Consider the following 57,671-nt stretch of genomic DNA (forward strand, 5'->3'; position numbering starts at 1 on the left):
TTGTTAACCTTATTAGTACGGAATCATCGAAAGAAATTAAAATTTGAGTCTGAACAACTTGAATCAAACACAGATTTTAAAGAATTTATGCAGGCGATTTCTATCTTTAGATTAGCACTGTTGTTTACACAAAAGCGTCAATGTGACTTTGTTAAAATTGACGACATCAGGTTTTTAGAGAACTCGATAGATGTAATATTTGAGCAAAATTGGTGGCAAGAACAACCTCTATTACAAGCCGATTTTGAAAAAGAAGCTTTGTTACTGGAACCTCATGGCATCAACTTAAATTGCTTAAACCGTTAATATTAAAGCAAACTGTAACCTAGCCGATATATAGGTAAGTTCTAGGAGTAATGTATGGATATTTTAATCCCATTTTTGCCGCGTATTAACACTGTACACCCAGTGGATAAATCTACCTTATATGTCGTTGGTGTGAGCGATAATAAGACCACAAAAGTGCGCCTTAAAAAGAATGAAGCGACTCTGTCCGAACTTAAAAAACAAAAAGAAGATACGACAAAAGAAAACCATACAAATGAAGATGATGAGGAGCATATTGACACTTGGGCTTGATGCTCAGTTTATAGTTAATTTTCTTATACGGCTTTGAGTTCTTAAAGTACGCTCAAAAATTGCTGAGAACCCATAAATTTATCTGTAGGGCTTTGCTTTATAAAAGCGGACTTATCACAACACATATGTACACCCCATATGGCCTATCAACACTGAAATACACCCTTTAACACATAAACTAACCGGCTTTATTGAGGTTCTAATACGCTTCTAAACCAAAAGAGTAGGAGTAAAAAATGCGTTGTGTGTGTAAAGAATGTGATTTTCAGGTGTGGAAAGGCTATGGGGAAATAGGCTTTGGTTGTAAATGCGGTTATTCATGGTTACCTGAAAAGTACTATGCTGCACTTGATGGTAAGGGAAGATTTAACTTTAGCGCTTTTTCAACGCATTTAAACACAACTAAAGGTACAGCAAGTAAACACGCTTGCCCGCAATGTTCAAATACACTTGTCGATAAAAACTTGGATGAATTAACACTTACACATTGTGAGATTTGCAAAGGTGTTTTATTTAACCGTAAGCAATCTCAAACCTTTTTTGAATATTATAAGTTACCTAACTATGACAGCCGAGCGTTACACATGCTAAGTGATTTGCCATTTATCGCGCTTTTGTTTAGCTGAGCTTAAAGAACACATCATACTAATTAAGGGTAAACGTTCTAAACGATGCTAATGCGTTAAACATTTACATTTTACAGAGCAAAGGTATGCGCGTTGTTATTACTTGCTAAAGGAGAGGTAGATCTCAAAAAAAGGCCCAATCTTTGAGTAATTCGGAATCTTTATAAGCTGGGCCTTTAGGGTTTAATTATTTACCTTTGGTCGGGGTGGTAAACAGTCGAGCGATAATATATCAGTAAGCTTGGGCCAAAGTTTGTCATAAGCTTGTCAATTTGTGAAAAAGTGTAGCATCTAACTTGCTTTCAATATTTGCGCTTTGTCGACGCAATTAAGCCAAACCAAACCAAAACCGATTATATAGTTCTCAAGCTTATATTGCCTTATCTGTGAAATTAGCACAGCCTTGTCTTTATCATCAAGTCCAAGTAAATCAACGGTTGCTAATAATACGCTTTGACTAACTTCCGAATAATCATATTGATACATAGGTTTAGATTGCTTACCAAAATGCCCGTTCAAACCTAGACGGCTGACTAAGCCTGGGTATTTTTGTCCAAGTGTTAAACCGCGGTTTAAAGGTTTATTGGTTTTGTCCCATGGTAGTGCAGCAAGTTTCGGCGATAAATCAGATATCAGTTTGCGATGAAAAGCACTGTGTAATTTGTACTTGGCAGGTAGATTCAACATCGTACACACGACCTCATCATTTAAAAATGGGTGCGTGCGATTATAGTAACTGTCGAGTAATTGCTGCCCAGCGACAACCATTCGTTGGCAACGGGCTTTCAAGTAAAACTGATCTGCTTGCTTCGCCGCATCGACATACTCGCAGATGTGCTCTTTGATAAAATTATTAACCGTTTTTTCAATACTGACACTGTCTTTTAAAAGCAGTTGAGCAATTGGCCACGTTTGTTTTGTTAATTCTTCACTGATGTAACGCGTGATGCGGGGCACTGTATATTTGTTAAGTGAGTTCTGACCGAAGAAACGAAAACCTGGCATGCCTCGGTCGTAATAAAACGCACGATACGTTTCTGCGCCCGTACCGGTTATAATTGTTCGACCTTGGGTTTGATCTAATAGTTGCTTGTCGATTAATGCATGCGCATGGTGAAACGGGACTTCGCCAATGCTTGCTTGCGTAATTCTTTTTATCGTTTGTCTATCAAAATGGGTTGTTGAATTTTTTGAATGGAACAGTTTCAAATTACATGCATTAGCAAGCTTAATCGCATACTGAACATCCGTACTATTAACTTCGCCATAACACAGTCCTTCGGGTTTCAAGTTCAAAACCTCACACGCAGATAATATAGCGCGTGAATCCAGACCGCCTGACAAAGATACTAATGGATTACTATCGTTTTTGAAGCAATTTCTTACTGCTTCAATAAACGCATCTTTTGCGTGGCTATATTTGGTGGTTTTGTTCAAACATTTAACATATTGCGCCTGTATTTTTTGTCTTTCAAGCGTGTGGTTGTTAAGGTTAACCTTAATCAGAGATTCACCTGTAAAATGTTGGGTGTGCTTAATTATACAATCGCTGTTAAAAACCTGCCCCAGTGCAAGCACGTTACGTAAGGCTGTCTTATTAAATTCAACGTTATCTTCTAAGCAATTGATTAGGGCAGTTCGCGAGCTTGCAATAATGGTATGTTGTTGATGCTGATATACCAGTAGCGGAAACGTACCAAATTCGTCACTGGCGGCGTAAACAATGCGGGTTTCTTTATTAATTAGGAGCCAAGAGCGACCGGTATAACACTTTTTTAGTCCATTCAGTAGATCAGCGGTTATTTGCCTGTCTTGATTTCGATAGGCAATATCACCCCAAATATAAATATCGAACAGATGTGTAGAGTGACAGGTTGAGGCAAGGCTAGTGTTAAAGTCGGTGATGTTTGCTTGAAACCACTCGCCAATTTCGTTTCCAATAGATTTTGCTACGTTAAGACTAAATTGCGCCATATCAGGTACTCATATAATCGTTTTCTTTATCTGAGCAATGAACGTGCCTTAGTTAATTCATTGATTTTTATTGAATACTAAGGCTGATTTATGAGGTTTTCGCATTTTGCAACGCAATTTAAGTTTAAATCTACTCAATTACCATCAGTTTTCGGTACGTATCATAGGCAAATTGATCAGTCATATTGCCGATAAAATCTTGTATTAAACGCGCACGATAATAAAACTCGTAGATTGGGTTGTTTTGTTTCAAAGCATCCATTGCATCTATGGATTTTTTATATACGGCCAGATATTTCGATGAAATTCGGTTAAGTAAGCGCGATTCAACCGAGAAATTAAATTCACCAGCGAGTAGTTTATTAAAGTCGTTCTGGGAATAGTCGAGCAAACACGCATATTCGTTAAGCAACGTAGTAATAATCTTGTGTCCTTGTAATTCAAGCTGCTGCACTTCGTGATGACAAAATACATATTTAAACGCTACTGACTTAAGCGCTTTCGTAATCGCATGTTGATAGCTATTATCTTCAATGAGAGAGGCATTAAAGCTACCATGGAAAATTTCTTCAATATTATCGCAAAATCGAATTGCACTGTGTTTTACTAACGGGTGGAGCAAGTTAACGCGCAGACGAATGAAGAAATTGTTTTCAATATTGTAATCGTGTTTTTGTGCGTAATCGTAAGCATGTTCGCATTTACGCTGCATAAATGAGTTAAGTTCATCTTCATTAATATTAAACTGTGATAGTACATTGCGGTACTCTCGGTCTAATACGTCTATTAAGAAAGGGATGGAGATTAATCCTTTTTCTACTGCATCCTCTATGTCGGCTAGACAATAAGCAATATCGTCAGCTGCTTCCATAATGTAACTGGCAGGATGGCGATGGCCTAACTTCATGCCAAGTTCATTACATAAGGTTTCTATAAATTCACTTTCACTGAAGTAATAGCCAACTTTTTTCATTAAATACTGTCTATTTGCTGGCACTTGCTGTTTGGGTAATGTGCCGCAGCGAGTATATTTTAAGATACTGGCTGTTTGACAATAGGTTAGGTTTAGCGCAAATAAGCTGTGAACATTTCGTATCGCTTGCGCATTACCTTCGTAATGACAAATTTCGTGTAGAATCGCTTGCGTAGGTGAAAGAGGGTGATCTTCACCCATATTTTTAGCAAAAGCGTCTTTCGAAAGCGGATGAGATTTTAAGTATTTGCTAAACCAAGCATTTATCGCGGCTTCACCAAAATGACCAAACGCTGGATTACCGATATCGTGCATCAAGCACGCCATTTCAACTAAACTTTCTAACTCACGTTCAAGAGGCTTCAACCCATATTGGGTTAGCTGGGCTTCGCTCAGTGTATTAAATATGGTATGTACAATAAACCGGCCATTTTGTTGCACTTCGAGAGAGTGGGTTAGACGCGAACGAACGGCAGCATTGCGTTCAAGGGGGAATACTTGTGTTTTTTGCTGTAATCGCCGCAGTCCTGCGCTATTTATAATGCGTCCACGATCGCTCTCAAGTGCGGTTTTTGTATTGTTCGTTTGATTGAACGGTCGTTTTGCATTTATTTTTTGTTTGAAATCCATAGCGATATCGTTTTTATGTTTTTTACAATTTAACACTCAGGCAAAACGGATTCTAGCGTGTTTTACTTGGTTCACTTAATGTTCAGTTTAATTTTGGCATGATGATTCTAACTTAAAGCCAAAACGATGATTTTAAGTTTATATCCCGAGTATTTATGAGTTTATGAAAAGCAAAAACCCGCTGGGCTAGCGGGTTTTTTATTGTATAACGATACATAAAGTGAACAAATTTACTTGAGTAACCTCAATTTTTAAAAAATGTAATTATTTTTTCAACCTTTTTTGATCTCGATGCGACTAAGTAATAAATACTCAATATCTGGGATGATAAAAATGGATTTAAGTTACTTTTTAGCAAACTATGCAGACCTTCTAAGCCTATTACTTTCGCCGGTTGTAAGCCTATGGCTTTGTTTTATCGCAACACAATTACTCGTAAAGTCTAAGCAGCAGGCCGTTTAAGCGACAAGATCATTAAATTACTAACTTAAAATCAATTTTTTTGGTGATTTTGCTTAAAAAATGACAAATACGTATTGCCAAGCCAGAAAAAATGCATAACTATAGGGTCTGCAAAGGCAAAATAATAAAGATAGGAATCTATAATGAACAAAGCACAATTAGTTGAAAAAATCGCTGCGGACGCAGAAATTTCTAAAGCAGCAGCAGCTCGCGCATTAGACGCATTCACTGGTGCAGTGTCTACATCATTAAAAGACGGTAACTCTGTAGCACTAGTTGGTTTCGGTACTTTCTCTGTTAAAGCACGTGCTGCGCGCACTGGCCGTAACCCACAAACTGGTGAAGAAATTCAAATTGCTGCAGCTAACATCCCTACTTTCAAAGCAGGTAAAGGTCTTAAAGACAGCGTTAACTAATTTGTAAAAGTTATCATCCCAATAACTTTAAAAAGGAGCATTCAGCTCCTTTTTTATTGTTTTTTATTCAACTCTGTGGCTTAAACCCATTTGGTACTTATTCTGTAAAACGGGTGTTGGATAAGATACATGCTAACAAGGCTGAACCTCCAACATCGTTATTTACATTGGCTAATCCAACCTCGTTAGCATTAGGTGTAGTTGTCTAAAAACGCTTTATGACTACTTTGGTCTTAACGCTTTGTCGCCGCGACTTAAACCAACCGCACCAGAGCGCACCACCTCAATTACTTCTGTTTCATTTTTTAAGGTATCGATAAAGGATGCGAGCTTATCAACTGCGCCAACTAACTGCAGTGTGTAGGTTGTTTTACCCATATCTAAAATAGATGCACCGAAAATATCAACCACGCGGGTTACGGCCGCACGTGTTTTCTCTTCATGAGCCATTACTTTAACTAATAATAACTCACGTTCAATATGGCTGGCATCGCTCAGGTCTATCACTTTATGTACATCAACTAATTTATTAACTTGTTTAGTGATTTGCTCAAGAATTCGGTCATTACCTGTGGTGGTAATTGTGATGCGTGATAATGAATCATCATCAGTTGGACCCACAGTTAAGCTGTCAATGTTGTAGGCGCGCTGCGAAAACAAACCGACAATACGTGATAGGGCGCCTGGTTCATTTTCTAAAAGAATGCTTAAAATATGACGCATTATGCTTTTACTCCTTTTTTCAGCCACATCTCATCAACTGACCCATGACGAATTTGCATTGGATACACGTGTTCATTTTCATCTACGTTGATGTCGATAAATACCAGTTTGTCTTTATGGGAAAATGCTTCTTTTAACTTTTCATTAAGCTCGCTCGGGTGGTCAATGCGTATACCAATATGACCATAGCTCTCTGCGAGTTTTACAAAATCAGGCAGGGATTCCATGTAAGAACACGAATGACGACCTGAATAAATCATGTCTTGCCATTGGCGTACCATGCCAAGTGAACGGTTATTTAAAGACACAATTTTTACGGGCAAGCCATATTGCATACAGGTTGATAATTCTTGAATATTCATTTGAATAGACCCATCACCAGTAACACACACTGATTCTTTTTCAGGAAAAGCGAGTTTTACACCCATGGCCGCAGGGAAACCAAAGCCCATAGTGCCTAGGCCACCAGAGTTAATCCACTGGCGTGGTTTTGCAAAAGGATAGTGTTGCGCGGCGAACATTTGGTGCTGGCCCACATCTGAACTAATATACGCGTCACCCTTGGTTACTTCGTAGAGCGCTTTAATTGCTGCTTGTGGTTTAATTTTCTTAGAGTCAGCTTCAAAACTTAAGCAACGCTGTTCGCGCCAATTATTAATTTGTCGCCACCAATCTTCTTGCGCAGCGCGGTCAATTTGAACGTCGCTTTTATTAATTGCACTTTGCAGTTGTGCAAATACAGTCGCAAGATCGCCAACAACCGGTATATGACAGTGAATGGTTTTAGAGATAGAGGTCGGGTCAACATCAACTTGAACAATCGTTGCGTTGGGGCAAAACTTTTTAACATTATTTGTCACGCGATCATCAAAGCGTGCACCCAAAGCAAGAATAACATCGGCATTTGCCATTGCTTTGTTTGCTTCTAAATTACCGTGCATGCCAAGCATACCTATAAAGTTAGGATGCGTGCCTGAAATACCACCTAATCCCATTAGGGTGTTAGTACAAGGTGCATTCAAGCTTTCAACTAGCTCTGTTAATTGCTCGGATGTGTCAGATAATACAACGCCGCCACCAGAATAAATAACAAGGCGTTTAGCATTTAAAATAGCTGATGCTGCTTTTTTGATTTGCTTTGGATGACCTTTGGTATTGGGGCTGTAAGAACGCATCGATATGTCATCTGGCATAATGTAATCAAATGCAAGTGCCGGATTCAATATATCTTTTGGCAGTTCCACAACAACGGGACCAGGTCGACCTGACGCAGCAAGATAAAACGCTTTTGCTAGGGTTTCTGGGATCTTTTCTGTATCACGACAGTTAAAGCTATGTTTTACGATTGGACGTGAACAACCGACTATATCGGTTTCTTGAAAGGCGTCATCACCAATTAAACTGGTTGGTACTTGGCCAGATAATACCACCATTGGAATTGAATCCATGTAAGCAGTTGCAATGCCAGTAACGCAATTAGTTGCACCAGGTCCCGATGTGGCGAGTACAACGCCGACTTCACCTGTTGCTCGCGCAAAACCATCGGCCATATGTGTGGCAGCTTGCTCGTGACGAACTAAAATATGATCAAGTTCGTTCTCGGCAAATAGGGCATCGTAAATATCTAATACGCTACCACCGGGATACCCAAAAATATATTTAACCTTAAGTGCTTTTAACGCTTTAACAACAAGCTCGGCACCCGACATTTTATTACTGTCCATCCTCATTCCTCTGTGCAGTAGATAAAAAAAACCCCCGCTAGTTGCGGGGGCTTATTAAATTCAGTATGACAAAATTAACTAATAGCTCCCCGCTGGCGACTTAATTAAGACCAGGACGAAGACTGTTAGTAGAAGAAATAATGTCATTTAAATTTGCTCTAAAAATTGATTAACGTATTTGTATTATTTTTGTTAACTGTTGTCAACGGTGAATTCTTCAATTGACATAAATAATTCATTATTATCGGTATTAAAATTAAAAATGTGATTTTTGTAGTTATCTTTCATTGCTGGTGAATTGAAAATGCAATCTTTTTAAAGTGTATACAATAACTTGTTATTGCTGAATGATTACGTTAATTTATTTCGGTGTTTTGCTCATAAAAAAAGGCCCAAATAGGGCCTTTATTCAAATAGGAAAATAATTATTTATTTTCTTCTTTTTTCGCTTTTAAATTTGCTGCGTGGTCAATCTTGTAGTCTGGCATTCCAGTTTTACCATTTAACAAGTAGTTATCCATCCAACGCATTAAACGTAGGCTGTAATCATATTTAGCAGCCATACGCTTGTTACCGTGGCCTTCGCCTGGGTAGTAAATTAAGCGCACGTCTTTACCTTGTACTTTCATATAACGGTAAAGTTCCATTGATTGTGCTGGGTGAACACGAGGATCGTCTTTACCGTGCATAATCAGTAACGGTGTTTTAGATTGAGCAGCCCAATAAATAGGTGAACGCTCTAAATACCATTGCCATTTGTCCCAAGGGTAAGAACGCGCGTGTACTAGGTGCATTTCGTTAGAAATGTCGGTAGTACCAAATTTTGATAATTGGTTAGTTACACCAACAAACATTACCGATGTTGCGAAATGTTCAGTGAGTTTTGTAGCAGCCCATGCTGATGCATAACCACCGTATGAACCACCGGTAATACCAACGCGTTTAGTATCAACTAAGCCTTTATCAACAAGGTGTTGCTTAAAACGAACAAGATCGTTGAACTCTTCGCCTGCATAGTCATTTTGACCAAGTTTAGAGTAGTCAACACCTTTACCTGTTGAACCGCGGTAGTTAGGGTAAAGTACTGCGTAACCACGTGCAGCAGCTACTTGACCAGGACGAGAGTAGTTTGTTACCCATCCATCTTTGTCGTGACTTTCAGGGCCACCGTGAACCGACATAATTAGCGGATAACGAGTTCCTTCTTGGTAATCTAACGGATAAACAAGTACGCCATCTAAACGTGTACCATCTTCTGCTTTGAACGAGATAGTTTTTTGTTTAGCTAGACGCTTGTCGTTTAACCACGCGTTTGAATTTGAAACGCGAATATCTTTTTTACCACGTAACATAAACGCTTCAGTTGGGTGTTTACGTGAGTGACCTGCAAACGCAACTGTTTTGTCCGAATCTGAAATTGATAAACGGCCAGCAATCAATTTACCGCGTTTAAGCTTGGTTTTGTATTTGCTTGAGCCCGGCTTAATTGTTGCGATAAAGCTCTCAGTATCAATTTGCGCTACGAAGTGCAGGGTATTTGATTTATTTGCCCATTCGAAATCGCTGATATGGCCTTCAAAATTAGGTAACCAGTTTTCAATTTTACCCGATTCAGCATCCGCGAAGTATAGCCGGCCTGTTGCTGGGTCGTGCTTGTCTTGTGCACCAAGAATTGCAACATACTTACCATTTGGTGAAAATTCTGCGGCACCTAATTTGCCTTCAGTTGCAAATGAAGTAACTACTTTTTTGCTTGAAAGATCAAAGATGTGCCACGTTGATTTCATGTACTTATCGTCGATAAGTGCCGAAGGTTGTGTTTTAACGAGTAGCTTTTTAGCATCACTTGACCAGTTTACATCGCTTACGTATTGGTCAATTCCTAACCCTTCAAGGGCGATTGGCTTTTCGTTAACAGCTAAATCAACAACCATTAACTCTGCAGTTGTTAAACCAAGCTCATAAGTTTCTGCTTTAAAGCCTAATTTTGCTAATTCTTTGTCTGTTTTTGGTTTAGCCGGCTTTGCAATAATCGCAACGTGTTGGTTATCTGGGCTTAGATCATAAGAAGAAATTGACGTGCCTTTTAAGGCAATTACTTTTTGCCACTGACCACCATTTACCGGAATGCGGTAAAGGGTTTTAAATTTGTCTTCTTTAAACTTTGCTAAGAAGTAAACAAACTTACCGTCAGCAGAATACTCGAGACTCGAGATATTTACTTTACCAGTAATGAAAGGGCGCTCATTACCTTTAGCGTCAGTAAGATAAAGTTCGCTATAGTTAAAACCATCTTTTTCTACATAAATTTCACGTGGCACAGAGCGGGTAAATGCAACTGCATCGCCATCGGGGCTAATTGCAGTTTGGCCAACTGATTGGATTTTTGTTAAATCTTCTAGTGTTAGTGTGTCATTAGCAAAGGCAGCGCTTGTAGATAAAGCTAGCGCCACAGCTAATGCTGATTTGATTAGTTTCATTGTGTCCTCGTTTACTGATTGTCAGCGAGTAGTAGTCTAAAATGACGAAAGTAAAAGGCAAGAAAATGCGATAAAAAAAGGTGACTTACGTCACCTTTTTAAAAATTATAATGCTTCGATAACTGCTTGGGTAAAGTCAGTCGTTCCGTGGCTACCACCTAAGTCGCGTGTAGTACGGTCGCCTGTTTTAATTACGTGAGCAATGGCTTTACGAATACGCTCAGCTTTTTCTGCTTCACCTAAATACTCTAGCATTTGAATAGACGCAAGAATCACAGATGTTGGGTTTGCAAGGTTTTTACCAGCGATATCTGGTGCACTACCGTGTACCGCTTCAAAAATAGCAGCATCTTTACCAATATTTGCACCTGGTGCCATACCTAAACCACCAACAAGGCCAGCACATAAATCAGAAAGAATGTCACCGAATAGGTTAGTTGTAACCATCACGTCGAATTCTTCTGGGTTCATTACTAACTTCATACATGTCGCATCAACAATCATTTCAGCAGATTCAATTTCAGGGTAACGCTCAGCAACTTCACGCGCTACTTTCAAGAAAAGGCCCGATGTCGATTTCAGAATGTTTGCTTTGTGTACAGCAGTTACTTTTTTACGACCTTCACGCTTTGCTAGTTCGTAAGCGAAAGTAACGATTTTTTCAGCGCCTTCACGTGTGATCTTTGACATTGCCTCTGCTTCAGTACCATCTTCAGATACAACTTGGCCAAGACCAGAGTACATGCCCTGAGTATTTTCACGGATTGTGATGATATCAATATCGTCGTAACGCGCTTTAGTACCTTCAAATGACTTAACTGGGCGAACGTTAGCGTACAAGTTAAACTTTTTACGTAATGTAACGTTAATTGAAGTAAAACCTTCACCTACAGGTGTTGTTAGTGGGCCTTTTAAAGTGATTTTGTTGCGTTCGATTGCATCAAGGGTTGCTTGTGGTAAAAGCTCACCTGTTTTTTCAAGTGCAGCAAGACCCGCATCAACAAATTCATACTCATAATCGCAACCAACTGCATTTAGGATCTCAAGCGCTGAATCAATGATGCTTGGACCAATACCATCGCCTTTAATAACCGTAATGGTTTGCTTAGACATTAAATTTTCCTTTAACTGAATCGAGCTACCCGGTTGGGTAACTGTGTACGTGAGATTGTCACGAACAAGCATAGCATCGTAATGCCAACTGGTTAGTTATTAATGCTTGCTCATATTATTATTCAACGGCTATTTATAGCAATTTTTAGCAGATTAATCCACAAAAGGCGTAAAAATGACGGTATTTGTAATTATAAAACCCTGTTAACAGGACTAAAGTCTAATAACTTGGTTAAATAATTATCTAAATTTTCTATTTGAAGTTGTTGTTGAGCATAAATCATCTGCTGCTTTACGTGCGCCGGTTGTTGTTCTAACGTTTGGCCTAAGTAAACCAAATTACAAAGTACTAAGTGGACAAAACACGCACTGTGTACCTCTGTACCTTCACTTAACTGATACCCGCTTTGGCTAATTTCAAAAAATGGATTTGATTTTACCTGCTCAGGTAATTCTTGGTTATGTAACGCATAGAAATTAACTAAAGAGTTAATATCTGTAATGCTGTGTTTGGGCGTAGTGGTGTTTATCGGCAAAACTATGCCATGCGGAAACAGTTTGAACGTAAATGCAATGTACTTTAATGCGTAATTGATGACTTTTTGACATGGAAAATGCGGGTCGATTATTTTGTAGCTTTCAATAAACGCAATCAACACAGAAACACGGTTTTCAACGTAATGCCAATTGAGCTTTCCTAAACTACGTAAACGTTGCAATAACTGCTGATTTTCTAATAAGTCAGGTAGTTGCTCGATGCCTACCAGTGCAATGGCGTGCCTAATATCTGATATAGGATTGTGTGAAAATCGCTGTGCTAAATTAAGCACTAACTTGTTGGCATTTGGATTTTTTGCAAGCTCGCCAAGTAATTTTCCAATACTAAAATGCGCCGCTTTTCGAATTACATGTAAATCATGCGTAGTAAAGTATTCATTAATATGAGGTGCGTTGACGAACTTCACTAGCTCCGGCAATTTTTGCCACAAACCAATAAGCGATTCAATTTGATTCGTCGCGGCAACGCGATGCTTGACTACACGTGCACTGGTTTTTACTTCTTTAAATGACTTACTATCGGTGTGGTAACAAAGCAATTTATTGTTTGATACTTGTCCTAATACACGTAATTCGAGTCCTTCGTTTCGAACCGTCTCTCCGGGTAATGGGTTATTAAATAGTTGGCCAAGTTGAGTTAAAAGTGACTTATCTTCAGTACGTGTTGTCTTTAAATAAACAGTGTGTATTGCATCACGTAAGGTGCGCGCTGGCATATCATAAACACAGGTAATCGCTTTAGCCAATACGTAACTTAAACGCACAATTCGGTTATCGATAGAATAGTGTGGTTGCTGTTTTATTTTAGCGACAAGACCCGTTTGCAATAACGGTAATTTGCTTAAATGCGGTTTAATAAACTGATAGGCATAGCGATAACGATTTTTGTAGCGCTCATGTTGTTTTGCATTTAACGAAGTTTTTGAAGCAACACAATTAAGCTCGTTAGATATAGATACACAATGTGATATCGCACTTTGCAGTAATTTTACGCACGCGATACGATTTAAACCGCTTATCTTTGCAAAAATACAAATTAAAATACACTGGCGACTAATCAAATTAGTTGCGTAACTGTACTTTGCGTTATAAACAGCAAGGGTTGCTATCGAAACGTGTTGATTAGCGTGAAATGTTTCTTCAATGCGTGTCGCGGCATCAACAAGTAATGGGTAGGCTGAGCGCCATTGGGTTTTGTCATTATAAACGTTAAATAGTTTGTCTAAACTATCCACGCTCTCCATTAATTGCTGGGCTAAATCCACTCAAATGTTCACTTATTCTTCGTTAATTAACTCTATCATACGCAATTTCTGCGCCAGGACCCCACGCAACGAGTTGTTCATTTTTGAAAAACATCCCCGTGCATTCATCTTTGGTCGTAATACCATCAGAATGTTCATGCTGCGTGCGGTAATAGATAATTTGAAATACGTCGTCACCTTTGCGCTTTGCAAACGTTAAGTCAGGCGAACCTAAATTGTTGAATACTTGGTCTAAAAATACAGGAGAGTCGGCCTTTAATTTACTAAGATAGCGTTTGTTGAAAGATTCCCTGTCTTGCCAATACATGCCTTGTGGATCGTCTTTATAAAAGTTGATAATAAGGCCCGCGGCAATCGCATAAATTCCTAACCCTAAGACAATGTATTTCAGAATTTTATTATTCATACTAAGAACTCGGTAAACGTAGTGCCTTCAAACTGAAACCAAGATGAATATCTTGACGCAAACTTACCAATAGCTTAGCACGAATATAGGCATCATGATTGTCGTTTAACTTGTTGAAAACACGTTTTAACTCATCTGGATAGTCAGCCGCTAAAAGGGCGTCTTCAACTGACGGGAATTGCGTTAATAAATTGACTGCGCCTTGCTTGCCTATTCCACTTACCCCCGGAATATCATTCGTTTTATCGCCGTTAAGCGCCCAAAAATCGGTGAGTTGTGAGGGGGCTAACGAAAATTTGTCAATTACAGACTGAATCGAAATATATTCGCTTTTAAAGTAGTCATACACATGAATATAGTCACCAAGTAAAGGTAAAAAACCTTTGTCGGTAGAGACTATTGTTGACGTCACTTTATTGGTAGACGCTTTACTTGCCAGTGTTGCGATTACGTCGTCTGCTTCATCGTGCTCAGGTACATAAACCGTTATGCCAAGTTCTGAAAATGCTTGGTAAAGTTTAGGCAGTGCGTCGGCCAACTCATTGGGCATTGGCTTTCGTGATTGTTTGTAATCTGCGTAATAGTGATAGCGCCAGCTTGTATCACCATCAAACACGGCAATAGCATGCGTTGCGTTAGTATTTTTTAACAGTTTTCGCGCCGCATTAACGACCCTAAAATAGGTGTTTTTGGCTGCCAAACTTGCATCATTTCCTGCTTGTTGACTATCAACAGCATAAATTCGCCTTATTAAATTAAGCGCATCAATAAGTAGTAAATGAGTTGCCATGAATACCTTAACGTTAAGAAAAACTAATACGCGTTGTAAATGAACTTAATTATGAACATAAAAAAGGCGCTAATGAAGCGCCATTTTACCTGTTTTTATTCAGAATATTAAGTTTCTATACGATAGCAGGGGGTATAAACCGCACCAGGTAGTTTCATTCTTCCTTGTGCTACAAATGCAGCGAGCAGCTTATCCATTTGAGTCATTAATTCTTTGTCGCCCGAAAGTGCAAACACACCATGGCGCTTAATCGCTTTAATGCCTTCATCTTTAACGTTACCGGCAACAATGCCAGAAAATGCACGCCTTAAATTAGCGGCCAGTTGCTCTTTCGGTTGGTTTAAGTTTAAATTAAGGTTTGCCATATTCTTGTGTGTTGGCTCGAACGGTAATTGAAATTCAGGTTCAATTTTCAAAGACCAGTTATAATGGTAAGCATCGCCTCGCTCTTTACGGTACTCTCTAACGTTAGCCATATTTTGACTAAAATACTTACCAACCGCTTCAGGGTCATCAATGATCACTTTAAATTTAGAGAGTGCTTCTTCGCCAAGGGTCTCTTTTACAAAGTTAACCAGCTCATCAAAATAAGCACGTGACGATTCAGGGCCTGTTAACACCACCGGCAGTGCTTGTTTTGCGTTATCAGGGTGAAGCAAAATACCCAATAAATAAAGCAATTCTTCGGCTGTGCCTGCACCGCCCGGAAAAATAATTATACCATGCGCAGTTCGAATAAATGCCTCTAGGCGCTTTTCTATATCAGGTAAAATTACCAGCTGATTAACAATTGGGTTAGGGGGCTCGGCCGCAATAATACTTGGTTCAGTTAACCCTAAGTAACGGTTTTGCGTAAAACGTTGTTTTGCATGTCCAATTGTGGCGCCTTTCATTGGGCCTTTCATTGCACCTGGTCCACACCCAGTGCATATGTTTAAATTACGTAAGCCTAGTTGATACCCAACTTCTTTGGTGTACTTGTATTCAACCTCTTTAATAGAATGCCCGCCCCAACATACGATCATGTTGGGATCTTCACTTGGCTTTAATACCCGAGCATTGCGCAGCATATCGAATACAACATGGGTAATGTGTGATGAACTCGTAAGGTTTATTTTGCCGTCTTGATATTTGTCTTTAATAAACACAATGTCGCGAATAACTGCGAGTAAATGTTCGTTAATACCGGTAATAATTTTACCGTCGACAAATGCATGCTCAGGGGGATTAATAAGTTCTACTTTGATACCGCGCTCACGGCACAGTAAGTTGATATCAAAGTCTTGGTATTTATCGTAAATTTCAACACTAGAATCGGTATGGCTACCGACATTAAGAACCGCAAGCGAACAATTGCGGAATAAGCGATAAAGCTCGCTAGTTGATGAGCGTTTAAGCGCTTCAACTTCTAATTGTGAAAGTAAATCTAACGCGCCTGTTGGATTGATCTGTACTTGCATAGGCGACTCCTTGTACGTCTAAACTATATTTAAGTTATGCAGATTATAATAAGCACTTAATTTAAATATAGTTTTTTATCATCACTAAGCAAGCTAATTTTTTAGAACAATGCGGTCACGCCCTGAGTTCTTCGCTTGGTACAAGGCTTCGTCTGCACGGTCGAAGGCTTCTTGCATTGAATCGCCTTCTTTTAACTGTGTAGCACCAAAAGAGATAGTTATGGTTACTGCTTTTTGTTTAAATTTAAATGGAATTGCCTTAACGGAACGCCTTAGTTTTTCGAGTGGTACCGAAATTTGCTCTAGCTTGCTATGGGGCATAATAAGGACAAATTCTTCACCACCAAAGCGAGCGATAAAGTCGGTAACACGAATGGCTTTTTTGAGCGCTCTTGCCACTACTTGCAATGTTTTATCGCCAGCGCTGTGCCCGTAATTATCATTAATCGCTTTAAAATGGTCGATATCAGCAACCACAATACACAGGTCGTGATGGTCGCGCTTAAAGGTGTTGTATTCGAGCGCAAATCGCTCGTCAAACGCGGCGCGATTTGGCAATTGAGTCAGGCTATCTTGTAAACTCTTAAAACGTTGCTCGGCTAGACGCTCTTGATATTGCTCAGTTTCTTTCTCGAGTTTATTAACACGCTCACCCATTTCTTTTAACGTAGTGACCAGCTCTTCGCGTTCTTGTTGTTCTAGCTTCTCTTTATTCGCGAGATCAGCCGTTAACGATTCCATTTTTTCGGAAATAAGCTGTTTTAACGTGGTAATATTTTGGGCTTCATCAACATCTTGGCTAATTGTGTGCATTTTGTGCTGAATTTGCGCGTTTAAATCTTCCATTTGCGAGTTTATTTGGCTAGAGCGTTTTACCGACTCCATTAAACTCGCTTGCAATAAACTTAGCGTTTCGTTGATTGCAAATAAGAACTTTTGTGCAGAGGCACGTTCTTGTGAAATTGTTTCAACAATAATTCGAATAATTTCAACGCAACAGTCAAGTAGTACAGGTAAGCTGAATTCCTGTGACACTTTTTGTTTTATTGAATCAATGCGTTTACCACTTTCGCCTTCAAACGCTAATTCACTGAGTAAATTTTGTAACTCTTGTGCAAGCTCTGCTGATTCAGCAATGGCGTCACTGCTGTCTGCTTTGTGCTTTTTCTCTAATACCGCATGGTAAATTTCTACAAGACGCGTTAAAACGGGAATAAACTCGGTGGTTGCTTTTACATTTTCTAAATCACTTGTCAGTAAAATGCGAAGATTACGACGCAAGTCATCAGGCAATCCTTTTTGGCGCTGAAGTTTTCTGCCAGCGGAATCGACGCTTTGATGTAATGCTTTTAGATTAGTTTCTGCGCGAGTGGCTTGCTCTTTAAATAGTTTAGAGATCTCTTCTAGTAGCGGTACTAACTGTTCGTAATCAACACCTTTTTGAATCGTACTGCGATACTTTGCTAAGCGATTATCTAATTCAAGGTCCAAGCCTTTGCAAACTAACGATAGTTTGGCGATAAACTGAGTTAAATAGTCAACTTGTACTTTATAAGCATGCTCGAGTTGTTTACGCCCTTTGATTGCTGAGTCTAACTTTGTGCGTAGAATACTAACTTGCTGAGACACCGTAATTTTTACCTATTTCTTTTGAGCAGTTGAAGTTTATCTCAATGCGCTGTCAATTTCGAGTCAAAATATGCTTATACTAAAGCATAGTTGCTTTTTAAGAATTTGTTCTTATTCGATTAAATACTTAAAACTTAAATAGTTAGCTTAGCTATTGTTGTCATGATTTGGATTAAGGTTTTGAATCTTCTAAGGTATAGCGATTTTGTTGTAAGTAGATTGTTGTTAATTTAATGATAATCATACCTCACGGTTATAATCATTTTGTTACTTCATGGTTACTTAAACTTTCATAACGTTACATATAGACTAAAACAGTAGGCGGCTACCTCAGATGCTGGTATTAAAAAGTTAAAATTGCTAGGGTTACGTAATTTTCTACTTTGCTTAATGGTATTATGAAACGTTTTATTCCTGCTTTTCTCCCGTTTGTTACGGCGTCATTATTTTATACAAGTCCGGTATTCGCCAAGGTTGATTATCAACTAACGATTGCACAAGGTGAACATCATTTAGGTAATGTAAGCGCCGAGTTTCCGAGTGGTTCAGAACAATTAATTGTGAAGTTACCTTCGTGGCGTACAGGCCGTTATGAATTGCTGGATATGGCAAACGGTATTCGATTATTTAGCGCGCAAGACGAAAGCGGTAACGCGTTAAATTGGCAAAAAATTGATTCTAATTCTTGGCAGATTAACACTACACCAAACCAAAAAGTAAAAATCAGCTACCAAGTTTACGCAAACGAATTAGGCATGCGTTCTCGTCATATTGATGATAGCCATGCATTTATTGATGCGTCAGGCTTTTTTATGTTTTCAGAAGCCTATCGTGACCAAAAAGTAACGGTGGACTTAAAAGTACCAACTGATTGGCGCAGTGTATCAGGTATGGAAAATGGTGAACACGCACATCAATTCGTCGCAGATAACTATGATATTCTTGTTGATTCACCCATTGAAACCGGTATTAACAAGCTATTCAAATGGCAAGTAGATGATCGCGACTATGAACTTGTTGTATGGGGTGAGGGTAACTACGATACCGATAAAATGATCACCGACCTTAAAAAGTTAGTTAAAACTGGTTCAGATATTTGGCACGCCTACCCATACAAACGCTACGTATTTATGGTACATGCAACAAGTGGCGCAAGAGGTGCGACAGAACACCTCAACTCAACCATTATCCAACGTCAGCGTGATTCTTTTCGTGAAAGAGATGATTACATAGGATTTATTACCACCGCTTCACACGAATTTGTTCACACTTGGAATGTAAAAGGGTATCGCCCACAAGGCTTAACGCCTTACAACTATACAGACCATAATTACACAGATTTACTTTGGGTAGCGGAAGGCTCAACCAGCTATTTTGACGACTTATTGTTAATTCGTGGTGATATTATTACGTTGAAAGAATACTTTAAGGGGTTGTCTAAAAACATTAATAAACATCTTGCACGTCCTGGTCGTGACATCCAATCGGCATCTGAAACCAGCTTTGACAAATGGATAAATCAAGGTGGCGACCATGATACTAACTTTTCGACCAATATTTACAGTGAAGGTGCGTTGTTATCGTGGGCACTAGATGTAAAACTTATTTCAGATAGTAATGGTGACGTCAGTTATCGCGATGTACATCGCGCGCTTTATCAAGATTTTGCCTTGCCAAAAGGATTCTCTAGCGGTGATGTAAAAGCGATTTTAAAGGCGGTATCGGGCAACGATTACACCGCGTGGTGGCAACAAAATATCGATAGCCCCGCAACGCTTAATTTTGACGACATGCTAAACACAGTTGGCCTTAAATTTGATTATCCAAAAAGCGTGAGTTTTAAAGCAAGTGCTGATTTAAATGGTGATTATAAAGATGGCCAAGTATTTATAAATAAGGTTAAGCGCGAAGGAAGCGCATGGAAAGCAGGATTAACTACTAGCGATATTATTGTTGCGATTAACGGCAAACGAATTAGCGAACCATTTGATAAATATCTAAAACGCTTTAAGCCAGGTCAATCAATCGATGTAAGTTATTTTAGACGTGACACCTTACATTCAACTAAATTAGTACTGAGTGAAAAAGCGAGTAGCCCTAAGGTGATTAGTTTAGTTAAAAAACCGTCTCGCAAACAAAAAGCATTGTTTAAAGCGTGGTTAGGTGTCGATTACCCTAAGAGCTTATAAGTTACTATCCAGTGGCGTGCTCAAAACGATTTTGAGCACGCTACTTTAATTTTCAATAAACCATTTCTGTTATTATTCATTTCCAATAAACGTACTTAGTAAATAACGTTTTGAAAATTAGTTGTTTACTTTGACCGCATTACACTCAAAAATAACATGACTCAATTACACCCTAAGGAATAGTCGTGTTTAAAAATATACTTAAGCCAGCGTTATTATTGCTAGTACTTGTCAGTGTTTCAGCTTTTTCAAAGGATTATAGTAGCCTTTATAAAAAGCTCGATAAATCTGTTGTTATTATTTATTCAGACAGCCAAGAAGTAAGAGCGGAAGACGACAAGTTAGTGACCAAAACGGCAAGCAGCTTGGGCTCAGGCACACTGATAAATCAACAAGGCTTGATATTAACCGCGGCGCACGTAGTAAATAGCGCAGATGAACTTACGGTCACGGTAAAAGAACGCGGTACTTACAAAGCGAAAGTATTGGCTAGCTTTGAAGCTGCGGATATTGCATTAATTAAATTGATCAGCAACGAAACAGATTTTCCGTTTGTAAAACTGGGGGATTCAAATAAAGCTGAAATTGGTAATGAGGTGTTTGTTATTGGTACGCCTTATGGGTTAGAACACACATTAACAGTAGGTCACTTCAGTGGCAAACGCATTTATCAGCGACCTGGATTTAATAAAATTGAATTTATTCAAACAGACGCTGCAATAAACCAAGGCAATTCGGGCGGCCCCTTATTCTTGGAAAATGGTGAATTAATTGGTGTTGTCAGCTATATCCAATCACGCTCTGGTGGTAACGAAGGTCTCGGCTTTGCAGCTAGCACTGCAATGGTTAAAGATATTTTAATCGCGCAACCTATGGTGTGGTTTGGTTTTGAATACACATTTTTAACACCGGTAATGGCTGCAGCGTTAAATATTCCGCAACGGGCAGGGTTGTTGGTTGAAAAAGTAACAACGCAAAGTTTTGCGGAAAAGCTGGGGCTTAAAGGCGGGATTGTACCAGCAATTGTCGATAATAATCCGATTATCTTAGGGGGGGATGTTGTTTTGTCGATTGGCCCACATATGTTAACGGGTGAAGAACAAAATTATCTTAATATTCTTAATTATATGCGTTCACTCAAAGGTGGCGATAAAGTAACGTTTAAAGTGTTGCGCTTAGGTCATGAAATAGAACTGGAAGCAGCGTTACCAAATTTAAAAATTAAACTTAAGTAAAGCATTAAGCTCAAAGTTAAAAATAAAATTAGCACCTTAGTTTAGTAAAGGTGCTAATTATTACCTTAATTAACAAGTTAATATCTAATGCGCTACAAATAAAAAAGAATATTTAACCCTTTCTTTTCAGGTAGTTTATACTTATGATAACGTCACATTAAAAGGAGTTTAATAATGGCAAAATCACAAGGCAAAGGATCTGTTCATAAAGACATCATATTGTACTTTATTCTTGTACTGGCAATCGCCGCAATTCCAATCTTATATTTTCAATTTATTTAGTAAGCGGTATCAACACGCACAGTATTTGACTGTAGATAAACGATTCTCACCGTTGACCCTTTGCTAAATTGCATGTGGCTGTCGTAATCTTGTATTACCATAACGCGTTGTTTATCTTCAGTTAAAATCATCATTTCAATCAGCTTTACAGTGCGCTGGCTGTAATTCTGTACATTATTTTTAGTAATCGACGCACCAATGATTGAGCCCAATATGGTTGCGGCAACTTGACCGCTGCCATCGCCAAATTGGTTACCAATAACACCACCAATCAGTGCACCTCCAAAGTGTTTCCAACCGGCTGATTTATCGCGAATTAGTTCAGTTTCTGTAATATGGCGAATAGTCTCTACTTTGCCATAAACCACTTTTTCTACGGGAACCGCTTTATTACGCTCATAACTGAGCGTTTGAAAACTCACTATAGCTAAAACGAGTGTCGAAATTATGACAAAAATTCGTATATTCATATCATTACCAACCTACACGTTTTTTCTCTCGATTTTTACGGATCTCTGTTTCATCCGCCCATTCAACTAAGCCAGTTTTAAGATCCATTAAGCGCATGGTAAATTTGTAATAAACATCTTGTTTGTCTTTGTTGAACTTTACAATGCTTGAAAGGTTGCCATATAACATATATTCAGCGCCAACATGCTGTCCAAAAGCAATCGCCTTACTTTGATCTACCATGCCACCATCTTGCTGAAATGTTAATTGCTCACGGGCTGCTTCAACACGCGCCATATCTACAAAGCGAACGCTTCCAGAGCGTAATAGTTTAGTTGAGATAGAGTCTGTAATTGATTCTGTATCTATGTGTTCGCTGGTTTTGTTCTTGATACGTTCAACGAAAAAGATAGGTCTGCCATTTTGACTAAACTCTTTCATCGCAGCAGAAACCAATAGCGAATCTGTCATTTCTGCCGCTACTTTTTGTAAGTCGGTCGAACCAAAACCAATGTCGACTGTTTCTACTTCTGTTGCATCGCCGTATGTAACCACTTCTCGGTTTGCACACCCACTAATCGCTAATGTTGTTAATAGGCTTAATGTAACTAAATTTTTTTTCATAGTAATTCCTTAATATTTTTCGCACAGAGGTCATTTACTAAAAGCGATAAATTGTTTCGTTGATTTCGCGTACATACAAACGAAATTTTACAACGTCTTTTGTTGGCGCAATGGCACCTAAATTCACAACTTGATGGCCGTGAAGCGGCAATGACTTCCACGGCTCTTTACCTTGCTCAATTACAAAGCCGTCTTTATCAAACCAATTAAAATGATATTGCAGGTTTTGCGTTTTTTTATAGTTGCTGGTTAATTCTAAATTTACGTCAAGCAGGCCATTAGTTGTACGCGTGAGTACATTTGAAATGACTAGTCGTTTTGCAAGTGTCGGGTTATCAACTTTTAAATGTGCCTGCCAATTATCATTTGCTGTAATCTGGTCGGTTCCTGTTCCAGATGTAACGGGCTTACCGGCACAACCTTGTAACAACGCAAAGAAAATTAAAATGCCAATTATGTTCTTCATATTCATCACCTATATCGTATAAACCGTTGTATTTAATGTCGAACCTAGGTTTACGACCTTAACTAAAACGGGTTTGTTACCGTTTATTGAAAACGAAACGGAATGTGTTGTTCCATTTAAATTAATCGAAAGCATATGCTCACCGTTTGTAAGATACGTCTTTGCAACTTGATAATTATTCGCAAGCGTTAACCACGAACGAGTATCTGCACGCTCGCTCGCAAGGTTGTAAAGTGTTGCGATAATATTGCCAACATCACCGCCATTGCGTGCGGCGCTTTTTCTAAATTGTTCTTTTGCGATAAGCCGTGTTATTTGCCTTGCTACGATTCCGGGCATACGCTCCTTTAAATCTTTTGCCGCAAGGGCAGAGAGTTTAACAATTGTTTCGCTTTGTAATGTTTGCTCGCCAATATTAATAGATAAAGGCGCTGCATATTCGCTGTTATTTACATAACTTGGTAATGCCACACTATAAAAACGAATATCATCGCGGGATGTAAATATTGGCAAATCGATACGCGATTCTGTTTTTTCAGGAATTAACCCTTGTTCTATTAACACAAGCACTGGCACTTGGTTATTCCTTGTTTGCGGCAAGTCAGCATCAAATCGCGCTTTGAAATACTCATATTCGTCATCAAAGGCAAGGTATTTAGCTAAGCGCAAAATATCTTGCTGTAAATAGGTGTTTTCAGGATAAATATCGACTGCACGTTTGTAATCGATATAAGCGGCATTGTACTCACCCGTTGCCTCGTATAAAAACCCTGACAAATAAAACGTAAACGCATTTTGAAAGCCGTTTTTAACCGAGCCAATCATATCGTCCATGGTTGGATAGCGACTGTATAGATCGTTTAAGTCTAACGATGTATTTGCTACTGCTTTTTCTAATTCGTCTTGGTTTTTCTTAAGTGCTTGTTGCTGTACTAAATTAGCGCGTCGAACTTCTACTAATGCACCTTCTATATTATTTAAAGCGACATAGTTGAGCGATTGCAGTGTGTGCACCATAGTCTGTTCAAAATAGGGGACGCGGTAGTCTCTTACATTGTCATTAGTTAAAAACGACGCCGTTGTTTGCAGTCCTTCACTGATTTCAATATCTGCTGCAAAATTTTGTTTATCAATTTGATGCAGAGCATTTTCAAATGCGACTTTACTGCCTGTATAGTTTTCAGAGAGTTGTAACACTCTGGCGTTTTCAAGCTGACCTAGTGTATGAGATACGTTATTTGCTGCATGTGCTGGTAACAAACTCGCAGCCTGTTGTATGTTCGCGCTCTGTAACGCGTTACGCGCAGGGGTGAGTTGTTCAGTGTAGTTAGAAAATAGCTGTCCGCTGGTTATGCTGCTGCAAGCAGACAAAAACACAAATGCACATGTAATAATTGAAGCATGAAATACTAAACGCAAATTTCACCTAACAGCCATATTCATTAAATTAAATTCATATACAGTATGAGCGTCTAAATAGTTTATTTCACGTTTTATGTTGTTGAAATTTGTAAGTGATTAATAACAAAAAAGCCATGCAATGCATGGCTTTTTGTGGAGCTAACCTTAATTAGTTAAACGTTGGCATTGAACGCTCATCTCTTCTTGGTCTGCTTTTCTTTTTAAATGTTTTGATAGAACGATCGTCGTTGCTGCGCTCGCGTTTACGAGGTGGACGCTTACCACGATTTTCAGAATCATAATGACCCGTTGCACCTTCAACAATGCTTGGGTTGATTTTATGACGACGAATTGTCACGTTCTTTAATTTTTCAAAACCTTGGCTAGGCAACGTTTTTGGTAATTCAACGTGACAGTGGTTATCAAACAGTTTGATATTACCGATTTCACGAGAATTAATACGTACTTCATTAGCAATTGCGCCAACGATGTCACTTGGTTTAACACCTTGTGCACGACCAACTGCAAATTTATAGGTAGCGAAATCACCTGGATTACGACGTTCACGACCGCCTTCACGACGACCTTCTCTGCCACCGCGCTCACGGCCACCTTCACGACGACCATCACGTGCGCCACGCTTATCTACCGGATCCGCTTGCGGGAATAGTGGTAGTTTTTGCTGTAGCTGATACAACATTGCAGCTGCTAATTGTTCCGTTGTAATTTCACTTTCTTCAGTGAACTTAGCAAGTACCTCAGTGTATTTCTCAAGGTTCGGGCTTGCGGCAACGCTTAGTAGCTTTTCTTTTGTTTTTTCAATGCGGTGCTTGCTTAATTGGCTTGCATCAGGCATTTCAAATGGCGTAATTTGACCTTCAGTTGCACGCTCTAAACGGTTAAGAAGGCGCATTTCACGGTGTGATGCAAATAAAATTGCTTCACCTTCACGACCTGCACGACCAGTACGACCGATACGGTGAACATATGATTCACTATCAAACGGTAAGTCGTAGTTAATTACGTGGCTGATACGTGGTACGTCAAGACCACGTGCTACAACATCGGTTGCAATTAGAATGTGAATACGACCATTTTTAAGTTGGTCAACGATGCGTTCACGGTCTTGCTGCTGCATATCACCATTTAGAGCTGCTGCTTTGAAGCCCTTGTTTACAAGGTGCTCGGCTAGCGTTAGCGTGTCGTTACGCGTACGTACGAAAACAATCATTGCATCGTAATCAACAACTTCTGCAATACGCTCTAAACCCGCTGTTTTACCAATAGCACCTACACGCCATGCACGTTGTGTGATGTTAGCTTTTGCTTGTTTTTCAACAGCAATTTTAACGTGAACAGGATCAGTTAAGAACTGAGACGTAATTTTTTTAATAGGTGCTGGCATAGTTGCAGAGAAGAACGCCATCTGCGTATCTTCTGGCACATGGTCTAAGATCCATTCAATATCGTCTAGGAAGCCCATGTTAAGCATTTCGTCTGCTTCATCTAGTACACACGCTTTTAGGTTGTCTAGGTTTAAACGACCTTTTTCAATGTGATCCATCATACGACCTGGTGTACCAACAACAATTTGTGGGCCACGTTTTAGGTCACGGTTTTGGATAGTATAAGATTGACCACCGTAAACAGTCGCAATATTTAAACCGCGAATGTTTTTAGCGAAATCTGTAATTGCTTCTGCTACCTGAATAGCAAGCTCACGTGTAGGACATACCACTAACATTTGTGGTGCGTTTAGGTTTGCATCTAGGCGTGCTAGTAGTGGTAAACCAAATGCTGCAGTTTTACCTGTACCTGTTTGCGCTTCACCTAGTACATCTTTACCTGCTAATAATGCCGGAATTGACTGTTGTTGGATTGGAGTTGGCTCTACAAAACCGAGTTCTGTAATTGCACTTAGAATAGGGGTAGGAAGGTTTAGTTCTTCGAATAAAATTTTGTCGTTTGACATCTACTACTCAACTTTTTTGCGGCTTTCGCCTAAATAATATACACGGAGGTAGAGGCCAAAATGTAGAAATATACATGGCAGCATATAGCACCCAAATAGCGTTAGCTATTTTAGTTATGTTTGGTCTTTACCTCGTCACACAGTTAACGCGTAATTTAGCGTTCATTCCGACGATTGGCTGATAAAGTCCCAAAACACAGCGCTTGCCGGAGTTGGTGGACTATACAGCAATATACTGGCAATGCAAGTAATTTAGCGGTTTTGCGTTGATTTATTAAAATTAAGTAGTTTGTTATTTAACCAGTTATTACTTTTAACAGCTTCTTTATTAGGACATTTTATCTTGTAGGCTATACCCGTCCACGCGCTTTTAGTTGCGAGGTTTTTAATAAAGGATCTGCCGTTTTGTGCGTATGATTTTCCATTATTATATTTTAATGTTAGGTGCTCAGCGGCACGTTTCGCAGAATGGGAAACGCCGTTACGTATAAATAAACAATCGCTTTGTTTTATCTCGTTTATTAAAAATTTTACCTCAAGCGGCATAGCTCCGTGGGCAAACGTAGATAAACATAATAGTAATGTACTTAGTTTAATGCTTATTTTAGAGCTCACTGAATTCTAGCTCCGCAACAACAAAGACATGATCCGATAAAGCGTCTTTAACATTGTAATATGACTTAAAAGTAAAGTGTTTAGATACCATTATCCAATCGAGTCTTTTTGCGCCAAAGGTATTTAGTTTATTTGAATGTGCGTTATAAATACGTAAGCCATAGTTATCTGATAAGGTTTTAACGATTGAATTTTGCCAACGCCAATCGGTATTAAAGTCGCCCATAATTATAATAGGGGCGTTCAAATCTTTAAGTTTGGTAAGAAGTTCCTTTATTTGCTTATTACGTACTGATGATCTCGAGAAATCTAAATGCAACGAAACCACAATGATATGTTGAGTTTGCTTATGTAGAGTTACCCTAGCGTAACTAAAGCCTTTATTAGTTGTAGGCCAACTTGGGGCAAACGTAACGCCATCACAATTTATAAGCGCAAGTTTTGAAAAAAGCGCGGTTCCATAATTTCCCCACCAAGCATTTACGTGACTCGTAGCGACGTAATTTTGAAAATTTGTTCGTTTTAATAAGTAATCCACATGACTAAATTGACCACTCCACCAAGACGCTTTGTCAATTTCTTGAAACGCGACAATATCGGGATTAATTTGATTCACCTTTGTCGCAATCGCGTTTAAATTTGTTTTAATTTGCTCAATTGAGCTGGTTAGCTGAGAGAAATTGGTACCGCGCCCGTGGGCGATGTTGGCGCTCATTACCGTAACAGTATTTTTCTGAATATGTGAGTCAGGGCGAGTGTTATCACAATAACTACTCGCTGCAACATTAAAAGACCAGACGCTTATTATCAAAATGGTTAACTTAAATACTTTGTACAAATCGTTCACCTTTAGCTTGCCAATTTCATCGTCAACATGAAAACAAATTGTTAATGATGTGAGCTTAATGATCACGGGGTTAGTTTAATTTGTAGATAGTTTGGTTTTGGCTATATTTTCCATTGTTAAACTAAATTTAGTGTATATAATTCGATAAAAATTCATTTAGGAGCTATATTATGCTTAAGTTAATTTCAGTACTTACTCTCACTGTGTCGTCATTTGCCTTTGCAAGCAACGATGTGTCTAAAGATACATTCTATACTTCTGTATGTAATGTAGCCAAAACGAATGGATTTCAAGCTGCTAAAGCATTTGCAAAAGAGCAGGGCGTATTTATCAGCGAACATTATTCAGATATCGCATGTAATGGCGTTTCACTTAAAACCTTTGCTAAAACGCAAAAAGAAAATCAAAACTCAACGCAAGAGTTTAATTTAGTAGATGACAGTGATGCGACGCAATTATGTGCAAAAGCGGCTAAGTTAGGTGTTAAAGCTGTTGCTAAACGCAGCAAGAATGTAAAAGCACTTACGTGTAATGGTATGCCAGTAACTGAGTTTGTGAAAAGCATCAATACTGCAAGCTAAAGTTGAATTGTATTCAATTAAAAAAGGTGTGATTTTTAATCACACCTTTTTTTTGTGTTAATTCGCAAGAAATTCAGCGCGAGTATTGCTGTTGGTTTTGAAATCACCACCTAATGCAGTGGTTGATGTTTCAGATGTGGCATCCATAACACCGCGACTTTTAACACAATAGTGAGTTGCATTAATTGATACTGCGACATTGTCAGTCTCAAGCAAGGCTTGTAATGCAATGAGTATTTGCTGAGTTAATCGCTCTTGTACTTGAGGACGCTTAGCAAAAAAACGCACAATACGATTGATTTTAGACAGACCAATAATCTTGTCATTTGGAATATAAGCGACCTTGGCATAACCATCGATGGTAACAAAATGATGCTCACAGGTACTCGTCAGTGAAATATTATTCACTTTAACCATTTCATCTACTTGCATTTTATTTTCAATTAACGCAATTTTTGGAAAGGTTTCGTAATCAAGTCCCGAAAAAATCTCATGCACATACATTTTGGCAATGCGATGTGGCGTTTCGGCTAGGCTATCATCATTAAGATCAAGCCCAAGTGTATCAACAACTTCAGTAAATAAGCCTTTTAGTTTGTCATATTTTTGTTCTGAACTAAGGCCTACGTCTTTGAGAGGTGTTTCTAACCCCTTAGCAATAAGCGCTTCTTTTACAAGAGTGGCTTCTTTGGAAATCATGTTACTTCCTAAATATGGCTGAACGATAGCCAGTAACCTCAATCAATAGTAATTGAGATGATTAACGACGCATTTAAAAGAGTATATTGTAGAGAATTTGCCAAAATTCACAATCATAAAAACGAATTCTATATTTCAAAAAAACCACTTTGCTTAATTTATACACTGCCACTTATTTGGCAATACGCTATTAACACTTCATAAATAGTTCATTTTCTAATACCTATATCTAATTTACACACGCAAATGTATTTAACGCTAAAACTAGTAAAGTGAAAATAAGTAGGGTAGTTTTGTAGAATCTATGAATAAATAGTCAGTGCTTATTATGAAATTACTTGCGTTACTCTCTGTAGTAATTCTGTTTGTTTTGTTACTCAATCTCTTTGGAAAATTCTTAGCTAATAAAGCGAGCAAAAATAAATAGGAATTTAAATTCGCTTCTTGATAGAATAACTTCACGATCAGTAAAGAAGTACATACTATGGATTTAGTTCAATCCCTTTTTAATTATGCTTGGCAGATTGTTGTTTACTTATTTCTGCTTTGGCTCGTTTATTATTTCTTTACTAATACCTCTCGTACCACCAAGGTATCCGTTACGATTGCATCAGCACTTATAATCGCAGTAGGCGTAAGCACAGGCATGTTAGAAAGCCAATTCAACAATATTGATGCTGCATCTGAACAACACATTAAGCATATCAAAGCGATACAAGAAACTTACGACTCTTAGTCATCCAGTACATTTGAGTTATCAACAAAGCCTTGTAAGGTTTTATACAACACGTTTTTATCAATTGGCTTAGCGATGTGGCTGTTGAAGCCGATGCGGTGATTGTTCAATACATCGTTTTTCATCACATTTGCCGTTATCGCAATGATTGGCACGTCGGCATTTTCGCTTTTTATACGACGACACGCTTCCATGCCATCCATTTTTGGCATTTGAATATCCATTAAAATTAAATCGGGTGATAACGCTGTAAATTGCTCAACAGCATCAGCGCCGTTAGTGACAAAGAGAAGTGTTGCATTAGTTTCCTCCATCATAGCTTTGATAATAACGGTGTTAAGTGCGTTATCTTCCGCTATTAAAATTGATAGGTGCTTTAAATCGGGTGGGTAATTGTTTGTTCTTCACTCACCAGCGTATTTTTTTTCTTTGCGCTAATGGTAAAAACACAGACACCTGCGTACCTTGGTTAATGGTGCTTGTTGCGCTGATTAAACTAGATTTAAGTTCACTATCAAACTGTGCAAGCGCTTTAAGTGCGGGTAAATCATTAACTTTAACTACAGCATCAATTTGTTCACTGGTTTTACCTTGGCTAACCATAACTAAAACGACATTTAGCTTTTGTTCGTAGGCATTAACCGTTTTGCTAATGATATTAATTGACTCAGGCGTATACTGATTAAACTGCTTAAGCCTTTCTAAAGTAGACTTTATGTCTTGTAGGTTTTGATTAAGTAATGGCAGGTAACGATCAACGTCTTTACGTAATACTAAATTTTTAAAATTATGAATGAATCCGCCGTATCCCATTTTTGTATAAGCGTGTCATGTAATGAGTATACTTGCTGTGCATTAGTTGAATACAAACGCCATTGCTTATCAACCTGACTATAAAAATACAGTGAGACAAATGTAAGCGCAATAGCAGTTACAATAACCATGCTGAGTAATTGACGTTGTTTTTTTATGTCACTCATGTAAAACGTAATTTATAAAATAGTTTATTCTTTATATAGTTAAGAACATAATTAGACAATTGCACTAAAGAATTGGTATAGGTTGATAAGCAATGGCACTGCAAACAAAAGATCTTATAATGTACGTTATGTTAAATTAGGTGTTTTGCGTCATAATGTGTCTATTTCCTTGTACCCGTGATCGTTGCCACTTAAAACGAGAATCTCAGGCACCCCTATGAGATTTGGAATACCTCACCTCATGATTAAGTAATTCTGTAAGTAGAGAAATTTAAAGTAACTGATATATTTTAAAGTAAAGTCAGAGCGTTTCTAAAAGTAGAAACTTAAAAAGTTATTTAACATCTGTTTTCAATATCAAAATTTATTTAAGTTAAACTTTATTGGCCATCTGGGTTTACCATGACTTTATTCTATTAAGATTAAACATATTATGGTATTTGCCTTGGTTTGACTCATCATAGTCAATAATATCTAGTTTGAACTGATGAGAGTGGACAAAGGCTTCACGGACTTTGATTCTGTTCTGCGCAACTAAATCAGTTCACTTATGGCCACTGAATCTTCAAGTGTTGCCTGCCTTATCAACATACGAGTCTCTAATTTAGAATAGGTATAGTTTTATTCTACATATAAACAAGTACTTAGAAAGTAAATTATACGTCTAGATATTTGCTTTTTGAATTAAAGGTACAAAAAAGCCACCCGCAGATGGCTTTAAACAAGAGATGATTAATATTAATCAGTAATGATGCGTAACATTCTACGCAGTGGCTCCGCAGCACCCCAAAGCAACTGATCGCCGACCGTGAACGCACTTATATATTCTGGGCCCATTGATAATTTACGAATACGACCTACGGGAATAGATAATGTCCCGGTTACATTAACTGGCGTAAGTTCTTTACTTGTTACTTCACGTTCGTTAGGTACAACTTTAACCCACTGATTATGTGACGCTAAAATTGATTCAACTTCTTCAACAGAAATGTCTTTTTTCAATTTGATTGTCATCGCCTGTGAATGACAGCGCATAGCGCCAATTCTCACGCACAATCCATCAACTGGAATAGGCTGCTTATTGCTACCTAAAATCTTGTTTGCTTCAACTTCCGCTTTCCATTCTTCTTTACTTTGACCTGAAGGCATTGGCACATCAATCCATGGAATTAAACTGCCAGCTAACGGCACACCAAATTGGTCGGTTGGCAAAGTGTCTGATTTAATTTTTTCAGAGACGAGTTTATCCACTTCTAAAATCGCCGATGCAGGATCAAGTTTGTCGGCTACTTCGTGATGAATTTCACCCATTTGCGCGATAAGTTCTTTCATATTACGCGCGCCTGCACCCGATGCTGCTTGGTAAGTCATTGGACTTACCCACTCAATAAGGTCTTGCTCAAACAAGCCACCTAAAGCAAGAAGCATAAGTGAAACAGTACAGTTACCGCCAACAAAGGTTTTAACCCCCTGCTCTAACCCTTGTTTAATTACATCAAGGTTTACAGGATCTAATACAATAATACTGTCATCAGCCATACGTAGTGCAGATGCAGCATCAATCCAGTAACCATTCCAACCGGTTTCACGTAATCCTGGGTACACAGCTTTGGTATAATCGCCGCCCTGACACGTGAGTACCACGTCCATTTTAGCCAACTCATTGATATCATTTGCGTCTAATAATGGTTTTGCGTCACCTGCGATATCAGGTCCAAGTTGGCCGGTTTGTGAGGTGGTGAAAAAGGTCGCATCAATTTTCGTAAAATCACCTTCTTGTTGCATACGCTCCATTAATACGGAGCCAACCATACCACGCCAACCGACTAAACCAACTTTTAACATAATTCTAATTCCTAAATAAAATGTAATAACTTTGATGCGTGAGAGTTATTAATGTTCTACAAAGTGCAGAAATTTGAATCTATCATTTAGACTTCTAGAAATCTACCGTATAAAAGACTTTGTTGAATAAAAATCATAAAAAAAAGCCCAACCGAAGTTGAGCTTTTTGGCTAGGTAAATTAATACGCTAGGTTTAGTTGAAAGTCTATGTTGTTAGAACTCGTATGAGAAGTCTAAGCTGATTTCCGTTGGCATTTCTTTTTGACGAATCAATACGTCATTTTGCTCAACTTCAAAGTCTTGACCTAGTAGGTTTTTAACTTTGAACGTAATCGTTGAGTTAAAGTTTGGATAATAACTATATACAAGGTCTAACGAGTTGATTGGTTGCTCGTATGCATCGTCAAAGTTATTAACACCAGCCGCAAGAATACGGTCACCAAATACATTGTAGATAACGGACGCTTGATGATTACCATTGTGAGAATCATAGTTAAGCTGAACGTTTGCAACGTACTTAGAGTGACCTGTCATTCGACGTTTAAGATTTGTTAAATCGCCGCGCTGACTCTCTAAAATAGTTACTTCAGAATCGCTTACCGTTAAGTTACCTGATGTAAAGAACGCACCACCTAACATATCGGCACTCAGTTCTGTCATCCACTCTGCTTCAATACCGTAAACAACTGCGTTGTCTGCGTTATCAAATTGCAGCGTAAAACGACCATCACTTTCAGTAAGTAATGCTTCAATTGGGCTATCAATATCTTTATAGAATGCACCAATTGAGTAGTTATCACCGTTATCTAGGTAAAATTCCACACGCGTGTCAAAGTTATCAAGGTAACTTGACTCTAAGTACGGATTACCAAGGGTACGATAATCAGTTAGTGGGTCTTGATATTGAACAGGCGTAAGTTCGCGTAGATCTGGGCGAACAACCGTGTTGCCGTAACCAAAACGTACTTGGTAGCTTTCTTGACTGTACGTCATTGAAAGTGAACCAAAGTAGTCGTCTTCCATTACGGTCGCTTGTTCAATTGCTTCGCTGCTTAGCTTATCTTCAAGTAATGCAGGGTCAAATGCACTTCGTGAAAACGCTAACGCTACTTGACGGAAATCTTCATAACGCACACCGCCGCTTAAACGCCAGTTGTTATTAATGGTGTAATCGAATGCACCAAAATATGCGTCAATCATTTGCGCTGCTAAGTAGTCATCAGCTGTTGGCTCTTGGAATAGTAGTTCAACATCTGTGTTATCTACTGTGCTATCGTTACTAAAGAAACTGCCAATGTTTAATGCATCATCTTCACTTTGAGCGAGTTCTACTTGCTGAGTTTGGGCAAAGCGGTAATTAAAGAAGTCAGTGCGATAATCACGCGCTTTTTCTATAAAGTAACCACCACCTGAAAGCTCAATGTCAGAACCATCAAAGTAAAATACCTTGTTTACATTTACGCCCCAGTTTTCAACCTGATCTTCCATATCAACAAAGCGATATAAATACGGGTTACCACCGAGTGAGCCATTATAGAAGGTACGTTGGTATTGACCGTCTTGATACTCATCGCGCACGGTGATTTCAAGTTCACCTGGAATTTCTGTCGTCGCTGTCGAATCGGTATAATGCCAATCTACACCAACGCCATCTAATATACTCCATGTTAAGTTATGCTGACCGCGAACTTGAAGAATATCTAATTCACGCTCTTCAAATGACGTTGTATGACTGCGCTGAACTTGACCATCATCAATGCTTAATGATTTTGATGGCTCTTGATAAATAGCAACTGACGCTTCGTCTTCCGTATCACGAAGTTTCATGTATGTTGCCGTTAATTCATGGCCATCAAGTTTATAACCTAAATTTAAAGCGGTATTTAGCTTGATATTATTTTTGGTAGTTTGCTTTTCATTTTTAGCCGAATAACAGGCAAAAGTTTTTGTTGAACACTGCGCTGCCTTGGCTGCATCGGCTGACGATAATACGGCACCAAACTCATTTGAATTAGACCACTCATTGTCATATGCAACGCTTGCCAAAAAGCCAAGCGACCCGCCAAAACCCAATACATCGTCAAAACGGTCACCATAAACTGCTTTAATACCAAAATCTGGATTTAAGCTTTCTTCTTGTAATCCATAATCACGTGGCAGTGCTTTAATCAGATCTTTGTTTAACGCAACCGCAGCTTCTTGACCGATATCTTCACCAAGCACTTTTGACTCAATATCACGAATGTTTCGAATAGAAATATCCGATAAACCGTTAACATAACGATTAAGTGCAGCACGCACCGTACCAGGCATAGCACGTGTGCCGTCGTCGGTACCTAACCAATCATCGCTGCCACCTTCGTAGGTGTAACCTTCATCATTGGTGTCTTTATAGCTTGCACCGATATCCACTTTAAACACGCGATCATCAGGAATGCTTTTAGTACGAATATTTACGTCACCACCACCGAACGCCGCTGGCATATTTGGTGAATAGGCTTTTTGTACTGAAAGTGACTCGATAATGCTTGATGGGAAGATATCAAGTGGAATAACGCTACGCGTTAAATCTGGGCTCGGTACAGATGCGCCATTTAATCGAACGCTTGAGTAACGCTCACCTAAACCACGTACATAAATAAATTTATCGTTTACTAAGCTTAAACCTGTTACACGACGAAGCGCAGATGCAGCATCTGAATCACCGGTACGTGAAATTTGCTCAGCACCCATAATGTCGGCAACGAAAGCTTGGTTTTTACGCTCTTCAATTACTGCACTTGCGCTGCCTTTTAAACGGCTTGCGGTTGCAACAACTTCTTCAATTTCCTTTTGTACTTGTGCCTGTTCATTCTCATCTGCAACAGAGGAAAATGACGAAAACGCACAAAGCACCGAAAGCGTAACTAAATTAGCTTTAAACTGCTTTTTTGGTTTCATTATATAATCCTCTAAACCTATAGTTTTTATAAAGAGGTGTGGCTAACGCCACACCTAAACTCACTACTTGGCTTAGATTAGTGACCAGCGCGCTCTAGCGACGCTTTAACAAATTCTGCCCAATCGCCTGTTGCACCTTCTTGAATTGCGCCAACAAAACCGGCGTTATCAAAGAACGGATTGACTTCGCTCATGTCTTTTGCAACAACTGTCACAGCGTTGCCGTCTTTATCCATCATTGCCGATTTAGTAGATACGCCATCTGCTGCAAAAATGTTTTCAAAGTTAGCAAAGCCAATCGTTTGGTTGTTGTTACCTGCCGCAAACCACGCTGCGATATCGAAATCAGCTAATTCACCCGTTAACGGAGTGTCAATTTCTTCAAAGTTAAGACCACATGCAAAAATCGCGCTTTCAAATGAAATATCGCCATTTTTCGCGTTTGCATGAACACCCGCTGCACCTGATAAATCTTTATCGTTAAATAAATCTAAACAGCCTGCTCCAGCTTCTGTAGACGAGTTGGCAAACAGGATATTTGCCATTTGCACTTTACCCCATTCTTTCATTTCCATGCCAGCTCCGTCACGGCGGCCTTCTGCACCTGCAGATCCAGTTGCAACAACTGTTGCGTTAGCAATAATTGGGTTTGATACTGTTGTTACCAAGCCTTGGCCATCACCTGAAAGCGGATCTTTTTTCGCACCGTCAGTTTCAAAGCCGTGGTTACCGTATTCTTTTGAGTGAACAAGGATGTATTGGCCCATGCCTTTCCAACCCTCATCCCAGTCAATACCGTCATCGCCAGTTTCTGTTACAACAATGTGCTTAAGGTTCACTGAACCACCGAATAGCTCGATACCGTCATCGAAGCCGTTGTGAACGTGAACGTAATCGATTGTAGTGCCTGAACCTACCGCGTTAAGCGTTAAACCGTTAAGTTCATCACCTTCAACACCGAAACCTGCGTATTTGATAACAATATGCTTTAAAATACCGCTGTTATCTTGCGGGTCGTTACCGCCATAATAAGACACGATACCTTCTGCTGGGTGGTTACATAGGTCTTGGCTTGCAGCGTCTGCAGTACAACGAATTGAATGACCGCGACCATTTACTTGAATACCACCCCAGTCACCAATTTGTGCTGTTGTTGACTCATCGCCATCAATCTCTGAAATAGAGGTAAATACGATTGGCTTGTCTACTTCACCAATTGCTTCGATATTTGCACCACGTGCAATACGGATAAAGCTTTCTGGCTTAGTGAACGCAATAGTTGCGCCCGCTTCAATTGACAGTGTTGGACCATTATCATCAATGGTTGCGCCCGTTGACGTATCGATGTCTTCACCAATAAATAACGCGCCTTCGAAAATATGTGCGCCGTTATCTTCAAGCGCTGGGATTACGAAAGAGCTTGTGATGTCTTTTGCGTTACTTGCAAATGCTTGGCTGTAAACACAGTTTACGCCGTCTGCTTCACCTGTGAACGATGCACCGTCAAGCGTATACGTTGCACATGAAATTGGGTCTGGATTTGAACCACCTGGGTTTGTTACAGAGTTGTCTACGCTGTTATCGACTGTAGTTGGTGTAATATTGATATCGCCGCCACAACCTGCAAGAGTAAGTGCTGATGCAACCATGCTCACTTTAAATAAACCAGAAAGTTTCATTGTTTTCTCCGTTGATAGTTTTTAAGCTTTTTCGCTTTTTATGTGCGTGTGCACTAATTTAGAACTGGCTCTAAGTTAGAGGGTTTATGTGTCAAATGGGTTACACTTACTTAACATGTGCGTGACAGTTTCTTGTCAGATTTCTTAAACACTACGAACTTACACGTATACATGAGTTGTTTTAAAAGTGTTTGAAATACAAAGAAATAAGGGACCATTAAGGTCCCTTAGGGTTGATTACAAATTTATTTTGATAGGTATGTTACAAATAAGCCTTGGCTAACGTGTCTTTATCAAGTTTTTCACGTTTCACATATTGCAGCCACTGGGCCGCTAAGCGTTCTGACTTTTTGTATTTTTTAGCTTGCTCAAATGCAAGGATAGCTGCATCGAAGTTTTCGAGATTGTATTGCGCCATTCCAAGCGCAATATAGGCGTTTGATTCTTGCTTTAAACTGCCTTTATTTAACGCAGCACGTGCCGAATCAGCCGCTTCATCAAATAATTCTAAGTTTAAGTACACCTCTGCTAAACGGCGGTCATATTCACCAGTATCAGTTTGTTTTGCAGCCGCAATAAAATACGGCACCGCTTTTTTATCTTCTCGCGCTTGCATGTAGGCTTCTGCTACAAAGATAAGGTTCTTTTCTGATTTTTCGATATTGCCTTTTTCAAACCCAAGCTCCATCGCGTTTGCTGCTTTGTAAGCAAGACCTGAATACATGTATATTTGTGCCAGATTTTTAAGCTTAGTTGCATCGTCCAAGAAACCACGTTGTTTTGCTGTTTCAATGAGTGCTAGTTGCTTATCGTCCTGGCCTACTTCGCCGTACATGCCAGCCAGCTGTACCCAGTATTCAGGTTTGTCAAAACGCAGCACCATTTCTTCTAGTACACGTACCACTTCTTTTGGTTGGTTTAGCGAATAGTGAGACGCACGCAGTAAGATAAACCAGTTTTCTTTTACGTCTTTATTATCAACTTTATTAAGGTTTATTGCGGTATTAATGTATTTAATTGCGCTTTGGTAATCCTTCGCTTGATAACTAGCGTTCGCTTTAAGCTCATAATAGTTTGCTTGTGGCGGTTTGGTATTAAGCGACTCCCAACTATCAAGATAACTCAGCACTTTATCGAATTGGCCTTCAGCCATTGCTAATTGCGCTAACGAGAAAATGGTATTGAGCTTTAAACTTTCTGGGATCGGGTCTTGCTTTACTACATTTTCAAATGCAGCCATAGCCTCACTAACACGGTTTTCGTTGTAATAAATAAAACCGTAAAAGTTATACATCATTGCTACTTCGTAACTGTTCATGCTTGACGATTTCTTTTGGACAATATCAAGTGCTTCAAGACCTGCTGCTACATCACCGTCGTCAGCCAGTTTTTGTGCACGCGCAAGTTGCGTATATACTTTGTTGCGAAGTGCCGGAACACGTTTAGTTTTAACTTCTTCAGCAGATACTGAAGCAAACTGTGTGTGGAACATCGCGTCGCTCATCGGCGCGCCAAATACACAACCAACTAATGCAATACTAATTAAATTTCTTTTCAACATTGTAATTCAACCTAACTATTTAAAGTGTTAGCGGGGCGTTCCCGCTAACAAACTACCCATTAATTTGGAATGTAATTTTGTTTTGTACACCCGCTACTTCAACGGCTTCACCGTTAACCACGCGCGGTTTGTATTTAAACTTAAGCGCGGCGTCCATTGCGGCGCGGTTAAAGATTTCTTCTGGCTCAGCTTGTATTACACGAGGTTCACTTACTGTGCCTGATTTCGTTACCGTAAATTCAACGATAACGTAACCTTCAATACCGCGGCTTAACGCTCGACGAGGATAAACAGGTGATACCTTAACAATCGGAAGGTATTCACCATCACCCGAATCGAGCGCAAGCCCTGCAGCTAAATCAACATTGGTGTCAACATTGGCTGAAAAATCAAAATTACTCGCAGTATCCGTGCTTTCGCTGCTGCTCGCTTGTGGCGCCATTGGCGGTGGTGGTTCTTTTGGCTTTGGCGGCTTTTGCGGCTTACGTTCTTTCTTTTGTACAGTCTCTTCTTGTTTAAGACGCACAAAATCAAGAACGTTGCCTTTTACCGGTTCACTTGCCACACCATCACCACTTTGAATTAGCGCCTGCATGCCGAAAAACAACAAAGCAGTTACAAAAATCGCGATTAAAGTGGAAATTAAATAACGCATTGTTACGCTTCCTGCGCCGCAATTGATACGTCAAATACACCTGCCGAACGTGCCGCATCCATTACCTTAATTAAGGTATCAGTAGTGGCTTTTTTATCAGCTTGAATAACCACGCTGCCCTGCGGATTTTCTGCGTGTAAACGTTCGATATTAGCTTGAACCGCACGCACATCTACCTGGCGTTTGTTAATCCAAATTTCGCCTTTATCTGATATAGCGACAAGGATATTGGCACGTTCTTTTTGTACTGCTGTTGCCGCTTCAGGTCGGTTTACATCGATTCCCGCTTCTTTGACAAAAGTGGCCGTTACAATAAAGAAAATCAGCATGATAAATACAACGTCAAGCATCGGCGTCATATTAATTTCTTCGTTTTCTTCTTCTTGAAATACATTTGCTAATGGTGCTCTCATTGCTAGCTCCTAAAATTCGTTTAAAATTGGTGTTAGTGGTCTAAGACCAATTTATCGTCAAGTAGCGCTACTTCGCGCTTTGCTTTACGCTGTAAATACGTTGAGGCAAATACCCCTGATAACGCACCTACCATCCCTGCCATTGTTGGAATAGTGGCTTTTGATACGCCCGATGCCATTGAGCGTGCGCTACCCGTACCGGTAATTGCCATCACATTAAACACCTCAATCATGCCGGTAACCGTGCCAAGTAAACCAAGTAATGGACACAGAGCTACTAACATATTAATCATGGGTAAATTGTGATTTAGCTTTAAGCTAATACGCGAAATATTTGCTTGTTTGATTTGCTCCGCTTCCCAGCTATTGCGCTCTTCGCGTGCGAACCAGTTGGTGATCACTGATTTTTTACTTGAACGATATGTTGTAAACAAAAACATAAAGCGCTCAATCACCAATAACCACATTGCGCAAATCAGGACTCCGATCACCAGCAGCACAGAGCCGCCGGTGTCTAGAAAATCGCGTATCGCGTTGATGAAGTCCGCAAAGATAACCATCTTACTGCGCACCTTTCTCACTGCGCTCAGCAATAATGCCTGCGCTTTGCTCTTGTAAAACTACCAATAGGTTTTTAGAGCGAGTATTAAGTAGTGTGTAAATAAATACAGTAGGAATTGCCACAACAAGGCCTAACACTGTGGTTACAAGCGCTGTTGAAATACCGCCAGCCATTAGTTTCGGGTCGCCAGTACCGAATAACGTAATTGCTTGGAAGGTATTAATCATACCGGTTACAGTTCCGAGTAGACCCAGTAACGGTGCAACGACAGAAATGATTTTAATCAGCGTTAAGTTACGTGTAATACGCGGCATTTCACGTAAAATTGCTTCTGATAATTTGAGTTCTAGGGTGTCGTAGGTTACATCTGGGTATTGGTCTTTCACCTTCATTACACGACCAAGTGGGTTGTCTTCTGATGCAACATCTGTTTTAAGCTGACGTTTGATTTTGCCACCCATAATCATTAGCGAAACAAAGCGCTCTAAGGCAATTAATAAACCGATTAAACCTACCGCTAAAATAACGTAGCCTACCGCACCACCTTGGTGTACTTGCTCTTCGGTACTTGGGGCTTGAACTAATAAACCAAGAATTGAGCCACCCGTTGGGTCTAGGGCAAAATCAACAAAGCCTGAATTTGCTGCTTGTAAATCAGCTGCACTTGACTGGAAACGTGAAGCTGGTTGACGCGTCAATTCTGATAATGTGTTTGTGGTTTCGTTGTAAGTAAGGTATTTGCCATCCGCGATTAGGTTGAATGAACCAACACGTACCACTTCTTTATTTACTTTTTCGCCGCCAGCAACAATCACATCGCGGTTAAAGCGCGACACTTTACCTTGCTCGGTCATTTCACGTTGTAATTCAAACCATACTTTTTCAATATCTTCGATTGACGCAAGTTTTGAACTCGAACCCATTTTTTGCGCAAGTTCACTTAAGAAAGCACCACGACCAGGCAATTCAGCAGATACGTTTGACGTAATAAATTTACTTTGTGTATCGCCCGCAACTTGCTGTAACACACCAAATAGCTCTTTTAATGAACCCATACGTTTGTTTAGCGTTTCACTCATATTCGCGAGTTTGATTTCATTTTCTTCAAACTGAGTTTCAAGACGCGTCGACGCAGAAATTAATCCATCACGTTCATTAATACGCGAACGTAACATCGCAGCTTGTTGATTATTTGCTTTAGCAAACTCAGCTTCGCGACGTTGGTTATCTTGTGATTGTTGGTAATTACCCTGCTCAAGTGTTTTTAACAGTGAATCAAGATCTACTGGCTGTGCAACAACTGCACTTGCTGTGAATAGCGTGCTTGCAGCAATAACAGATTTTACGAATTTCTTAACTAACATAATGGCCTCTAATTAAACTGCTTTAACAGGTAGCGTTAACATGTCTGGTGCAAGTTGCTTTTTAGCAATGCGAATTGCTTTATTGATTTGTGAAATATTGCTATCTGGTAAGCGCTCAAACGCCTTAGCGTCGGTATTCCATACACCCGCTTTTTTGCCATCTTTCGTTAGGTAAATAAGATCAAGGCGACCAATGCGTAAAAAGTCCACTTCACGCTCTTGGCCATCAACATCGATAAGACCAGTGTACGCTTCAATGGTACGGCCATAATCAACTTCGATTTGGTAAGCTTCTAATACGCGGCGGAATTTTTCACTTGATGCTACATCTGCGCGGTCCATTAACTGCTTTAATGTGGCTAAGCGTTCTGCGCGCTCGTTTGGTAAGAAAGGCACATCTAATGCTACAAACTGCTCAAGTGAGGTGATCATCTTAAGCATTAATGGCGTAATTTGACGTTCAATAACCGACACTTGGTCAATTGATACGTTAATGTTGTCCATTTCTGTTAATTGATTTGCGATTTGTTTTTCTAGTTGCTTGTTATAAATCGTTAAACCATCAATCTCTTTATTAACAGTTTTAAATTGCTGTAGGCGACCTTGCATTGTGTCAGCAATTTTATCTATTTTTGCTTGCGACTTTTGCGCTGATTTATTAATTTTATCTGCGCTGTCGATCACAGGCTTAAGTTGATCATTAGCAACGGCAGTTAGCGAACATCCAACTAGCGCTGTTACCAATACCTTTCTACTAAACTTAGTTGTAAACATTTTATGTAACCCTATTAAATGATTGCGCATAGTCTAGAGGCACAAAATGACACAAGGGTTTCATAAACATGTCATTTACATTACATGGCAGTAAATCTGGAGTTTTTAGATGTTTTTGCGATATAAATCAACGGTTAAAGATTTTTATTTTATCTCACGCAGTGATTCTGTTAACGAATATGTAACCGTGATTTTTCATTGACATGACAAAAAGTCGTGCGCGTTGTCATATTTCTTGGATGACTTTGAGCAAAACAGATACGGCTAAGTTGGCATGAGGTAGAATGGTAAGAGTTCGTTTTGCGGCAAAAATACGAATTAATGCCGCATGTGAAAATGAGCTTGCTAGTTTTTCTTTTTAAACGTAACGCGATTATTGTTATCACGGTTTTGCAACAAAAACTCTCTTGAGTAGTCAGTGTTAGTAGCCTTTGCAAGTCTGTCGTATAAAACCACATTTACCGTTGCTGCAAGATTCATACAGCCAAGCGTCGGTACATAAACAACATCATCGCAGTGCTTTAGTACGTCTTTACGAATTGACCCATCTTCAGGTCCTAATACATAAATCGCGTTTTCAGGATGCTCGAAATGCGGTAACGGTGTTGCCCCATCAATTAATTCAACAGCAATTATTTTAGTATCGGACTTAACAAGTGTTTCAATATTTTCAAGTGCACACAGTGGTATTTCATCGATACGTTGTTTTGTGTCGGTTGCAAATTTTTGCGCAAAACCATAACGATTACCTGTGTGATGAACCTTTTCAACGCCATAGCACCCAGCAGCTCGCATTACGCCACCCACATTTGTTGCACTTTTAGGGTTGATCAGTACCACTTGTACCTTGCTCATTAGTCGTGGTCCTCTTTAGGCCAATCGGCTATGTAATCTTCAAACAAATCCATATCGATTTGGTTATCCTTCATTACACGACCTTTAACGCTAATCCCCATACGATGCATTACCGCTTTACTGCCGTTATTTAAAAGTGGGTGCCAAGACGCAAGGCCACGCCCTTCATGTAAACGACGGTAGCTACAACTTGGTGGCATAAAAAAGATATTATCGATGTTATCTTTGGTCAGTTTTACGCAGCTAGGCACTAAAGTTGTGCGGTTTTCATACTCAGTACAAAAACATTTTTTAGTATCGAGATAGCGACACACAATCGCAGTATAGATAATCTCTTCGCCTTCGCGCAGTACATCGGTACTTTCAAAACTTTCGTCTTGTTCATCGCTGTCAATAAAGGTGTGTAAACAACATTTACCGCAGCCATCACAAATGGCTTCCCATTCTTCGTTGTTCATCTCCGCCAACGATTTTTTAAGCCAAAATTTATCTTCTAACATATGTGCCCCTAAATTTCAGGGCGACATTTTAAGCTAGTTGTGTGAGAAAAGCGAAAAGAAAAAGGTGCCAGATAAAACGACTGGCACCGATAAATAGGTGATTAGATTTTAGGGTAACCGATACGGTCTGATAAATAGCCAACTGAAGTCGCAAAATAATAAGACCGATTCCAGTGCATTAGCGCCTTGTAATTGTCATATGCCAAATACATACGGCCATTTTCATCGTCTGGCATAACGAGCGCTGCGGTAATTCCAACATTTGGTAAATCAGTGCCATCAGTACGGCGAAGACCCAGTGCCTGCCAATCGGCTAGACCACGCTCTGATTTATTCCAATTCTCGAGCCATTGTTTGCGTGTACGCGTGCCGCGCTGCAAAATGTGTTCACTATTGAACCCCTCAGGCAACACCACCTGACGGCCCCATGTTAATGAGTCATTCCAACCCGCTTTTTTCAAATAGTTTGCAATTGACGCAAAAGCATCCAGCTTATTCTGCCAAATGTCTTTTTTACCATCACCGTCGTAATCAACCGCGTAAGCATTAAACGACGTTGGCATAAATTGTGTTTGACCCATTGCACCTGCCCACGAACCTTTAAAGTGGTCAAGATCAATATGGCCTTCTTCTAAAATCGTTAACGCAGCCCAGAGTTGACGTTTATACAGCGCCTCGCGACGTCCGTCGTATGCGAGCGTTACCACTGAAGAGATAACCGGATGCGAGCCTTGGATTTTACCAAAGTTACTTTCAAGGCCCCAAAGCGCGACGATAAAACGCGCTTGTACACCATACTTAGCGGCAATTTTTTCAAGCTCTGTTTGATTTTCTTTATACAGTTTACGTGCTCTATCGATTTTCCACTTAGGTACACGCTTAGGCAGGTAAGTTTCTAACGTTTCTTTTACTTCAGGCTGGTTCTTATCCGCTTTAATAACTTTTTTCTTAAACTTAACGGTTGCAAAGGCATTATCAACGATTTTTTGTGAAAACCCTTTTTCAATTGCTTCCACTTTTAAATCTGCAACGTACTGGTTAAATTTGGCTTGCTCTTCATCTGCAAAGGTAGAGACCGAAATAAGGCTTGCTGTGATTAGGGCGAGTTTTTTAAACACTAGTCAGTGACTCCATTTTGTTTTCTAAATTCATCTAATAAACTTTCTTGTTTTGGCGGTAGCTGTAAATAAAATCCTTTTTCAGCTAATTCTTGCTTCACTTTTTCAAGATCAGCAGTACCAAGTTGCTCACGTTTTGCTAAGTTAATTAGCATTACAAAACTTGGTTGACCAAAAGTTGCCATTAAAGGTTCCGGAACTTTTGAAAAATCATCTCTTTTTTCAACGTACAGATAGGTATCTGCCTTTTTTTTACTTTTATACACTGCGCTGAGCATTCAAACACCTTTTACTTCTTGCGTAACACTGCATCACACTATACCATGGCATACACTAAAAGTGAGATAAATTGCGCTTAATGGCTGGATTCTTCTATAAAATCAGCCTGTGATTTTTATAATAATAATTGAGATTATGTCGGAACAAATTTTTGAACTAAAAGGGAACCTTTTTACACTATCTGTATTGCATCTATTTAAAAACGATCTAGATAGTTTGATTAGTCAACTTGACGAAAAAATTGCTCAAGTACCCAAGTTTTTCTTCGGTGCGCCAATTGTCGTAAACCTTCAGTCTGTACCCAACGAACACATTGACTTTGCAAAGTTAAAGCAATCTTTAATCGACCTACAGCTTAATCCTGTAGGTGTGTGTAACGGTACGGACGAGCAAAACACTGCCGCTAAACTGCACAAACTATCAATACTAAATTACAGTAAAGACCAAGCACCTAAAGCAAAACCACAATCAGCTGCAAATACATCAATTGTAGAAAAAGAAGTATTTGTACCCGCGCAAATTATTAGTGGCAATGTACGTGGTGGTCAGCAAGTTTATGCGAAAAATCGCGATCTCATTATTACAGGCTCTGTAAGTCCAGGCGCTGAAGTGATTGCCGATGGCAATATTCATGTTTATGGCACATTACGTGGCCGCGCTATCGCTGGCGCAAAAGGGCAAGAATCCGTTATATTCTGCCAAAAGCTTAATGCTGAGTTAGTTTCAATTAACGGAAACTACTGGCTGAGCGACTCACTACAAGGAGAATCATGGGGCAATGCTGCATGTATTTCACTTGAAAACGAATCATTAAAAATTTCAGCTTTGGTTTAAAGGATAGATTTCATGGCAAAAGTTATTGTTGTCACATCAGGTAAAGGCGGTGTTGGTAAAACAACATCAAGTGCAGCGATTGGCACTGGGCTTGCGTTAAAAGGATACAAAACCGTTATTATCGACTTTGATATTGGTTTACGTAACCTTGATTTGATTATGGGTTGTGAGCGCCGTGTTGTTTATGATTTCGTTAATGTAATCAACAATGAAGCAAACTTAAACCAAGCATTAATTAAAGATAAACGTGTAGAAAAACTGTTTATTTTACCGGCTTCGCAAACACGCGATAAAGACGCGTTAACCAGAGAAGGCGTTGAGCTGGTATTAAATGAGCTTAAGAAAGATTTTGACTTTATCATTTGTGACTCGCCAGCGGGTATTGAAGCCGGTGCAATGATGGCACTGTACTTCGCAGACGAAGCGATTGTTACTACTAACCCTGAAGTTTCATCGGTGCGCGACTCAGATCGTATTTTGGGTATTTTACAAAGTAAGTCAAAACGCGCTGAAGAAGGGCTCGAAAACGTAAAAGAGCACCTGCTATTAACACGTTACAACGCAGAGCGTGTTGCAACGGGTGAAATGCTATCGGTAGAAGATGTTCAAGATATTCTAGCAATCGATTTATTGGGCGTTATTCCTGAGTCAAAAGCAGTACTTAATGCATCTAACTCGGGTCAGCCTGTAATTCTTGATTCAGATTCTGATGCAGGTAAAGCGTATTCTGATGCAATTGACCGTTTATTAGGTGAAAAAGTTGATTTTCGCTTTTTAGAAGCTGAGAAGAAAGGCCTACTTAAACGGATATTTGGAGGTTAATGTGTCATTACTTGATTACTTTCGCTCACAAAAGAAAACAACAGCAAGTTTAGCTAAAGAACGATTACAGATCATTGTAGCGCATGAACGCTCAAGTCGTGGTACGCCTGATTATTTACCACAGCTTAAACAAGATATTCTTGAAGTGATCCGTAAATACGTACATATCGAACAAGATCAGGTTCAAGTTCAGCTTGAACAAAATGAAGATGACTTGGCTGTACTCGAACTCAATGTCACTTTGCCTGACGATAAGTAAACATAAAAAAGCCTGCGAGTAGCAGGCTTTTTTAATACCAGTTTAAAACCAGTCTTTTAGTGAATGCTTAACCATTTCACCGCGCCAACTCGTCATTAAATCAGGTTTTAACAGCGCACCTTCATCAAACTTAGACTTACCTTTCCACTTCCAGCTAATCAATTGATTCATTTGTTTTTTACTTGCTAGTACATCAAGTGGAATATCATTGTCTTTCGCAATTTTTTCAAGCTCAGCACGTAGCTCTTTTAACGTTTTTTTATAACCATGAAAGTCTATTAAACGTTGGATTTTTTCTGGATGCTCCGCTTCATCTTTATCTAAACCAATTTTCACTAGATTTAACAAGACTTTACCATAGCGATTAAGCAAGCCTTGGTCGCCTTCACATAAACGTTTTAATGCACCAAAATGAGTTGGCTGTGTTTTGGCAATCTCAAATAAAATGTGTTCTTTAACGATAAAGTTAAGTGCTAAGTTTTTCTCGCGGGCACGATTTAAGCGCCAAGCCGCTAACTGCTGAAGCACTGCTAATTGTTTTGGGTTAAGTTGCCACGCGTTTTTAATATCTAGATAGGCAAGTTCTAACGGCGTTTCATATTTGCGTTTATTAGCAATAACTGCACTTTCACCAAACACAATCGCTTGCTTATCATCATTTAGTTTTTCTTTAATAATGTTAAAACAAGGCATTAAATAAAATACATCGGCAGCTGCGTAATCTAACTGAGCTTTCGTTAAGGGGCGTTGCAACCAGTTAGTGCGTGATTCACTTTTGTCGATTTGCTCTTCAAGTAACATTTCAACCATATTGGCAAAACCAACACAGTTGCGCTCGCCTAATAAACTTAATGCAAATTGAGTATCAAACAAAGGCGCTGGAGTACAATTACCGTGGCGTGCAAATACCTCAAGGTCCTCAGATGGCGAATGCAACACTTTAATAATATTTGGATTTTCCATCAGCTGCCAAAACGATGACAAATCAAGATCTAACGTTGGATCAATAAGGCAAATACGATCGCCGTCGTAAATTTGCAATAATGCAAGCTCTGGGTAAAGGGTGCGGCGTCGCATAAACTCGGTATCTACCGCGAGTACCGATTTGTTTTTATAACTAGCGACCGCTGAATCTAATTCTTGTTGTTCTGTAATAAATGAGTATTGCACTACTTTTCCTCATAAAAAAACCGGCAGATTGCCGGTTTTTCTTTTTAGGGTATTCCCTATTTAACTTGCTTCTTTAAGTGCGCGTCTTAAAATTTTACCAACATTTGTTTTTGGTAAATCTTCGCGGAATTCCACAAACTTTGGCACTTTATAATTGGTCAAGTTTTCACGACAGTGCTTGATTATATCTTTTTCTGTCAGACTTTGGTCTTTTTTCACGACAAAAATCTTAACTTGTTCACCACTTACTTCATGTGGTACACCGACAGCCGCAACTTCAAGCACACCGTCGTGCATTGCTACCACTTCTTCCACTTCATTTGGGAATACGTTGAAGCCAGATACAATAATCATGTCTTTTTTACGGTCAACAATATAGAAGAAGCCTTCTTCATCGTATTTAGCAACGTCACCCGTCGCAAACCAGCCGTCTTTTAAACATTCTGCACTTGCTTCTGGACGATTGTAATAACCTTTCATTACTTGAGGACCTTTAACCCAAAGTTCCCCTGCTTCACCCACCTCTGCTTCAGTACCGTCTTCTTTTACGATTTTAAGTTCTGTGCTTGGCGCTGGTAAACCAATTGAGCCATTAAATGCTGCAAGGTCATACGGGCTAACAGTAACAAGTGGCGCACATTCCGTTAATCCATAACCTTCAACTAAGCGAGAATCAGTAACCGTTTGCCATTTCTCAGCAACTGGGCGTTGTACTGCCATACCGCCACCAAGTGATATTTTTAGCGATGAAAAATCTATTTCTGAGAATCCTGGCGTATTTAACAGGCCGTTAAACAAGGTGTTTACACCTGTCATTACGGTAAACTTTTTACCCTGGAGTTCTTTAATAAACCCTTTCATATCACGCGGATTAGTGATTAAAAGGTTATGACCACCGTACTTCATAAAGGTTAGGCAGTTCGCCGTTAAGGCAAAAATATGATAAAGCGGTAACGCTGTTACTACCATTTCTTTACCTTTCTTAAGTAGTGGGTCTAAACAACCAGTTACTTGCTCAAGGTTTGCTACCATGTTGCCGTGTGTAAGCATGGCACCTTTCGATACGCCGGTGGTACCACCGGTATACTGTAAGAATGCTAAACAATCTTGCGTTAAATGTGGGCGCGTATACTTAGATACATCACCATATTTCATCACATCTGTGAAATCGATAATGTTTGGCAGGCTATAACTTGGCACCATCTTCTTAAGGTGTTTTACAACAAAGTTAACTAAATGCTTTTTAACACCGCCTAACATATCACCAATTTCAGTAACTACGATGTTTTTAACATTCGTCTTTGGCAACGCTTCTTCAAGTGTACGAGCAAAGTTGGCAAGAATAATAATAGTGCTTGTTTCTGAATCGTTTAATTGATGCTCAAGCTCACGCGTAGTGTAAAGCGGGTTTACATTTACAACAGTCGCGCCCGCACGCAGTGTACCAAGAATTGCAATTGGCGTTTGTAATAAGTTCGGCATCATCACCGCAACTTTATCGCCTTTTTTAACACCTAGTTGATTTTGAAGATATGAAGCAAATCGTTTAGTTGCGTCGTCCATCTGTTGGTATGTATATACCTTACCCATATTTTCAAAGGCAGGAAGATCTGCATAGTCTTGAAAGCTTTTTTCAAATAGTTCAAGCAGGGAGTCATAGTGCTGTGGATCTATCTCAGCAGGAACACCTGCTGGGTAACGCTTCAACCAAATCTTTTCCACGATAGGCTCCTATAAATTATATTTATTGTTTGTGTTTTTGTGTTCAACTTAAACCTTAATTCATGTAAGGCAATTTAACAATTGAGTAATTACTCTAAAGGGCTAATATTCACATATTTAGTCACGTTATACAAACTTTAGTTTACACCGTTTACGTAAACGTCAACCTCTTTCGCAATCACTTGCGCATATTCCATATGACAATGATGCCCACCAGGGACCTCTATTACACCCAAATTTGTATAGAGTTGTCCATAATTTTCAATCGCTTGCGATATCATTTTAAATCCATTTAGCGCTTTTATTAGCAGTAATGGTGCAGTTGTATCTTTACAAATTGCTTGGCATTGGCTTGGACTAAAGCGAAAGCCAGAGTGATGTTTGAGTTTAGGGTCAGTCAAAAGTTTAATGCCATCTTCTTCTTGCTGTGTGTTTCTTTTCATAATGAGTGCAGCATCGTCGTAATCTAAATCACTTACTGCAAGTCGCGCATTAACAACTTGTTCAAAGCGTTTAAACACCCGCTTGCTAGATGGTTTAGCACGACTTTCAATGGCATTTCTTAATTGCGCTGTTACTTCACTTTCTGGGGTTGTAACACACGCTAGCCCCTCAATTGCAATAACGCATTTAACCTTATCAGGAAAACAGGCAGCAAGTAGGTTAGCAACCATAGCGCCCATTGAATGACCAACAATAATCACCTTTTCATTTGGCGCGATTTGTTGCAACACGCGATAAACGTCATCTACATAATCGATAAAATAATAATGCGCTTGTTTATTGCGCCAGCTTGAAAGCCCATGTCCTGGGAAATCAATCGCATACCAATCATATCGAGGCATTTGATTAATGAGAGGTAAAAACGAATTACTATTATCTTGCCAACCATGCAGTGCGATAATTTTTGTATAACTATTGTTTAATCGCTGACATGCGATGTTTAATCCATCAAGTTCGTACGATGTTTCTGTTATTGTAGCTTGCAATGTAATTTCACCGATAAAAATGTAATTTAGTGCATAAATACGTTATGTTTAGCGCAAAATAACACAGAAAAACAATAGACATGAAAAAATCGTTAATTGCCTCAACAATATTATTGGCAAGCAGCAGTTTAGCGTACGCAGATGCACCAAAGAATATTATTTATATGATTGGTGATGGCATGGGACCCGCCTACACGACCGGTTATCGCTATTTTAAAGATGACAAAAGTACTAAATACGTAGAGCGTACAATCTTTGATGAGCTATTTGTCGGCCTTGCTAGCACAAGCCCTGATGACGATACAGTGGTTACTGACAGTGCTGCGGGTGCAACGGCGCTTTCAACCGCAACTAAAAGCTACAATGGTGCAATTGCTGTTGATACCGCAAAAAAACCATTAACTACGATGCTGCAAATTGCTAAATCTAAAGGCCTTACTACCGCTTTAGTTGCCACATCACAAATTAACCATGCTACGCCTGCAAGTTTCGCCGCACATAACGAAAGCCGTCGTAACTATGACGAAATCGCAAACGATTACGTCGACGTTAAAGTAGATGGAAAGCTAGCAGTAGATTTAATGCTTGGCGGCGGTACGAAATATTTTATTCGTGACGACCGTAATCTTGTTTCTGAATTCAAACTAGCGGGTTATCAATATGTCGATGATTTTGAAAAGCTAGATTCAATTAAGTCGCTGCCAGCACTTGGCTTGTTTTCTGATGTGGCATTTGCGTATGCAATTGACCAAAACCCTACACGACTTGCTGATATGGCAAAGAAAACCCTGTCGTTACTTGATAATAATAAGCGTGATGGTTTCTTTGTAATGCTTGAAGGCTCGCAAATTGATTGGTGTGGTCACGCAAACGATATTGCCTGCGCGATGGCTGAAATGGATGATTTTGCCAATGCAATTAAGCATGCAAAACAATACGTAGACCAAAATCCAGATACCTTACTTGTGGTTACTGCAGATCACAGTACCGGTGGGTTAACTCTTGGTGCCAACGGCTACTATTCTTGGCATACCGATGTAATAAAAGGCGTCAACGCGAGTATTACTAAAATTGCCAAAGCACTGATGAAAAGTGATCACCTTTTAACTACTTGGTCAGACAAAACTGGCATTAAGTTAGATAAATCGCAAGCAGAGCAGCTGGCTATGCATACCGCCAATGCTAAGAGCGAAAAAGATGATGAGCATAAAGAAAAAGAAGCATTGGTAAAACATGTACGACAACTAATTAGCGATGCGTCAAATACAGGTTGGACTACAGACGGTCACACCGCAATTGATGTACCAATTTTAGCGTATGGTAAAGGTGCTGACGCCTTTAAAGGCCACTTAGACAATACCGAAATTGCAAATCAATTAATTAACTACATTAAGCAAAGATAAACCCAAACAAAGACTGTGCCGATAATTATCGGCACAGTCTTTATACTTAACCTATTCTCGGCCCGATAATTTTTTCCAGGTTACCGTGTCGCGTACATAAACAGGCTGTGCATCTGCGGCTATCACCGTATTGCCAGCGACCAGTTCACGTTCTGCTAGTTTCGTCATAAAACGTGCATTTGGTAGCGTTATCTCATCTAAAATCGTTAAATTTGTTGCTTCAAAGTGCGTTTTATACGTTTGGCAACCGGTACCCACAACTACGGCATCGTATTCTGGTAGGGCTAATTCTTCTGGCTTTATGACCATTTCGTCTGACATAAACGCTGCAAGATTATTTTCATCACGCTTAAATTCTGCGTAATAAATTTCGCCCATACGCGCGTCTATCGTTGCGATTGCATAATCCGCCTCTGTCGTGTCAAATGCCTGTTGTGCCATCACTTGTAAATTTGATACACCGATCACAGGTAAATTTGCGGCATATGCCAGCCCTTGCGTAACCGAAACACCAACGCGCACACCGGTAAAGCTACCAGGACCGCGACCAAACGCGATAGCATCAAGTGCTTTTAGATTCGTGTTTGCGCTATTTAAAATACTATCGACCAACGGCAACATTTTTTGGCTATGTTGTTGAGGGCACACCTCAAAGTGAGCGTTTTCTAAATCACAGCTAACGGCTACAGACAACGCTTCTGTAGCAGCATCTATAAGGAGTATATTTGACATAATCTATTTAATTTTTTCTAAAAATGCAGACGCTTTTGCGAGATCGCGAGTGCGCGCCATATTGGGTAAACTTGCTAAAAAGATTCTACCATATTCCCTAGTCACTAAGCGATTATCACAGATCACCAGCACACCTTTATCTTTTCGGTCACGAATTAAGCGGCCAACCCCTTGTTTTAACGCGATGACAGCCCCAGGTAATTGCAGCGAATAAAACGGATCATTGCCCTGCCCGCTGTGAGATTTCATCTTAGCCTGTAATAAGGGATCATCGGGCGCTGCAAACGGTAATTTATCAATAATCACGCATGACAGCGCATCACCCCGTACATCAACCCCTTCCCAAAATGATGCTGTACCAAGCAACACAGAGTTGCCATGCATCACAAATTTCTCTAACAAAATACGTTTTGACGCTTGCCCTTGAACCAAAAGCGGATATTCAACGCTGTGCGATAAGCCATCAGCCACTAAGTTAAGCATGCGATAACTTGTAAACAAGATAAAACAACGCCCTTTTGCCGCTTTAATCATTTGTTTTGCAATGCTAACAATGGAAAAACCCATTTCTGATTTACTCGGCTCAGGTAAGTAACGCGGTATACACAGTAAGGCTTGGTTTTCGTAGTCAAACGGGCTGTCGTACACTTCCATAATCTTGGTGTTTAAGCCTAAATCTTTCGCGAAGTGGGTTAAATCGCCATTTACCGCAAGGGTTGCCGAGGTAAAAACCCAGCTCGACGTTGCATTATCAACAAGTGCCCGAAATCGTTCTGATACATTGAGAGGCGTAATACTGAACGTTAAATGGCGCTTAGTTGTTTCAAACCAAAAACTAAATCCCGGTTTTTGTGCGTCGTACATGGTTTCTAACTGGCCTTTTAGGCTGGCTGTGCGTTCAAACAATTTTTCAATTTTGTCACTGCGTTCAAGGCATAATTTAAGCACTTGATATAAAAAGCTAATATCGTTTATAACCCGCTCAATCGCACGATATACATTGGCTTGTTTGATCATTTGTTGCCAGTCACCGCGTTGGCTTTCACTTGGGAATTGCAAGCGTAAATCAAATACCGCAGTTTCAAGTTTATCTAATGTTTTTCCAAGCTGGATCATGTCGAATAGCTCAGCGCGATATACTAAGCGAATATCGCGAACAAGCTCAATGACCATTCGTGTGCTTACGCGCGAGGCAAAATAATCTGATGCAATGTTTGGTAACTGATGCGCTTCATCGAAAATATAACAATTAACATTTGGAATAAGTTCGCCAAAGCCCGATTCTTTAACTACTGCATCAGCCAAAAATAGATGGTGATTAACCACCACTAAGTCTGATTCAATAGCTTTAACACGGGCTTTTCTGACAAAACAATCTTGAAATGATGGACATTCTTTACCAAGACAATTATCTGTTGTAGATGTGACATAAGGTAAAACTTTGGCATCTTCTTCAATGCCGCTGCAATCAGCCATATCTCCCGAGCGCGTTTCGCCCGAAAATTTTGCCACCATGGCAAGTTGATGCATAACATCGGGGTCGTCTACTGGTACATGGGCAACGTGCTGATTTAAACGTTCAATACATAAATAGTTGGAACGCCCTTTTAATAGCGCAATTTTTTTGCCTTTTCCGAGGATCTTTTTTAACGCCGGTAAATCACGGTGGAATAATTGCTCTTGCAGTGCTTTGGAGCCAGTCGACACCATCACTTTTTTATCTGATAGTAACGCAGGTACCAAATATGCAAATGTTTTACCAGTACCTGTTCCTGCTTCGACAATTGCCTGCTCATCTTTTGCAATCGCTAAAGCGACCGACTTGGCCATATCAATTTGTGGTTGCCTGGGTGCATACCCTTTAATTGCGAGGGCGAACGGGCCTGATTTACCAAACAAATCGTCGATACTATTCATTTAAAGCACGTGTTTTAAAAATGGAGTGCAAGTGTAACGATTAAGCATACTGACAACAAGAAAAAGACCGTTTTTAACTAGAGCGTGTTGACCTTTTCTGTCTATTTCTGCAGCAGTTTGTTTGGCATTTAGACAAGGCAGAGCGATTGCGGTGTAGTTAGTTTACATAAATGAGCGATAACACAGTATAAACGCCAAACAAGCGCTGCCTAACAGGTTCAACCCAAAGCGTTTTGCTCTTTGTTGTTGCTTCTTGACTTAGCCCGCTAGGCCTACAAAGCAACGCCGCGATCAAAAAGCTTTGGATTTGAACAGAATTTAGACCACAAAGATCAACACGCTCTAAAAAAGCTAACAAGCATTAATGACTTAAATGACAGCATTTGCGCTATGATTTATCAGCAAACTCGCTTCTTCTTTTGTCAGTAACGTTATCGTTGCGTTGTTGAAATCGAAATCTTCTAAATCGATTTTATTGTGTTTTACCAGCAGCGATAATATTGCAAGTTGATTCGCTTGATAAACACACCCACCAATAGGATATCGTTCGGAATATTTTAGTAACTCATGCTCTGTGCTGATTCTATTTTGTACTGCTAAGCTTTCTAATATTTCACGAGGAAAATTCCAAAGTTTTGCGATATCAAGGGTTAAACGCTGACCATAATCCGTTACTAAACGTTTAATATTTTGGGCATTTGGCTGCGTATCAGGACAGACGCTTGAAAACGCATCAATCATTAATTGAAAAATAACCATACTGCCCAAATTTACGAGCAAACCGACTAAATAAGCTTGTTCTGCGTTAATTTTATATTTAATGGCTAACTGTTGACTTAAGCGCCCTGTAGTTTGGCTATGCGACCATAAATGCTTGCCATAGTTTTTAAAATAGATTTGTGCTTTAGGTACCATTTGTGCCACAAAGCCGTTAATCACCCCCTCAGACAGCCCTTTTTGCCCGAGCAACATAAATGCTGCTTTTAAATCTGAAATAGGTTTGTTTGCGCGGTTGTAAAATGCAGAATTCGCAAGTTCAATGACTTTGGCCGCAATAACAGGGTCATCACTAATCAGATTGACAAGTATTTCAACATCAAATTCCGCCTGATTGAGCGTATTCATCACTTGGGTTAGCGAACTTGGTACGAGTGGCAACGCTTTCAAGATGTATTGGGGTTGGCGTAATAACTGTAGGATTTTACTTTCAATAAATTCATTTATCGGGTCGCACTGAGATGTGGTGATTGCACTATTAAATAACAGTTCAAAAAAACGGTCTTGATAATGAACTGTATTGTTTAATTCAAAGGCAAAATCAGGAACAGGCGCGGTATTTTGGTTATATTGAATATCATGGTTCTCAGGCACATCTTTGGTGTCTTCAAAGAAGTAATGATTCGCTTCAACTTCTTGTTTTAATTTCGGAAAAACCTTTGATATTAAACGCCTAAACATACGACCCCGAATCACTTTATATAATGCTTAATTGTAAACCGTAACGTCTAAGATGCGAAACGACAAATGCATTTAAATTTACTATCGCGTTATACCTGCCACATAGCGACTTTTAAGTTTATTTTTGTTCCTTTAAACACGATTCCCTCTTGTTCAAGCAGTGATTTTTGCTGTTGATATTTTTCGCTGTTTTCGGGGAAGCTAATTTTTCCCTGCGAATTAATCACTCTAAACCAAGGAATACGGCTGCCGCTTGGTAGTTTTTTCATTACGGTTCCCACTAAACGGGCATGTCCTTTTAGTGAAGCCATTTCTGCTATTTTGCCATAGGTACACACCTTTCCGCTTGGAATGGATGCCACCACAAGTAAAATTGCTTGTACTTTTTCTTCTTGCGTCATGTTAAAGCCTAAAAATTAGTAAAGTTCTTGAAGCCCTTGCCATATTGCACTGGCAACCGGTCCGTAAAAATTACGATTACTGCGAAAAGCACGTAACTCAGATTGAAATTGGTCTTCGTCGTCACTTAATCTTATTTGTACTAAATCGCCGTTTTCTAGTTCAGTTTTACACACGTGTTTTGCAGCTAATCCCCAACCAACACCCTGTAATAGTAATGAGCGCAATGTTGCCAACTCTTCCACCATCACCACTTGCGAGCCTTTTGCAAACGACAATTTTTCATCGTCAAAAGGTAATTCTGTGGGTTTTAAGGTTAAACATGGGATTGGATCAAGTTCGTCACTTGCTAAAGTTGTTCGGCCATTTGGTAAAATTTGCGGTGACGCCACTAAAATAACGTCTATCGGTTTAAGTAAAACGCTTTGGAAATCCCCTGACGCGTGAAAAATATCAAACCAAGGACCAATGCCAATATCAACCTCTCCTTTGGCGAGCTTTTCAACTGCTTGAAACCGCGAACCACCGACTATTTT

General features: G+C 39.5%; 54 protein-coding genes (2 of these 54 running past the window's edge). 12 read left to right on the top strand and 42 right to left on the bottom strand.

Annotation, left to right across the window (positions count from 1 at the left end; genetic code table 11):
- From L1068_RS07190 to L1068_RS07200, 3 genes are all read left to right on the top strand, one after another.
- On the top strand, positions 1–306 hold the end of the coding sequence (locus tag L1068_RS07190; protein ID WP_237129678.1) for a Ppx/GppA phosphatase family protein. Its footprint begins 1,194 nt before the window's first position; only the last 306 of its 1,500 coding nucleotides appear in the window; its start codon lies beyond the left edge, outside the window; the stop codon is at positions 304–306.
- Positions 307–360: 54 nt separating this feature from the next.
- Positions 361–579: a hypothetical protein gene (locus L1068_RS07195; protein WP_237129679.1), complete on the top strand. Its 219-nt coding sequence runs from the start codon at positions 361–363 to the stop codon at positions 577–579.
- A 236-nt stretch (positions 580–815) separates the two neighbouring features.
- Positions 816–1,205 (top strand): zf-TFIIB domain-containing protein, encoded by a 390-nt coding sequence (locus L1068_RS07200; protein ID WP_237129680.1) that lies wholly within the window; start codon positions 816–818, stop codon positions 1,203–1,205.
- A 291-nt stretch (positions 1,206–1,496) separates the two neighbouring features.
- On the opposite strand, the gene L1068_RS07205 is transcribed toward L1068_RS07200, so the two are convergent.
- Entirely contained in the window at positions 1,497–3,179 is a 1,683-nt protein-coding gene (locus L1068_RS07205) for a hypothetical protein (RefSeq protein WP_237129681.1), read from the bottom strand.
- Between the two features lie 130 nt (positions 3,180–3,309).
- Positions 3,310–4,782 (bottom strand): dGTPase, encoded by a 1,473-nt coding sequence (gene dgt, locus L1068_RS07210; RefSeq protein ID WP_237129682.1) that lies wholly within the window; start codon positions 4,780–4,782, stop codon positions 3,310–3,312.
- Between the two features lie 605 nt (positions 4,783–5,387).
- Here dgt and L1068_RS07215 point away from each other — a divergent pair.
- Entirely contained in the window at positions 5,388–5,660 is a 273-nt protein-coding gene (locus L1068_RS07215; protein WP_010559147.1) for an HU family DNA-binding protein, read from the top strand.
- Positions 5,661–5,882: 222 nt separating this feature from the next.
- On the opposite strand, the gene ilvN is transcribed toward L1068_RS07215, so the two are convergent.
- The 9 genes from ilvN to L1068_RS22130 form a co-directional block, all read right to left on the bottom strand.
- Positions 5,883–6,383: an acetolactate synthase small subunit gene (ilvN, locus tag L1068_RS07220; protein ID WP_010559148.1), complete on the bottom strand. Its 501-nt coding sequence runs from the start codon at positions 6,381–6,383 to the stop codon at positions 5,883–5,885.
- The gene (locus tag L1068_RS07225) at positions 6,383–8,107 is read right to left on the bottom strand and encodes an acetolactate synthase 3 large subunit (protein WP_237129683.1); all 1,725 of its coding nucleotides are present in this window, start codon (positions 8,105–8,107) and stop codon (positions 6,383–6,385) included. Before L1068_RS07225 ends, ilvN begins: the two co-directional genes overlap by 1 nt.
- Before the next feature lie 425 nt (positions 8,108–8,532).
- Positions 8,533–10,587: a S9 family peptidase gene (locus tag L1068_RS07230; RefSeq protein ID WP_237129684.1), complete on the bottom strand. Its 2,055-nt coding sequence runs from the start codon at positions 10,585–10,587 to the stop codon at positions 8,533–8,535.
- Positions 10,588–10,692: 105 nt separating this feature from the next.
- The gene (locus L1068_RS07235) at positions 10,693–11,700 is read right to left on the bottom strand and encodes an isocitrate dehydrogenase (RefSeq protein WP_010559151.1); all 1,008 of its coding nucleotides are present in this window, start codon (positions 11,698–11,700) and stop codon (positions 10,693–10,695) included.
- Between the two features lie 191 nt (positions 11,701–11,891).
- Entirely contained in the window at positions 11,892–13,523 is a 1,632-nt protein-coding gene (locus tag L1068_RS07240) for a hypothetical protein (RefSeq protein ID WP_237129685.1), read from the bottom strand.
- Positions 13,524–13,545: 22 nt separating this feature from the next.
- On the bottom strand, positions 13,546–13,929 hold the full coding sequence (locus tag L1068_RS07245; RefSeq protein WP_010559153.1) for a DUF3192 domain-containing protein: 384 nt from the start codon (positions 13,927–13,929) through the stop codon (positions 13,546–13,548).
- A gap of 1 nt (position 13,930) precedes the next feature.
- Complete coding sequence (gene xni / locus L1068_RS07250) at positions 13,931–14,719, bottom strand: flap endonuclease Xni (protein ID WP_054978827.1); 789 nt, start codon at positions 14,717–14,719, stop codon at positions 13,931–13,933.
- Between the two features lie 107 nt (positions 14,720–14,826).
- Positions 14,827–16,179, bottom strand: coding sequence for a nucleotide 5'-monophosphate nucleosidase PpnN (gene ppnN, locus L1068_RS07255; RefSeq protein WP_237129686.1), 1,353 nt, complete (start codon positions 16,177–16,179; stop codon positions 14,827–14,829).
- Between the two features lie 93 nt (positions 16,180–16,272).
- On the bottom strand, positions 16,273–17,808 hold the full coding sequence (locus L1068_RS22130) for a diguanylate cyclase (protein WP_237129687.1): 1,536 nt from the start codon (positions 17,806–17,808) through the stop codon (positions 16,273–16,275).
- Between the two features lie 398 nt (positions 17,809–18,206).
- Here L1068_RS22130 and L1068_RS07265 point away from each other — a divergent pair, with 398 nt between their 5' ends.
- Positions 18,207–19,997: a PDZ domain-containing protein gene (locus tag L1068_RS07265; protein WP_237129688.1), complete on the top strand. Its 1,791-nt coding sequence runs from the start codon at positions 18,207–18,209 to the stop codon at positions 19,995–19,997.
- 185 nt (positions 19,998–20,182) lie between these two features.
- Entirely contained in the window at positions 20,183–21,232 is a 1,050-nt protein-coding gene (locus tag L1068_RS07270; RefSeq protein WP_237129689.1) for a trypsin-like peptidase domain-containing protein, read from the top strand.
- A 278-nt stretch (positions 21,233–21,510) separates the two neighbouring features.
- Here the strand turns inward: L1068_RS07270 and L1068_RS07275 are convergent, their stop codons facing one another.
- The 7 genes from L1068_RS07275 to L1068_RS07305 form a co-directional block, all read right to left on the bottom strand.
- Complete coding sequence (locus L1068_RS07275) at positions 21,511–21,984, bottom strand: glycine zipper 2TM domain-containing protein (RefSeq protein WP_237129690.1); 474 nt, start codon at positions 21,982–21,984, stop codon at positions 21,511–21,513.
- Between the two features lie 4 nt (positions 21,985–21,988).
- Entirely contained in the window at positions 21,989–22,588 is a 600-nt protein-coding gene (gene lpoB, locus L1068_RS07280) for a penicillin-binding protein activator LpoB (RefSeq protein ID WP_237129691.1), read from the bottom strand.
- Between the two features lie 37 nt (positions 22,589–22,625).
- Positions 22,626–23,054, bottom strand: a complete 429-nt coding sequence (locus L1068_RS07285) for a YcfL family protein (RefSeq protein ID WP_237129692.1) — start codon at positions 23,052–23,054, stop codon at positions 22,626–22,628.
- A 9-nt stretch (positions 23,055–23,063) separates the two neighbouring features.
- A complete protein-coding gene (locus L1068_RS07290; RefSeq protein ID WP_237129693.1) occupies positions 23,064–24,473 on the bottom strand; it encodes a hypothetical protein in 1,410 nt (469 codons plus the stop codon).
- Between the two features lie 151 nt (positions 24,474–24,624).
- A complete protein-coding gene (locus L1068_RS07295; protein ID WP_237129694.1) occupies positions 24,625–26,427 on the bottom strand; it encodes a DEAD/DEAH box helicase in 1,803 nt (600 codons plus the stop codon).
- 252 nt (positions 26,428–26,679) lie between these two features.
- Positions 26,680–26,973: a DUF5329 family protein gene (locus L1068_RS07300; protein WP_237129807.1), complete on the bottom strand. Its 294-nt coding sequence runs from the start codon at positions 26,971–26,973 to the stop codon at positions 26,680–26,682.
- Positions 26,974–27,031: 58 nt separating this feature from the next.
- Positions 27,032–27,955, bottom strand: a complete 924-nt coding sequence (locus L1068_RS07305) for an endonuclease/exonuclease/phosphatase family protein (protein WP_237129695.1) — start codon at positions 27,953–27,955, stop codon at positions 27,032–27,034.
- A 104-nt stretch (positions 27,956–28,059) separates the two neighbouring features.
- Between L1068_RS07305 and L1068_RS07310 the strand changes: the two genes are divergently transcribed.
- The gene (locus L1068_RS07310; protein ID WP_237129696.1) at positions 28,060–28,470 is read left to right on the top strand and encodes a hypothetical protein; all 411 of its coding nucleotides are present in this window, start codon (positions 28,060–28,062) and stop codon (positions 28,468–28,470) included.
- Positions 28,471–28,527: 57 nt separating this feature from the next.
- Here L1068_RS07310 and folE read toward each other — a convergent pair whose 3' ends face one another.
- A complete protein-coding gene (folE, locus tag L1068_RS07315; RefSeq protein WP_237129697.1) occupies positions 28,528–29,169 on the bottom strand; it encodes a GTP cyclohydrolase I FolE in 642 nt (213 codons plus the stop codon).
- 484 nt (positions 29,170–29,653) lie between these two features.
- Here folE and L1068_RS07320 point away from each other — a divergent pair, with 484 nt between their 5' ends.
- Entirely contained in the window at positions 29,654–29,905 is a 252-nt protein-coding gene (locus tag L1068_RS07320) for a hypothetical protein (RefSeq protein WP_054978839.1), read from the top strand.
- On the opposite strand, the gene L1068_RS07325 is transcribed toward L1068_RS07320, so the two are convergent.
- From L1068_RS07325 to L1068_RS07395, 15 genes are all read right to left on the bottom strand, one after another.
- A complete protein-coding gene (locus L1068_RS07325) occupies positions 29,902–30,270 on the bottom strand; it encodes a response regulator (RefSeq protein WP_343221894.1) in 369 nt (122 codons plus the stop codon). The two genes, L1068_RS07320 and L1068_RS07325, sit on opposite strands and share 4 nt — an antisense overlap.
- A gap of 43 nt (positions 30,271–30,313) precedes the next feature.
- Positions 30,314–30,718 carry a hypothetical protein gene (locus L1068_RS07330; RefSeq protein WP_237129699.1) on the bottom strand — a complete coding sequence of 135 codons (405 nt, stop codon included), beginning with the start codon at positions 30,716–30,718 and terminating at the stop codon, positions 30,314–30,316.
- A gap of 905 nt (positions 30,719–31,623) precedes the next feature.
- Positions 31,624–32,730, bottom strand: coding sequence for an aspartate-semialdehyde dehydrogenase (gene asd / locus L1068_RS07335; protein WP_237129700.1), 1,107 nt, complete (start codon positions 32,728–32,730; stop codon positions 31,624–31,626).
- Positions 32,731–32,943: 213 nt separating this feature from the next.
- On the bottom strand, positions 32,944–35,670 hold the full coding sequence (locus L1068_RS07340; protein WP_237129701.1) for a TonB-dependent receptor: 2,727 nt from the start codon (positions 35,668–35,670) through the stop codon (positions 32,944–32,946).
- Positions 35,671–35,747: 77 nt separating this feature from the next.
- Positions 35,748–37,349, bottom strand: coding sequence for a hypothetical protein (locus L1068_RS07345; protein ID WP_237129702.1), 1,602 nt, complete (start codon positions 37,347–37,349; stop codon positions 35,748–35,750).
- 262 nt (positions 37,350–37,611) lie between these two features.
- On the bottom strand, positions 37,612–38,853 hold the full coding sequence (locus L1068_RS07350; RefSeq protein ID WP_237129808.1) for a tetratricopeptide repeat protein: 1,242 nt from the start codon (positions 38,851–38,853) through the stop codon (positions 37,612–37,614).
- Positions 38,854–38,962: 109 nt separating this feature from the next.
- On the bottom strand, positions 38,963–39,565 hold the full coding sequence (locus L1068_RS07355; protein WP_237129703.1) for an energy transducer TonB: 603 nt from the start codon (positions 39,563–39,565) through the stop codon (positions 38,963–38,965).
- A 2-nt stretch (positions 39,566–39,567) separates the two neighbouring features.
- Complete coding sequence (locus L1068_RS07360; protein WP_010559198.1) at positions 39,568–39,978, bottom strand: biopolymer transporter ExbD; 411 nt, start codon at positions 39,976–39,978, stop codon at positions 39,568–39,570.
- Positions 39,979–40,010: 32 nt separating this feature from the next.
- Positions 40,011–40,538, bottom strand: coding sequence for a MotA/TolQ/ExbB proton channel family protein (locus L1068_RS07365; protein ID WP_010559199.1), 528 nt, complete (start codon positions 40,536–40,538; stop codon positions 40,011–40,013).
- A 1-nt stretch (position 40,539) separates the two neighbouring features.
- Positions 40,540–41,904: a MotA/TolQ/ExbB proton channel family protein gene (locus tag L1068_RS07370; RefSeq protein WP_237129704.1), complete on the bottom strand. Its 1,365-nt coding sequence runs from the start codon at positions 41,902–41,904 to the stop codon at positions 40,540–40,542.
- A 12-nt stretch (positions 41,905–41,916) separates the two neighbouring features.
- The gene (locus L1068_RS07375; protein ID WP_237129705.1) at positions 41,917–42,678 is read right to left on the bottom strand and encodes a DUF3450 domain-containing protein; all 762 of its coding nucleotides are present in this window, start codon (positions 42,676–42,678) and stop codon (positions 41,917–41,919) included.
- Between the two features lie 345 nt (positions 42,679–43,023).
- Positions 43,024–43,533 (bottom strand): RNA methyltransferase, encoded by a 510-nt coding sequence (locus tag L1068_RS07380; protein ID WP_237129706.1) that lies wholly within the window; start codon positions 43,531–43,533, stop codon positions 43,024–43,026.
- Positions 43,533–44,033, bottom strand: coding sequence for a YcgN family cysteine cluster protein (locus L1068_RS07385; protein WP_237129707.1), 501 nt, complete (start codon positions 44,031–44,033; stop codon positions 43,533–43,535). The genes L1068_RS07380 and L1068_RS07385 overlap by 1 nt, the downstream gene beginning before the upstream one ends.
- Before the next feature lie 101 nt (positions 44,034–44,134).
- A complete protein-coding gene (locus tag L1068_RS07390; RefSeq protein WP_237129708.1) occupies positions 44,135–45,151 on the bottom strand; it encodes a lytic murein transglycosylase in 1,017 nt (338 codons plus the stop codon).
- Positions 45,151–45,429, bottom strand: a complete 279-nt coding sequence (locus L1068_RS07395; RefSeq protein ID WP_010559205.1) for a YcgL domain-containing protein — start codon at positions 45,427–45,429, stop codon at positions 45,151–45,153. The genes L1068_RS07390 and L1068_RS07395 overlap by 1 nt, the downstream gene beginning before the upstream one ends.
- 136 nt (positions 45,430–45,565) lie before the next feature.
- Between L1068_RS07395 and minC the strand changes: the two genes are divergently transcribed.
- From minC to minE, 3 genes are read left to right on the top strand one after another with little or no spacing between them, the layout of a single operon-like run.
- Positions 45,566–46,264, top strand: a complete 699-nt coding sequence (minC, locus tag L1068_RS07400; RefSeq protein ID WP_054979815.1) for a septum site-determining protein MinC — start codon at positions 45,566–45,568, stop codon at positions 46,262–46,264.
- Positions 46,265–46,276: 12 nt separating this feature from the next.
- The gene (minD, locus tag L1068_RS07405) at positions 46,277–47,086 is read left to right on the top strand and encodes a septum site-determining protein MinD (RefSeq protein WP_237129709.1); all 810 of its coding nucleotides are present in this window, start codon (positions 46,277–46,279) and stop codon (positions 47,084–47,086) included.
- A 1-nt stretch (position 47,087) separates the two neighbouring features.
- Positions 47,088–47,345: a cell division topological specificity factor MinE gene (gene minE, locus L1068_RS07410; RefSeq protein ID WP_237129710.1), complete on the top strand. Its 258-nt coding sequence runs from the start codon at positions 47,088–47,090 to the stop codon at positions 47,343–47,345.
- A 42-nt stretch (positions 47,346–47,387) separates the two neighbouring features.
- Here the strand turns inward: minE and rnd are convergent, their stop codons facing one another.
- The 3 genes from rnd to L1068_RS07425 form a co-directional block, all read right to left on the bottom strand.
- Positions 47,388–48,515 carry a ribonuclease D gene (gene rnd / locus L1068_RS07415; protein WP_237129711.1) on the bottom strand — a complete coding sequence of 376 codons (1,128 nt, stop codon included), beginning with the start codon at positions 48,513–48,515 and terminating at the stop codon, positions 47,388–47,390.
- A 60-nt stretch (positions 48,516–48,575) separates the two neighbouring features.
- Positions 48,576–50,237 (bottom strand): long-chain-fatty-acid--CoA ligase FadD, encoded by a 1,662-nt coding sequence (gene fadD, locus L1068_RS07420; protein WP_237129712.1) that lies wholly within the window; start codon positions 50,235–50,237, stop codon positions 48,576–48,578.
- A 137-nt stretch (positions 50,238–50,374) separates the two neighbouring features.
- A complete protein-coding gene (locus L1068_RS07425) occupies positions 50,375–51,226 on the bottom strand; it encodes an alpha/beta hydrolase (protein ID WP_237129713.1) in 852 nt (283 codons plus the stop codon).
- An 80-nt stretch (positions 51,227–51,306) separates the two neighbouring features.
- Between L1068_RS07425 and L1068_RS07430 the strand changes: the two genes are divergently transcribed.
- A complete protein-coding gene (locus L1068_RS07430; protein WP_237129714.1) occupies positions 51,307–52,629 on the top strand; it encodes an alkaline phosphatase in 1,323 nt (440 codons plus the stop codon).
- A gap of 51 nt (positions 52,630–52,680) precedes the next feature.
- On the opposite strand, the gene tsaB is transcribed toward L1068_RS07430, so the two are convergent.
- The 5 genes from tsaB to L1068_RS07455 form a co-directional block, all read right to left on the bottom strand.
- Positions 52,681–53,361 carry a tRNA (adenosine(37)-N6)-threonylcarbamoyltransferase complex dimerization subunit type 1 TsaB gene (gene tsaB / locus L1068_RS07435; protein WP_237129715.1) on the bottom strand — a complete coding sequence of 227 codons (681 nt, stop codon included), beginning with the start codon at positions 53,359–53,361 and terminating at the stop codon, positions 52,681–52,683.
- 3 nt (positions 53,362–53,364) lie between these two features.
- On the bottom strand, positions 53,365–55,278 hold the full coding sequence (locus L1068_RS07440) for an ATP-dependent DNA helicase (RefSeq protein ID WP_237129716.1): 1,914 nt from the start codon (positions 55,276–55,278) through the stop codon (positions 53,365–53,367).
- A gap of 369 nt (positions 55,279–55,647) precedes the next feature.
- Entirely contained in the window at positions 55,648–56,736 is a 1,089-nt protein-coding gene (locus L1068_RS07445) for an HDOD domain-containing protein (RefSeq protein WP_237129717.1), read from the bottom strand.
- A gap of 89 nt (positions 56,737–56,825) precedes the next feature.
- A complete protein-coding gene (locus tag L1068_RS07450) occupies positions 56,826–57,137 on the bottom strand; it encodes an MGMT family protein (RefSeq protein ID WP_237129718.1) in 312 nt (103 codons plus the stop codon).
- A 15-nt stretch (positions 57,138–57,152) separates the two neighbouring features.
- Positions 57,153–57,671: the 3' portion of a LysR family transcriptional regulator gene (locus L1068_RS07455; RefSeq protein WP_237129719.1), read on the bottom strand. Its footprint extends 366 nt past the window's final position; 519 of the gene's 885 nt are visible here — the last part of the coding sequence; the start codon falls outside the window, past its right edge; the stop codon is at positions 57,153–57,155.

The sequence above is a fragment of the Pseudoalteromonas sp. MMG024 genome, assembly GCF_021654175.1.
In the GTDB taxonomy this organism is placed as follows: Bacteria; Pseudomonadota; Gammaproteobacteria; order Enterobacterales; family Alteromonadaceae; genus Pseudoalteromonas.

Coding starts and splice junctions, on each gene's coding strand:
- L1068_RS07195 (WP_237129679.1), top strand. CDS start 361: ATGGATATTTTAATCCCATTTTTGCCGCGTATTAACACTGTACACCCA.
- L1068_RS07200 (WP_237129680.1), top strand. CDS start 816: ATGCGTTGTGTGTGTAAAGAATGTGATTTTCAGGTGTGGAAAGGCTAT.
- L1068_RS07205 (WP_237129681.1), bottom strand. CDS start 3,179: ATGGCGCAATTTAGTCTTAACGTAGCAAAATCTATTGGAAACGAAATT.
- dgt (WP_237129682.1), bottom strand. CDS start 4,782: ATGGATTTCAAACAAAAAATAAATGCAAAACGACCGTTCAATCAAACG.
- L1068_RS07215 (WP_010559147.1), top strand. CDS start 5,388: ATGAACAAAGCACAATTAGTTGAAAAAATCGCTGCGGACGCAGAAATT.
- ilvN (WP_010559148.1), bottom strand. CDS start 6,383: ATGCGTCATATTTTAAGCATTCTTTTAGAAAATGAACCAGGCGCCCTA.
- L1068_RS07225 (WP_237129683.1), bottom strand. CDS start 8,107: ATGGACAGTAATAAAATGTCGGGTGCCGAGCTTGTTGTTAAAGCGTTA.
- L1068_RS07230 (WP_237129684.1), bottom strand. CDS start 10,587: ATGAAACTAATCAAATCAGCATTAGCTGTGGCGCTAGCTTTATCTACA.
- L1068_RS07235 (WP_010559151.1), bottom strand. CDS start 11,700: ATGTCTAAGCAAACCATTACGGTTATTAAAGGCGATGGTATTGGTCCA.
- L1068_RS07245 (WP_010559153.1), bottom strand. CDS start 13,929: ATGAATAATAAAATTCTGAAATACATTGTCTTAGGGTTAGGAATTTAT.
- xni (WP_054978827.1), bottom strand. CDS start 14,719: ATGGCAACTCATTTACTACTTATTGATGCGCTTAATTTAATAAGGCGA.
- ppnN (WP_237129686.1), bottom strand. CDS start 16,179: ATGCAAGTACAGATCAATCCAACAGGCGCGTTAGATTTACTTTCACAA.
- L1068_RS07265 (WP_237129688.1), top strand. CDS start 18,207: ATGAAACGTTTTATTCCTGCTTTTCTCCCGTTTGTTACGGCGTCATTA.
- L1068_RS07275 (WP_237129690.1), bottom strand. CDS start 21,984: ATGAATATACGAATTTTTGTCATAATTTCGACACTCGTTTTAGCTATA.
- lpoB (WP_237129691.1), bottom strand. CDS start 22,588: ATGAAAAAAAATTTAGTTACATTAAGCCTATTAACAACATTAGCGATT.
- L1068_RS07285 (WP_237129692.1), bottom strand. CDS start 23,054: ATGAAGAACATAATTGGCATTTTAATTTTCTTTGCGTTGTTACAAGGT.
- L1068_RS07295 (WP_237129694.1), bottom strand. CDS start 26,427: ATGTCAAACGACAAAATTTTATTCGAAGAACTAAACCTTCCTACCCCT.
- L1068_RS07300 (WP_237129807.1), bottom strand. CDS start 26,973: ATGCCGCTTGAGGTAAAATTTTTAATAAACGAGATAAAACAAAGCGAT.
- L1068_RS07310 (WP_237129696.1), top strand. CDS start 28,060: ATGCTTAAGTTAATTTCAGTACTTACTCTCACTGTGTCGTCATTTGCC.
- folE (WP_237129697.1), bottom strand. CDS start 29,169: ATGATTTCCAAAGAAGCCACTCTTGTAAAAGAAGCGCTTATTGCTAAG.
- L1068_RS07320 (WP_054978839.1), top strand. CDS start 29,654: ATGGATTTAGTTCAATCCCTTTTTAATTATGCTTGGCAGATTGTTGTT.
- L1068_RS07330 (WP_237129699.1), bottom strand. CDS start 30,718: ATGGGATACGGCGGATTCATTCATAATTTTAAAAATTTAGTATTACGT.
- asd (WP_237129700.1), bottom strand. CDS start 32,730: ATGTTAAAAGTTGGTTTAGTCGGTTGGCGTGGTATGGTTGGCTCCGTA.
- L1068_RS07340 (WP_237129701.1), bottom strand. CDS start 35,670: ATGAAACCAAAAAAGCAGTTTAAAGCTAATTTAGTTACGCTTTCGGTG.
- L1068_RS07345 (WP_237129702.1), bottom strand. CDS start 37,349: ATGAAACTTTCTGGTTTATTTAAAGTGAGCATGGTTGCATCAGCACTT.
- L1068_RS07350 (WP_237129808.1), bottom strand. CDS start 38,853: ATGAGCGACGCGATGTTCCACACACAGTTTGCTTCAGTATCTGCTGAA.
- L1068_RS07355 (WP_237129703.1), bottom strand. CDS start 39,565: ATGCGTTATTTAATTTCCACTTTAATCGCGATTTTTGTAACTGCTTTG.
- L1068_RS07360 (WP_010559198.1), bottom strand. CDS start 39,978: ATGAGAGCACCATTAGCAAATGTATTTCAAGAAGAAGAAAACGAAGAA.
- L1068_RS07365 (WP_010559199.1), bottom strand. CDS start 40,538: ATGGTTATCTTTGCGGACTTCATCAACGCGATACGCGATTTTCTAGAC.
- L1068_RS07370 (WP_237129704.1), bottom strand. CDS start 41,904: ATGTTAGTTAAGAAATTCGTAAAATCTGTTATTGCTGCAAGCACGCTA.
- L1068_RS07375 (WP_237129705.1), bottom strand. CDS start 42,678: ATGTTTACAACTAAGTTTAGTAGAAAGGTATTGGTAACAGCGCTAGTT.
- L1068_RS07380 (WP_237129706.1), bottom strand. CDS start 43,533: ATGAGCAAGGTACAAGTGGTACTGATCAACCCTAAAAGTGCAACAAAT.
- L1068_RS07385 (WP_237129707.1), bottom strand. CDS start 44,033: ATGTTAGAAGATAAATTTTGGCTTAAAAAATCGTTGGCGGAGATGAAC.
- L1068_RS07395 (WP_010559205.1), bottom strand. CDS start 45,429: ATGCTCAGCGCAGTGTATAAAAGTAAAAAAAAGGCAGATACCTATCTG.
- minC (WP_054979815.1), top strand. CDS start 45,566: ATGTCGGAACAAATTTTTGAACTAAAAGGGAACCTTTTTACACTATCT.
- minD (WP_237129709.1), top strand. CDS start 46,277: ATGGCAAAAGTTATTGTTGTCACATCAGGTAAAGGCGGTGTTGGTAAA.
- L1068_RS07430 (WP_237129714.1), top strand. CDS start 51,307: ATGAAAAAATCGTTAATTGCCTCAACAATATTATTGGCAAGCAGCAGT.
- tsaB (WP_237129715.1), bottom strand. CDS start 53,361: ATGTCAAATATACTCCTTATAGATGCTGCTACAGAAGCGTTGTCTGTA.
- L1068_RS07440 (WP_237129716.1), bottom strand. CDS start 55,278: ATGAATAGTATCGACGATTTGTTTGGTAAATCAGGCCCGTTCGCCCTC.
- L1068_RS07445 (WP_237129717.1), bottom strand. CDS start 56,736: ATGTTTAGGCGTTTAATATCAAAGGTTTTTCCGAAATTAAAACAAGAA.
- L1068_RS07450 (WP_237129718.1), bottom strand. CDS start 57,137: ATGACGCAAGAAGAAAAAGTACAAGCAATTTTACTTGTGGTGGCATCC.